Genomic DNA, 48,977 nt, shown 5'->3' with positions numbered 1-48,977 from the left:
GCAGAGAGCGCGCCTCAGCGACGTGCCCGCGCCAGGCCGCCGGATCGTCGCCGCCGCGACCAAGCTGGCCAGGGAGAGCCTGTCGGAGGCGCGGCGGTCGGTGCACGCGCTGCGTCCCGAGCCGCTGCGGTCGGCCATGCTGAGCGAGGCGCTGGCGGGCGTCGCCGAGCGCTGGTCGGCGCTGCACGAGATCCCGGTCCAGGTCACGACGACCGGTACGGCGCGGCCGATCCGGCCGGAGGCGGAGGCCGCGTTGCTCAGGATCGCGCAGGAAGCCCTGGCCAACGTGGCCAAGCACGCGCGGGCGACCAGGGTGGGGGTGACGCTGTCGTACCTGGAGCACGAGACGGCCCTGGACGTCCGCGACGACGGCGGCGGCTTCGACCCGGCGCTGCTGGACGCCGCCGCCGACGGATTCCGAGCCGATCGCGGCGGGTTCGGCCTGATCGCGATGCGGCAGCGGATGGAGAGCCTGTCCGGCACGCTGCAGGTCGAGTCGGAGCCGGGCGCCGGCACGGGCATCTCGGCCCGCGTCCCCGCCGAGCGGGCGGAGGTGAGCGCGTGAGCCGCCCCGCCGGCCCGATCGGGCTGCTGATCGTGGATGATCATCCGGTGGTCAGGGACGGGCTCGCCGGCATGTTCGGCCGCGACCCGGAGTTCGAGGTGCTCGGCGAGGCCGCCGACGGGGCCGAGGCGGTCCGGCTGGCCCAGGCCCTGCGTCCGGACGTGATCCTCATGGACCTGCGGATGCCCGGCATGGACGGGGTGAGCGCGACCAGGGAGCTCGCCGAGCGGGGGAGCCAGGCCCGCGTACTGGTGCTGACCACGTACGACACCGACAGCCACGTGCTCCCCGCGATCGAGGCCGGCGCCACCGGATACCTCCTCAAGGACGCTCCCCGCGACGAGCTGCTGCGCGCGGTCCGGGCGGCGGCCCGGGGCGAGGCGGTGCTCGCGCCGTCGGTGGCGGCCCTGCTGATGAGCCGGGTACGCCGGCCCGCCCCTGGGCCGCTCAGCCCGCGCGAGGTCGAAGTGCTGCAGCTGGTGGCGGCCGGAGCCACGAACCGGGAGGCGGCGGCCAAGCTGTTCCTCACCGAGGCCACCGTCAAGTCCCACCTGCTGAACATCTACGCCAAGCTCGGGGTGAACGACCGCGCCGCCGCCGTCACCGAGGCGTTCAACCGGGGGCTGCTCATCCCACGGAATCCCCGGTTGTGACGGGTCATCGCCGGATACGGTCTGATCATGCGCGTTCATCGACCTGGATTCGTGGCACTCGCCGTACTGGCCGCGTTGTCCGGTGGGTGCGGTGGCGCCGCGCCGGCCCCTGGCGGGGCGGGCCTCCCGGCGCCGCCGGGCACGGGCAAGGGGCCGCTGGCGGGCAAGGTCGTGGTGCTCGACCCCGGCCACAACGGCGGGAACGCCGCGCACCCCGAGCAGGTCGACCGCGAGGTCGACATCATCACCAAGAGCAAGGCCTGTAACGCCGTCGGCTTCAAGACCGCCGACGGGTACGAGGAGAACGCCTTCGCCTGGAGCGTCACCCAGCACCTCAGGCCGCTCCTGGAGACGATGGGAGCCCAGGTCGTGCTCACCCGGAGCAACGACGAGGGCATCGGCCCCTGCGTCACCGAGCGGGCGGCCATCGGGAACGAGGCCAGGGCGGACGCGGTGGTGTCCATCCACGGCGACAGTGGCAAGCCGAGCGGGCGCGGGTTCCACGTGATCACCCCCGGGCTGATCGCCGGGCGCAACGACGAGGTCATCGAGCCGTCCCGCAAGCTCGGGCTGGCGATCCGCGACGCGTACCGGGACGGCACCGGCATGCCGTACGCGAACTACCGAGGCGAGGACGGCCTGCGGTCCCGCACCGACCTGGGCGGGCTCAACCTGTCGACGCGGCCGGTCGTGTTCATCGAGTGCGGCAACATGCGCAACGCGGGCGACGCCGCCAAGATGACCGACGTCGCCTTCCGCAAGCGCATCGCCGACTCGCTGGCGAAGGGGATCAAGAACTATCTCACCGGCGCCTGACCGAGTCGCGGCGCCGGTCAGTACGTGGCGGGCAGCTGGGTGGTCAGGCCGGCGGTCACGGCGAACGAGACGGACGTGACGCTCGCGGTGGCGGCGGTCAGGCCGGTGGCGGTGGCGCGCAGGGCGATGGTGCCCGGCGTGCGGGAGGCCCGGATGAAGACCCGGTTCACCCCGGCCTCGGTGTCGAGGTAGGGCTTGTGGACGCTGCCCGGTTTGCCCGGGTTGAAGCCGCCCAGGAAGGCGGCCGGGCCGGTGAGCGTGAAGTCGACCCGGGCCTGGTGGGTGGGCATCCGGCGGCCCTGCGCGTCCACGGCCTCGACGTCGAAGAAGGCGATGTCGCTGCCGTCCGCGCGTAATCCGCCGGGCGCGGTGCGCGGCGTCAGCCGGAGCGCGGTGGCCGCGCCGGTCGTCGTCTTGGAGGCGCGGACGATCTCCTGACCGGCCGCGTCGTAGCCGACGGCGGTGATCGTGCCGGACTGCCAGCCGACCCCGGCGAAGGAGTACAGGAAGTCCTGGGTCGCGGAGGTGTCGTCGCCCACCTGGGCGCCGTTGACGAGCAGCCGCACGCGGCGGACGTGGGAGGAGGCCATGACGTACACGGTCTTGGCGGTGCCGGCGGGGTAGGTCCAGTGCCCGATGATGTGGATGTCCGGGATGGGGCTCTGCATGACGCGGAAGGTGTGCAGCGACTCCTTGGGGAGGCGGACCGCGTCGACCCGGCCGGACAGCCGGGCGCACTCCCAGTTGTACTGGCGGCCGTGCTGGTTGGAGTCGGCCCAGACGAGGGCGGCGGCGCCGGAGTAGCGGCGATCGCCGGGCCCCTGGATGCGCTGCCCCCAGAACTCGTAGCGGGTGGCGGCGGCGTGCGGGCCGGCGAAGTCCTCGGAGGCCAGGTGGTAGGTGACGTCCGGGCCGGTCACGTAGCCGAAGTCCGGGGGAGAGTAGTTGTCCCAGACGCGCCGCGGCGCCTCGTCCCGCGTGTACTCGCACTCGATGATGGGCTTGCGGTCGCGGGCGTAGGCCGAATAGTGCCGGTTGAGCATGGTGCCGACGTATTCGGCGGCGTCCACCGCCGCGGTCCCGCCGTACGCGGAGTCGTCGGAGATGGCGCGGCAGCCCATCGCCCGGCCGCCGTTCGGGTCCCAGGTCTTGCGCAGATCGGTCATCTGGCGCATGTGATCGGCGGTGATCCAGTTGTTGCCGGCCTCCCAGAACAGGATGCTGGGGCTGTTGCGGAAGTAGATGAGCACGTCGCGCATGAGCTCGACCCGCTGCTCCCACTGCCGGCCGGTGGCGTCGGACTCCTTGTCGCCCGCGGGCTGGACGGAGACGATGCCGTACCGGTCGGTCATGCGGATGTCCGCCGGGGTGGTGGCGACGTGCATCCAGCGGATCAGGTTGGCGTTGCTGTCGCGGATCATCTCGCCGTCGAGGTGCGTCATCCATTCCGGCACGGCCGCGCCGATGGCGGCCCACTCGTTGGTGGCGCGGACGGCGTAGCCGGTGAGGAAGACGTGCTTGTCGTTGATGTGGACGCCGCCGCCGCTGGTCCCGCCCTTGAACTCCGCCTTCCGGAACCCGGTGACGATCGGGTACGCGTCCAGCACGGTACCGCCCTCCGAGAGGACCACCTCCACGGTGTAGAGGTAGGGTCGGCCGGGTTCCCAGAAACGCAGCTGGCTGATCCGCTGCGACAGCTTGACGATCTGCGTCTGCCCGGCGGCCAGCGTGACCGGCGATCCGGTGATGGTGGCGCGGACCTGGCCGTCGGCCTGGACGACGTTCGCGGAGACCGTGACGGTGCGGGCGGAGGTCTGCTCGTTGCGGACCTGGGCCTCGACGTTGACGGTCGCCGTCGCGCCGGAGACGTTCACGACGCTCGGGTAGACGTACGTGCCGACGGTCCGCAGGTTGGTGTAGAGCGGCAGCGTGAAGTACGTCCTGGGCAGCACGTACATGCGCACGTTGCGGGTCAGCCCGCCGTAGGTCGGGTTGAAGTCGCGGGTGTCCCACTGGAAGGCCGTGCCGGTGGACTGCTCGGGCCGCCATTTGGTGTTGTCGGCCTTGACCGCGATCACGTTCTCGGCGCCGAAGAGCACCTGGCCGGTGATGTCGAAGCCGAACGGCGTGACGCCGTACTCGTACAGGCCCACCTGGGTGCCGTTGACGTAGACCGTGGCCGCCTGCCGGACGCCCTCGAACTCCAGCAGCACCTTCTGCCCGGCGTGCGCGGCCGGGAGGGTGAACCGTTTGCGGTACCAGACCGGCTGCATCGCGACGGCGGACTCGCCGGAGCTGGTGATGTAGTTGTCGAAGGAGTCCACGTCGTTGAAGGTGTGCGGGACGCTCACGGCCGCCCACGCCGAGTCGTCGAACGAGGGCGCCTGCGCGTTCGCCACGTCCTGCTTGACGAACCGCCAGTCCGGGTTGAGGTTGTAGACCACGCGGCCGCTCGCCGTCGCGGCGGTCGCCTCGTCGGCGCGGGTGAGCCCGGTGGCGCCCAGCGCCAGGGCGCCGGCGGCGGCCAGCACCGTCCTCCTGCGCACGCCGGAGGCGGGTTCGATCGCTTGTCCCATGGGTCTTCTCCTGCCGGGTCAGACGTTGAGGAATCCGTCCATGGCGGCGGTGGGCCGCAGGGTGGCGGGGTCCCATGCCCCGCTGCCGTAGGTCGCGAACGGCGAGTAGACCTCGGGCTCCCAGTAGAACGTGCCGAGGCCGCCGAAGCTCTTCAGGCCGGTGATGAAGGCGCGGAGCGAGTCGCGTACCTGCGTGGGCTTGTTCAGCGGCCCGCCGTACTCGACGTGCATGACCGGTTTGCCGTACGTGCTCTGGATGGTGTGCATGTTGTCCAGCACCGGGGCCACGTTGCCGCCCTGGGCGTAGGAGGACAGGCCGGTGATGTCCCATCGGCCGCCGTTGTCCCGGTAGGCGTTGAGGAAGTTCTGGACGCTGCCGAGGTTCTGCGGCTGGGCCAGGTGCACCAGCACGGGCGTGGCCGGGAAGACGTGCTTGACCATGTCGTAGGCGGCGTTGAGCAGGCCGGTCATCTGGGCGGGGCGGCTGATGCTCCCGACCGGTTTGCAGATGCCGGAGTTGGTCTCGTTGCCGATCTGCACCCATGCGGGCGTGACGTTGTTGTACTTGATCACGTTCATGGTGTGGTAGACGTAGTCGTACATCGCGTCCAGCATCTGGCTGTAGCTCATCGAGGCCCAGGCGGCGGGCGGGTTCTGCACCCCGACCGAGTTCCAGGTGTCGCCGAAGTGATAGTCGATGAGCACGGACAGCCCCGCGTTCTTGCAGCGTACGGCCATCGCGGCCGTCTCCTCGACGGCACAGTGGCCGTGCACCGGGTCGCCGGAGGGGTTGACCCAGGTACGCAGGCGGATGGCGGTGATGCCGTACCCCTTGAGGATGGTGAACAGGTCCTGGGCGGTCCCGGCGCCGTTGCGCCAGCTCCGGCCCTGCGCCTCCATCTGCGGCATCCAGCTGATGTCGGCGCCCTTGACGAAGGTCGCCGCCTGAGCCTCCGGCGTTCCCGTGCCCGCGCCCAGTGCGAGCGCGCCGGCGCCGAGGAGGACCGCGCGCCTGCTCAGCTCGGCGGGTACGGACGTGCGCATGTCTGCCATGACCGACTTCCCCTTCCTAGGGTTAAAGCGGTTTAACCGTAAGAATCGAGTCTGGGAGCGTCAAGGTCGGCTGTCAGTGACGTGGTGGGAGCGGGGAGACGGGCCTGCTGGGCCGGGGATGCCCGCTGAAAGTTTCATGCCATGTGAAAGCGTTTCCGCGCTCAGATGGCTCGGACGCGGACGTCCCGGAGCGCGCTCCGCACGAAGCTCTCGTCACCCGAGGCGGCCAGGTAGAAGTCCGCGCGGCAGGCGCTGCCCGAGATGGCGTGGCGCGGGTCGAGGGCGACGGACGCCGGGCCCTGCCGTTCGCAGTCGGGGACCGGGGCCAGCACCAGCATGCGGCGGCTCAGCCCGCCGAGCCACAGCTGCGGGCCGACGAGCACGCCGTTGCGGATCTCGCCGGGGCGCGACAGGCGCAGCGGCCCGCCGGCTGACAGGGTGAGGAAGCCGTCGGGGGTGAGCGTGCCGCGCAGGTTCTGCGCCCAGGCCCGCCGCTGCTCGAAGGTCATCCCGGCCCGCTCGTCCTGCAACGCGATCCGCCAGTCGCCGAACGCGAAGAGCAGGACCGGGCCGGCGGTGTCCACCCCGAGTGGCCCGGGCCAGAGCGTGACGTCGCCGGTGAGGCGGCGGATCATCGGCCGGCCGGCGGCGGTCTCGGCCTCGCCGTACAGCGGGGCGGTCAGGGAGCGGAACTCCCCGCCCTTCCCGGCGCCGGTGAGGGACCGGTGCCCCTCCGCCTTGCCGGCGCCGGTGAGGGTGCCGCTGGTGTACGGCCGGGCCCCCAGCGAGGCCAGGTTCAGGCCGGCCGGGTAGGTCACCTCCGCCCGCGACCCGTCGGGGAACGTGACCCGCAACGTCCTGGTCCCGCCCGTCCCGCTCGCCTCCGGGTAGACGGCGTTGGGATTCACCGTGATCGCCTCGCGCACCGGCTCCGGCTCCGGCGGCTCCGGCGCGGGGCGGCTCGTGTCCCGGCTCGTGAGAATCCCGATGAGCGACCCGATGAGCGACCCGATGAGCGACCCGATGAGCGACACCGCCGCGAGAGCGACCAGGACCGCGATCCCTGCCCGGCGTGGCCTGCGCGGGCCCTGCTCGATGATGTCGACCCGGCCCGCGGTCATCGGCCTTCCCCCGTCGTGCGGCTGTCCCCACCCAGTCCAGACCATCGGCGGGTGCGACGCCACGCCGGGCACGGGAATGTGATCCAGCGCACTATTCCCGTTAACTTCTCTGACGGGCGAATGTCGGTTTGATCGACATACTGTCGGCGAGGCCGCACCCCCTCAAGGAGGTTTCGTCGATGGAACGCCGTAATTTCCTGCGCGCGACCGTGCTCGGCGCGAGCACCGTCGCCTTCTCCGGCAGTCTGTGGCAGGGCGCCGCCCTGGCCGCACCGGCGCAGAACGCCCCCGGTCCCTACGGCCCGCTGCAGGCCGCCGACGCCAACGGCATCCAGCTGCCGGCCGGCTTCACCAGCCAGGTGATCGCCCGCTCCGGCCAGTCCGTCCCGGGCACGTCCTACACCTGGCACAACGCCCCTGACGGAGGCGCCTGCTTCGCCGACGGCAGCGGCTGGATCTATGTCTCCAACTCCGAGATCAACCCCGGCGGCGGCGCCTCGGCCATCCGTTTCGACTCCGGCGGAGCCGTCACCTCGGCGAACCGGATCCTGTCCGGCACCCGGCAGAACTGCGCGGGCGGTAAGACGCCCTGGAACACGTGGCTGTCGTGCGAGGAGGTCAGCCTGGGCTTCGTCTACGAGACCTACCCGTTCGGCGGCACCGCCGTGCAGCGGCCCGCGATGGGCCGCTTCAAGCACGAGGCCGCCGCGGCCGACCCCGTACGGCAGGTGATCTACCTCACCGAGGACGAGACCAACGGGCGTTTCTACCGGTTCGTCCCCACGACGTGGGGCGACCTGTCCTCCGGCACCCTCCAGGTGCTGGTGGCGGGATCGGCCACGTCGGGCTCGTTCACCTGGGCGAACGTCCCGGACCCGGACGGCTCGCCGACGGCGACGCGCAGCCAGGTGTCCGGCTCCAAGTCGTTCAACGGCGGCGAGGGCTGCCACTACGCCGACGACACGGTCTGGTTCACCACGAAGGGCGACAACCGGGTGTGGCAGGTCAACCTGACGAGCAACACCTACGAACTCGCCTATGACGACAGCCTCGTCAGCCCCGGCACCCCGCCGCTCACCGGCGTCGACAACGTCACCGGCTCCACCTACGGCGACCTGTACGTGGCCGAGGACGGCGGCAACATGGAGATCTGCCTGATCACTCCCGACGACAAGATCTCCGCGTTCCTGCGGATCGGCGGCCAGAGCTCGTCGGAGATCACCGGCCCGGCCTTCAACCCCGCGGGCAACCGGCTGTACTTCTCCTCCCAGCGCGGCACGTCAGGGTCGTCGTCCGGCGGCATCACGTACTGCGTGACCGGCCCGTTCCGGACCTGACCCGGCCTGAATGGGTCGCCGGAGTGATCCGGCGACCCGTTCATGTCAGCCGCGCGGGTTCCAGCCTGCGACGTCGACGTCCAGCCCGAGGCGGCGAGCGATGTCGTCCCACTTCACATACTTGAAGTCGGTGTTCTCGCGCACCTCGCCCTCCGGATCCGTCGCCTCGGGGGTGTTGGCGCCGTCGTGGGTGACGAACAGGCCCTTGGGGAACCGGCGGCCGAGCGGCACGTTGATGACCATCGTCCCGTCGCTGCCCTGCACACCGTCGATGCCGCCGCTCTCGCCGACGCGGAAGGAGCCGAGGTAGGCGTTGTCACCTCTGCGGTCATAGACGGCGAAGGTGTCGCTGCCCTGGCTGGAGGCGATCAGGTAGCCCTTGCCGTCCTTGCCGTAATAGATGGTCAGGCCCTCGGCGTCGGCCGTCAGGTTGTCGCCGCCGTATCCGGGGTCGGCTCCGGGGGAGCACTCCTCGGTGGCGGGGTCGTAGGTGGCCGGTACGCCGTACTCGCGGACACGGTCGACCAGCTTCGGTGAACCGGTGAGATCGCCGGAGATGCGCCAGATGCCGACGTCCTCCTGGGCCGCGTAGAGCGTGCCGGTCTGGGCATCGACGACCATGCCTTCGATCTGCGGGCCCACGCCCGGCTCGTCGCACGGGCTCCAGCTCTGGCCGTTGGGGAGGGTGAAGCTCGACGGGAGATCGATGGTCCGGAGCGTCGTGTAGCCGATCTTGCCGCCAGGGGCGTCGGTGAGCTTCAGCAGCGCGAGCCGCGTGGTGTGCCGGCGGCTGACCAGGACGTAGGTGCCCGAGCCCCGCTTCCACGTCGCGAGGCCGTACACGGTCTCGGCGTCGTTCACCTCCGCCTGGGTCGCGTTGAAGACGAACGGCGCGGCGGGGTCGGTGACGTCGGTGAGCGGCTGCCGGTTCTGGCCCGCTCTCGCCGGATTGATCCGGTAGACGCGCAGCTTGTCGGAACCACGGTCGGAGGCGACGAAGACGTCCGACCGGCCCGCCTTGGACGCGTGCCCGTAGACGACGTCCACATTGTTCAGCCGGCCCGGCTCGTCGTCCTGACCCGGCGCGGCCGGGGCGGGCAGGTGCTGGAGCTGCCTGCCGTCCAGGTCGTAGAGGTACAGACCGCCTTCCTTGGCGGTGGTGGCGATCAGGCTCTCCGCCGGAGAGGTGGGGTGGACCCAGATCGCCGGGTCGTCGCCGTTGGCATTGCCGCCGGCCTCGTCGTCGAACAGCGGCGGGGTCTCGACCCGCGGCTCGACGGCGGGCAGGTCTTGCGCGGTCGCCGGTGGGACCAGGGCACCGAGCAGGCCGATCGTCAGCGCTGCGGACGCCAGCGAGGTCAGGGGGCGCATCGACTTCTCCTCATCAAGGAACCTTGCTGCCTTGATCCTCATGAGCGAAGCCGACCGGACCATGAACCGAACCGGAACTTCCGCCCAAATCGAGGCGCGAGTCGCAGGGGCGCCCGTCAGGGCTCGCGCGTGACGGGCGCGAGCCACATCCCGACGAGCGCGTCGATCAGGCCGGTCGCGGCGTCGTGCCAGGTGGTACGGGGGGTGGGGGCGCCTTCGGCGAGCGCGCGCTCGCGGTCGGCGCACGTGAGCACGATCAGCTGGCGGGCCATGTCGCCGCGCTCGGCGCGCACCTCGGCGGGCAGCTCGGGCAGGCACCGGTTGAACCCCTCGACGGTCTGCCGCAGCGAGGGGGAGGAGCGGGTCTCGTCACCCATGATCGCGCGGAGCGCGGGGTCGGTCATCACCTGGGCGACGAAGCGGGCGTACCAGGTGGGGGAGCCGAGGTCCGCCAGATGCTCGGTGACCGGGCGCACCATGCAGGCGACCCAGTCGCGCACGTCGGCGGAGTCGCCGAGCTCGGCCACCATCCGCTCGCGGATCCGCTCGACCGGCTCGGCGTGCTTGCGGGCGATCGCGCGTACGAGGTGGGTCTTGGTGCCGAAGTGGTAGCCGACGGCGGCGTTGTTGCCCTGCCCGGCGGCCTCGCTGACCTGACGGTTGGAGACGGCGAGCACGCCGTGCTCGGCGAACAGCTGCTCCGCCGCCGCGAGAATCCGCTCGCGGGTCACTCCGGCGCGCTCGGCGCGTACGGTCTTGCCGGTCATCGGCACCACCGTACCGGAACGTCACGCCTGCTCACGAGGACCTCCTTCGGGGGCCTGACCGTCGGTTGTGTTCAGTAAATCGACGCTGTTAGCCTTAAGTCAAGCGACTGATTTACTAATACCTCGTCGTTTGCTTCCCTCAACCCCGCAACGGAGACCTCGCATGGCCAACATCCCCGCCCGCCGCGCCCACGCGGCCGACCCCCCGCGGTCGAGCACCTTCGTGGTGGTGCTCGCCTTCGCCGGGATCGTGGTGTCGTTGATGCAGACCCTGGTGATCCCGCTGGTTCCCGAGCTGCCCAAGCTCCTGGGAGCTCCGGCGTCCGACACCACCTGGGCGATCACCGCCACCCTGCTCGCCAGCGCGGTCGCCACACCGGTGGTGGGACGGCTGGGCGACATGTTCGGCAAGCGGCGCATGCTCCTGCTCAGCCTGATCCTGCTCGTCGCCGGGTCGGTCGTGTGCGCCTTCAGCGACTCCCTGACGCCCATGATCGTCGGGCGGGCCCTGCAGGGCCTGGCCTCCGGCGTGATCCCGCTCGGCATCAGCATCATGCGCGACGAGCTGCCCGCCGAACGGCTCGGCTCCGCGACCGCGCTCATGAGCGCCTCGCTCGGCGTGGGCGGCGCCCTGGGCCTGCCCGCCGCCGCCCTCATCGCCGAGAACGCCGACTGGCACGTGCTGTTCTGGACCGCGGCCGGGCTCGGCGTTGTGGCCCTGGTCCTGGTGCTGGCCCTCGTGCCCGAGTCCGCGGTACGCAGCGGCGGGCGCTTCGACCTGGTCGGCGCCGTCGGGCTGTCGGCCGCGCTGGTGTGCCTGCTCCTGGCGATCTCCAAGGGCGCCGGTTGGGGCTGGGGCGACCCGCTCACGATCGGCCTGTTCGCCGCGGCGGTCGTGGTGCTGCTGCTGTGGGGCTGGTGGGAGCTGAGCACCCGCGAGCCGATGGTGGACCTGCGCACCACCGCGCGGCGTCAGGTGCTGTTCACCAACCTCGCCTCCACCATGATGGGCTTCTCGATGTTCGCCATGTCCCTGGTGCTGCCGCAGCTGCTGCAGCTGCCGGAGGCCACCGGCTACGGACTGGGCCAGTCGATGCTGGCGGTGGGCCTGGTGATGGCGCCATCCGGCCTGGTGATGATGGTGCTGGCGCCGCTGTCGGCCCGCCTGTCCGCGGCCAGGGGGCCCAAGGTCACCCTGATGATCGGCGCCGTCATCGTCGCCGCCGGTTACGCGCTCAACATCGGGCTGATGTCCGAGATCTGGCACCTCGTCCTGGTCTCCTGCATCATCGGGGCCGGCATCGGATTCGCCTACGCCTCCATGCCCGCCCTCGTCATGGGGGCCGTGCCGGTGTCCGAGACGGCCGCCGCCAACAGCCTCAACACCCTCATGCGCGCCGTCGGCACCTCCGTCTCCAGCGCCGTGGCGGGCGTCGTCCTGTCGCAGATGACCACCACGTTCGGCCCCGTCGCCCTCCCCTCCGAGGACGGCTTCCGCGTCGTCATGGGCATCGGCGCCGGAGCCGCCCTCCTCGCCTTCGTCCTGGCCGCCTTCCTCCCGCGCCGGAGCGCCGCCGCCCCCACCACGGCGCACGCCGCCGCCCCGGCGCCTTCCGCGCACGGGCCGGCGCACGTGGATGAGCCCGCGTACGCGCCGGTGGGCACCGCCTGGACGGACGCGCCGGACGGCGGCGTCGAGATCCGCGGCATCGTCAGCGGCGACGACGGCCACGCGGTCGGCCACGCCACGCTGACGCTGATCGACTCGCGTGGCCACCAGCTCTCCCGGGCCGTGACCCTGGCCGACGGCGGGTACGCCATCTGGACGCCCGGCATGGGCACCTACGTCCTGATCGCGTCGGCCGCCGAGCGCGACCCGCAGGTGGCCACCCTCGTCGTGGGCGACCGGCCGGTCGACTTCAACCTGATCCTCACCGGCTCGAACAAGCTGACCGGAGTGGTGCGCGACCTGGAGGGCAAGCCGGTGCCCGGGGCGGTCGTCGTGCTGACCGACGTCCGCGGCGAGGTCGTCACCACGGGCGCGACCGACGGGGAGGGCTCCTACAGCCTGTCCGGCGTGACCTCGGGCGGCTACACGCTCGCGGTCAGCGCGGACTCCTTCCGCCCGGCCGCCGTCCCGGTCGAGGTCGCCGGCGCCGGCCAGACCAGGCAGGACGTCGAGCTGCGGCCCGGCGCCCGGATCCGCGGCACCGTACGGGTGGGCGACGGCGGCCCGCTGAACGACGCGCGGGTGACGCTGCTGGACGCGGCCGGGAACGTGGTCGGCACCACGACGACCGGCGAGGACGGCGCGTACGCCTTCGCCGACCTGACCGGCGGCCAGTACACGCTCATCGCCACCGGATACCCGCCCGTGGCGGACACCGTGAGCATCAACGGCCGCGACGACGACGACCGCGACCTGTGGCTGGTCCACGCCGACTGACACCCGACACCGCGACGACCGCTCGAAGGGACGAGCAAGGAAAGCAGGGAGAGCAGGAGCACCATGTACACCAGCCAAGAGCAGGCCGGGCGGAACGCCACGGCGAGCCGGCAGACCGAGCGGAGCGCTCCGGGGAGCCCTCAAAGCGCCCCGGCGGGCCGGCAGACCGAGCGGGGCACTCCGGGGGACCGGCAGAGCGCCCCGGCCGCCCGCCGGGGCCTGCACGCCCTGGTCCGCACCAAGGACGGGTGGGCCGTGCAGCACGCGATCGTCACGGTGACCGACCTGACCGGGCAGCAGGTCGCGCGGGCCGAGGCCGACGCCGAGGGCGTCGTGTCGACCGGCCCGCTGGCGCCCGGCGTCTACACGGCCGTCGCCACCGCGGCCGGATACACACCGGCCGCGATGACGGCGATCGCGACCGGGTCCGGCGCCGCCGAGCTGGGCACGGTGGTGCTGGCCCGGCAGGGCGGCGTCGACCTTCCCCCACCCGGGATCTGGACGCTCGACCCGGCCCACTGCACGATCGCGGCGACCGCCCAGCATCTGGGGCTCAGCACCGTACGGGGACGGTTCACCCAGTTCGCCGGGCGGATCGAGGTCGGCACGGACCCGGAGACCTCGTCGGTGGCCGCCGACATCGTGGCCGCCTCGATCGAGACGGGGAACGGCACCCGCGACGACCATCTCCGCTCGGCCGACTTCCTGAACGCCGCCGCGTACCGGATGATCTCCTACCGCAGCACCGGGCTCACGCCCGCGGGCCCCGACCGGTGGATCGTGCACGGGACGCTGACGCTCGCCGGGGTGCAGCGGCCCGTCGACCTCGACCTGGCCTACCTCGGCACCGGCCCCGACCCGTGGGGCGGCCTGCGGGCGGCGTTCCGGGCCGAGACGGAGCTGCGCCGCGAGGACTTCGCGATGACGTACAACCAGGTCGTGCGGGCCGGGGTCAACCTGATCGGGTCGACGCTGAAGGTGGAGCTGGACATCCAGGCCGTGCAGGGGGCGTCCCTGCCCTAGGCGAGAGTTCCCTGGGACCGGCACTACCGGGCAGGCAGCCGGACGACGGGCGGGCCCGCGGACCGTGCCGCCCGTGCGGAACCCCGGCGATGGTCGGTTCCGTCGCCTACACCAGGCCGAGGTCGCGCAGGCTCTGCGCCGTCTGCACGATCGTCGTCTCGGCGGGCCGCGGACGCCAGCCGAGCTCGCTGCGGGCCCGGTCGTTGTGGATGATCGGCCGTGGCGGGTCCTCCCCCGGCACCTCCTGCGTGGGTACGCGTGTGCCCGCCGGGCCGAGCCGTCGGCGCAGGATCTGGGCCACCTCCAGGAAGCTCAGCGTCGCGCCGTCGGCGACGGCCAGGAAGCGCTTGCCCGCGGCTTTGGGCTCCGCCATGGCGCGAAGGTGCAGGTCGGCCACGTCGCGCACGTCGACGACGCCGAAGCGCTGGCGGGGCGCGAGGCTCATCGTTCCGTCGAGCATCGCCTTGATCAGCTGCGTCGAGGAGCGCAGGCCGGTCGTGAGGGTGGGCCCGAAGATGGCCGTCGGGTTGACCACGACGAGTTCGGTGTCGCCGCCGTCGCGCTCCATCAGGGCCCATGCGGCCCGCTCGGCGATCGCCTTGGAACGCGGGTACGGCGCCAGGCCCGGCGTGTCGGGATCGGTCCAATCGTCTTCGGTGAACTCGGCGCCCGGCTTGGGCGTGTATCCGACCGCGGCGAAGGACGAGGTGAGCACGACACGCCGGGCACCCGCGTCGCGCGCGGCACGCAGCACCCGCAACGTGCCCTCCCGGGCGGGGACGATCAGCTCGTCAGGGTTCTCGGGCTGGGTGACCGGGATGGGCGAGGCGACATGATGAACCTCCTCGCACCCGGCCACCGCGGCGGGCCAGCCGTCGTCGGCCATCAGGTCGGCGGTGACGATCTCCAGGCCGGCGTCGTCGGCGTCGCCGCGGCGCACCGCCGCACGCAGCTCGGCCTCCTGAGTCGTCCGGCGCACCGTGGCGCGTACCGGTCTCCCGGCCCGCAGCAGTGCGGCGATCAGGTGCGTCCCCACGTAGCCGGCCCCGCCGGTGACCAGGACCCGGCTCATCACAGCACCCCCAAGCGACCGGCCGCATCGATGGAACGCCGCATCGCCTCGGACTCCGCGGCCGTGTCGCCGCGGTCGCGAGCGTCCCACAGCGCCGCTTTCTCCCGCAGATAGGCCAGCCGGGCATGCTGGGCGAGGATCTCGGCCTCGATGCGCTCCGCGTGACGCAGCAGCAGATCGCGCTGTTCGGCCGCCGCCACCCGCCCGCGGGTCCGGTTCGTCAGGTAGGTGCGCATGTCTTCGATGCTCACGCCGACCGCGCGAAGGCAGGCCAGCGCCTCGATCACGTGAAGATCCTCGTCGCGGTAACGCCTGTGCCCGCTGTTCTCGTCACGGTCGATCGGGCCGACCAGCCCGACCTCCTCGTAGTAGCGCAGGGTCGGCTCACTCAGCCCGCTGCGCCGGGACACCTCATGGATGGTCAAAACTGCCATGCGGTCAGCGAAACACACCTCAAGCGCTTGAGGTCAAACGCGGGGTCTGTGCCGCCCGGACCGCTGACGTCCAGGTACAGCGCCCGGGCGCCGCCACCGATCTCAGCGGGTGCCGCCCGGTCCAGCGCACTGAGCGGAGAGCGACAGCGTCAACATTGGGTCACACGGTCTCGGCACGGGTCAGGTCGCTGATGGCGGCGAGGCCTTCGCGTTGCAGGTCGAGCAGATCGCGGGTCTCATCGGGCGCGATCCACCGGGCGAAGGCCGTTTTGAACACCAGAACGCCCAGCTCGCCGGCCAGGGAAGCGGTCGCCTGGGCGATGCCGCGGGCGACGAGCGCGGCGGTCACGGCGTGGGAGAGCTTGGCCAGCTTGAGCAGCTCGCGCTCCCGCAACTGCTCGTTCGCCGTGATGATCCCGTTCCGCATGCGGGAGAAATCCCGGCCCCGTCCGTCCTGCAGGACCCGGCCCCCGGCATCGAGCGCCGCGGCGAGCAGACCGGCCATGGACGCGTCCGCCGGGGCGTCGGCGATCGCGCCCACGAAGGCGGCTTCGAGCTGCTCCCCGCCGGCGAACAGCACCTCGCGCTTGTCCGCGAAATGCCGGAAGAACGTCCGCTCGGTCACCCCGGCCCGCCCGGCGATCCCGGCCACGGTCGTCGCCTCGAAGCCGTCCTCGGCGAACAGCTCCATCGCCGCCCGCTGCAGACGATCCGACGCTCCAGGTGCCCAACGTGCCATGTCCGGATCGTAGCCCGAATCGAGGTGATGACAGAGCCTGACATCACGGCTATGCTGGTGATGTCATCTCCTGACATCATTCTTGGAAGCGAGTCCACCATGCACGTCTTCGTCACCGGAGCATCCGGATTCATCGGCCGCGCCGTCGTCGCCGAGCTCATCGCCGCCGGTCACAAGGTGACCGGACTGGCCCGTTCCCAGGCATCGGCATCCGTCATCAAGGACCTCGGGGCGGACGTCCACCCCGGCGACCTCGACGACCTCGACCAGATCCGCCAGGGCGCGAACGCGGCCGACGGCGTCGTCCACCTCGCGAACAAGCACGACTTCGCCCACCCCGAGATCTCCAACCGCGCCGAGCGGGCCGCGGTCCAGACCATCAGCGACACGCTCGCCGGGTCCGATCGGCCGTTCGTGCTCGCGGCCGGCCTCGCTCTGCCCGGCCTCGGACGCCCGTCGACAGAGCGGGATCCCAATCCCGCCGTCGGCCCGGACTCACCGCGCGGCGGTGCCGAGAACCTCGCCCTCACCTACGCCGACCGCGGCGTACGGGTGATTTCCGCCCGCTTCGCCCCGACCGTCCATGGCGAAGGCGACCACGGCTTCATCTCCATCATCGCCCAGGCCGCCCGACGGCGCGGAGCCTCCGTCTACCCCGGCGAGGGGCACAACCGCTGGCCCGCCGTCCACCGCTCCGATGCCGCGCGCCTGGTCCGGTTGGGGCTCGAGGACGCCCCCGCCGGCACGATCCTGCACGTCGCCGCCGAAGAGGGCGTGCCCGTCCGGCGGATCGCCGAAGCGCTCGCCGACCGCCTCGGCGTGCCGGCGAAGCCCGCCCCGGCGGAGCAGATCGCCGACGAGATCCCGTTCATCGGCGGGTTTCTGGCCGCCGACTTCCCAACAACGAGCACGATCACGCGCGAACTGCTCGGCTGGCGGCCCACCGGCCCCACCCTCCTGGAGGACATCGCCGCGGGCCACTACGACCAACCCTGAACCGACCGTGATCACGGGCGACGCGGTGCCGGCCGCGCCGCCCACCCCCACCGGCATCACCGGCGCAGGCCCACGAGCAGCGTCCAGGCGGGGAACATCGTCCAGACGACGGCGCCCGGGATCCCGCCGGCGGCCCAGGCCCACGACACGTCGAAGACGACCGTGACGAGGAAGCCGACGCCGAACGCCCCGGCGGCGACCGGCAGCCCGATCACGATGGCGCGGCCGAGGCGGGTCACGGCCGCGGGCAGGGTGCCGGTGCGCGCCCCCGCGGCGCTGATCGCGCCCGCCCAGCACATGCCGGCGACGGCGCTCAGGCTCACCGGGACGACCTGGTACTCGAACGGCATCAGGCCCGTGAGCAGCAGCGCCTGCAGCACGACGACCAGGACGGCGGCGACCAGGCCGATCCTGGTCCATACGCGGGCGCGGGCGTCGCCGGCCATGAGGCGGCCCAGGCCGCGGACCACCGGCACGAGCGCCAGGTACTGGAGCAGGACGAGGACGTCGTTGGCCGGGCCGAGCCAGCTGTCGCCGGGGTCGTCGGCCCAGGGCCGCGCGACGACGTAGAACAGGACCAGGAACGCGTCCGCGACCAGGCCCGTGACTCCGCTTGCCACCGCCTGCCGGCGCAGCGACGCGGGCAGCGGGTGCGGGTCTGTCGTCACCGGTGTCCTCCTTCACTCTCGCGAGTTGCCCGCCGGGCCACCGATGAGGAACGGGGTGGTGACGTTCTCGTACATGAGGTGGACGAGCAGCCCCTCACGCGCGTGCGGCAGGTTGTGGCAGTGATCGACCCAGATGCCGGGGTTGTCGGCGAGGAAGGCGATGTCGTAGGACTCGCCGTCCTCGACGTTCAGGGAGTCGACCCACCAGGGGCTCCCGGTGGCGGGCACGCCGTCGCGGGCCAGCACCACCGCGCGATGGCCGTGCAGGTGCATGGGGTGCACCTCGCCGCTGTCGTTGACGATCGTCATGCGGACGACGTCGCCGTCGGCGACCGTGAACATCGGCACGTCCGGATACATGTGGCCGTTGACGGTCCAGTACAGCCCGGGGACGCCGTTGAGGAAGCCCGGCCGGCGGCCCATCTCGTAGCGGAAGGCGCGGTCGGGGTGCGCCGGGTCGAAGCCGAGGGGCGCGGGGGTGCCGTAGGTCAGCAGGTCGAGCGTGGCAGCCGGGCGGGCGCTCGCCGGGACGCCGGACGGGCGGCCGAGCACCACCGACAGCGGCCCGCCGATCTGCACCCGTACGGAGCCGCCGCCGGACGGCATGGTCACCTCGAGGTCGGCCCGGCCGCCCGCCGTCACGAGGACGGCGGCGTGCTCGATGGCCGTGGGGCCGTGCAGATCGGTGCCGTCCACGGCGACCAGGCGCCACGCGGCCCCCGTGACCCACACCGGGGTGGGGCCGTTGTCGGTGTTGATCACGCGTACCCGCGCCGTGGCACCGGGCGGGGCCGGGACGGTGACGTCGGACTCGGACCCGTTGACAGTGCGGATCCCGTGGTAAAGGTGCGACAGGGCGACGACGTCGAGCGCGGCCTGCGGGCGCGCGGGCCGCACGACCAGGGCGCCGAAGAGGCCGCCCGCGACCTGCTCGTGCGACAGCTGGTGGGAGTGGTACCAGAACGTCCCGGCCCGGCGGACGACGAACCGGTAGACGAAGTCCCGGCCGATCCGGACCGCGTCCTGGGTGACCCCGGCGACGCCGTCCTCGCCGCCCGGGACGTCCACGCCGTGCCAGTGCAGGGTGACCCCGCCGGGCACCGACGCGTTGACCAGCCGCACCTGTACGAGCTGGCCCGCCACGGCCGTGATCTGCGGGCCGGGGGAGCGGCCGTTGAAGGTGTACCCGTCGATCTCGCGGCCCGACGCCAGCCGCACGCGCTGCTCGCGCGCGGTCAGCGTCACCTCGACGTCCGGCCTGCGCGCCGGGTCGGCGACCAGGGTGGTGATGTCGCGGGTGGCAGCGTTCCGGTGGTGGTGCGGCGCGACCGCCTGCCGGCCGCCGTCGGCGTACCCCATGTCCATGACGGAGTACGACCGCGGCAGCCGGCTCGCCTGCCACAGCCAGCCCAGCGGGACGACGACGGCCAGCGTCGCGGCGCAGGCCGCGACCAGCCGCACGCGACGGGTGAGGACCATGACCCTCACACCGCCGCCGAGGCGGGCGCCTCGGCGGCGACGGGCCGGGCGCGCCGGGCCGCGTGCAGGGCGACCGCGAACAGCGCCATCGCGTTGAGCCCGTGCAGCCCGCCCACCCACGGCAGGTCGTGGCCCGAGTAGCCGAGCATCGCCTGGACGGCGACGAGGAGCAGCACGAACGCGGCGAACTTGACCCCGCCGGGGATCCGGGCGAAGAACGAGACGATCAGGAGGAGGAGGGCGACGACGGGAATGACGAGCCCGCCGTTGATGCCGTGCACGATGAGGCCGACGACCTCCGGGAAGGCCAGGTCGTCGCTCTCCATGACGGCCTTGTCGAACACGTTGCCGGCCGAGACCCACTTGCCGAGCCCGGCGATGGCCAGGACGATCGCCGCCGCCTGGACGGCGACCTCGACGGCGACGGCGTACGCCAAGACCTTGTAGACGATTCTCATGGTTCCTGTCCTTTCGACGGGGAGCGGAGCGCCTTGACGAGCAGGGCGGCGCCGAGCGGGGCGGCGCCGAGGAGGTAGGGGACGGCGAGGTCGGCGGTGAGCGCGCCGAGCAGGGCGGCCACCGCCGCGATCCCGGCGGCGACCGGGTGCGCCAGCCCGGCCCGGCCCGCCACGTACGACAGCCCCGCGAGGGCGGAGGCCGCGCCGACGGCCAGCGCGGGCGGCAGGACCGGGCCGGCGACGTGGAGCGCCGCCTCGACCGTCGCCGCCGACGCGACCACGCCCAGCAGGGCCAGGACCGCGGCGGCCGGCGCGCGGCCGGCGTGGCGGGGTCCCCACGCGGACAGGTCGCGGTACACGAGCGAGACGGCCACGACGGCGAGCCACGCACCGGTGACGCGGACGAACCCGAGGGCCGGCCCGCCCGCCAGGCGTCCGGCCGGGCACAGGGCCGGCTCGCCCGCCAGGCAGCCGGCCAGGCAGAGCGCCGACGACGCCAGCAGGCACAGCCCGCCGGCCACCCGCGTCCTCATGACCGCCAGCGTCGGCGCCGCCGCGTCCCGGCGTCACGGGGCAGATGTCCCAGCCGGCCCGGGAGGCCGGGCCCCGCTATCGGGGTTCGCCGCCGAGTCCCGCTTCGCGGGCCCGGACGATGGCCGCCGATCGGTCGGTGACGTGCAGCTTCGTCAGGACGTTCGAGACGTAGTTGCGTACGGTCTTGCCGCTCACGCCGAGCCGCTGGGCGATCGCCATGTTGTCCAGGCCCCGGGCGACGAGCCCCAGAACCTCGTGCTCGCGCTCGGTGAGCTGCGGGAACGGCGACGCCACCGCGACCCGGGCGAAGTGGGCCAGGATCCGCGCGGCCACGCCGGCGCCGAAGACCGCCTCGCCACGGGCGACCGCGCGTACCGCGGCCACGATCTCCTCGGGCCCGGCGCCCTTGAGCGCGTACCCGTGGGCGCCCGCGCGCAGGGCGGCCAGGACGTTCTCGTCGTCGTCGTACATGGTCAGGATCAGCGAACGGGTGGGCAGGCCGGCGGCGCGCATCCGGGCGGTGACCGTGAGGCCGTCGCCGCCGGGCATGTTCACGTCGAGCACGGCGACGTCGGGCCGGTGCTCCACGGCCAGGCGCAGGGCGTCCGCGCCGGTGGCGGCCACGGCCAGCACGGTCATCCCGGCCTCGGCGTCGAGCAGGGCCCGCAGGCCCGACACGAAGACGGGGTGGTCATCGGCGAGGATCAGCCTGATCATGGTCCCCTCCTAGGCTCGTCGGCAGAAAGGCGCGGATGTGGGTGCCGCCGCCGGGCGGGGAGCGCATCGACCAGGCCCCGCCCACTTCGGCGGCCCGTTCCCGCATGGAGCGGATCCCCACGCCGGCCGTCCGATCGGGGTCGAGCCCGCGGCCGTTGTCCCGCACGGTCACCTCCACGCCGCCGTCCGACGGCGTGACCGTGGCGGTGCAGTGGGTCGCCTGGCTGTGGCGGACCGCGTTCGTGATCGCCTCGACGGCGATCCGGTAGGCCGCCGTCTCGACCGCGGCCGGCAGCGCCGGCAGCGGTTCGGCGCCGACGACTTCGATGGACATGGCGCCCGACAGGGCCGCGGCCCGTGCCCGGATCGCGCCGACGACGCCGAGCTCGTCCAGCGCGGGCGGGCGCAGCGCCTCGACCAGGCGCCGCACATCGGTCAGCGACGCGGCGGCCTCCGCGGAGATCTCGTCGAGCAGCGGACGCGCCGCCGAGCCGGGCGGTACGTCCCGCGCGGCGAGGCCGGCCTTGATCCGGATCGCGGCCAGGGTCGGGCCGAGACCGTCGTGCAGGTCGCGGCGTAAGCGGCGGCGCTCGTCCTCGCGCGAGGCCACGACCTCGGCGCGGGACCTGACCAGGTCGTCATGCAGCCGCACGGCCTGCACCGCGGTGCCCACCTGCTGCGCCAGGGAGGCGATCAGGCCGAGGTCGACGGGGTCGAGCGGGTCGTCGCTGCCGCGGGCCGAGACGCGCAGGTGCCCGATGAGCGTCCCGTGGTAGCGCAGCGGCTCGACGTGCACCTCGCCGACGGGGACGCCGTACTGCGTGGCCAGGTGACCGGCGCCGGAGCCGTCCACCAGGTCGATGGCCGCGTGCGGGACGCGCAGCGACCGGGCCACGGTCTCGACGATCGCGGGCAGCACGTCGGCGGGCAGCAGCACCGCCTGTAAGCGGGTGCCGAGGCGGGTCAGCGCCGCGGACGGGTCGCGGCGGTCGCCGTACATCACCCGGTTGACCGTGCTCTGCGCCAGCGCGCGCAGCGGCGCCAGCGCGAGCGCCGCACCGGCCGCGGTGAGCGCGGCGGCCACCGGCTGCGACAACCCCAGCCCGCTGACCAGCAGCGCCACGACGGCCGCGTACCCGGCGACCAGGATCGCGACCACGCTGGCGTACACGAGCGACCGGTTCGCCAGCCGTTCGATGTCGAACAGGCGATGGCGGCGCAGCGCCACCCCGATCCCGGCCACGAACGGCAGCCCCGACAGCCCGAGGGCTCCCGGCGGCAGGGGACGCGCCGCGGCGAGCAGCTCGGGAAGGTGCCAGCCGGCCAGGCTCAGCAGCGTCGCGACCGCGCCGCCCGCCACCAGCCAGCGCATCCTGGCGCGCATCAGCGGATCGGGGTTGCGGCGGTAGGCGGCGAGGCCCCACACCGTGCTGGTGACCAGGACGGCCGCCACGACCGCAGTCTGGCCGCCGTGCACCAGACCCAGCCAGCCGAGCGCGTTGGGCGTCAGCGGCGCGGCGAGCGCGCTCCAGAGTGCCATCGCGGCCGGCGGCGCGGCGTACGCGACGGTCATGGCCCGCCGGCTGCGGGCCGGCAGCGGCCGGGGCGCGGTGAACGCGATCGTGAAGGCCAGCAGCCCTCCCCAGGAGATCGAGTACGCCACGATCGTGTTGAGGTGGAACAGCCACAGCTGGGCGCCGCCGGTGGCCAGGGCCAGGACGGGCAGCCCGGCGGTGACGGTGAGCGTGCTGCCCAGCAGGCCCGCCGCGAGCACGAGCAGCGGAGCCGTCGCGGGCTCCTCGGGCCGCCGCAGATACAGCGCGACGGCCAGCCCGGCCAGCGCGAGCACGAAGACGAGGTCGCCCCAGCCCTCCATGAGCAGCGGGTACGGATCGGGGCGGCCGACCCGGACCGCCACCGTCGTCGGCCGCTCGCGGACCACGTCGTAGACCAGGGTCGTGCCCGGCCGCGGACGGGGGACGACGCCCAGGCCGTCGGCGAGCCGATGCCCGGCCACACCGGTCACCAGATCACCGGTCCGCAGCCCCACCCCGCCGGGAGCGCCCGGCACGCTCACGGGGGCGCCGGGGACCTCCACGGGGGTGCCGGGGATGTCCGCCGGAGTGCCGGCGACGTCTGCCGGGGTGCCCGGGACGTTCACCACCACGCCGTCGGCGCGCCAGCCCAGCGGCACCACGCTGCCGTCCGACGGCGCGTCCAGCCCGGCGGCGGTCGCCACCACGCCCAGCACCACCAGGAGGATCGCCACTCCCGCCGGAACCCGCCGCGACCACCCTGACGGGCCCGGCCACAGTCGCCACATGGACACGCACACATCGTGACCGACACCCCGGCCGGAAAACCATCACCCGGACGCCTACGGTTTGGATGGAAAGGCGTGTCAGGGGCCGGCTCTATTTTCCTGACAAGGTGAGAGCCCAGGCGAGCAGGCCGAACGCGGTCGTGGAGGCGACCACGCGGACGAGGTTCCAGCTCCGCCACCGCATCTCGCCGAACGCCTCGCGGACCGCGGCCACGTCGATGCGGCCGGGATCCCCCGCCGCCTTGATCGCGTCGTTGAGCGGCACGTTGACCGCCAGGGTGATGACGACGGTGATCGCGTACAGGACGAGCGCGGCGACGATCCACGGCAGCGCCGGGCGGCCGAGGTAGGCCACCGCGGCGAGGATCGTGAACAGGAGCGCGCCGAAGAAGCCGCCCGCCATGAACCACGGATTGATGATCGCCCGGTCGATCGACTGGAACGCGGCCACGAACGTGCGGTCGTCGGTCCGCCCGAGGCCCGGCATGATCGTGTGCGCGTACAGGCCGAAGATCCCCGCCACGAGGCCCATCGACAGCGTTGCGGCCATCAGCGCCGTGATCCGCATGCCTTCCACAGAGTCCTCCCAGCGGGCTCAGCGATGTCGTCCGGCTCTCACGATCCCATCGGCTCCTTTCGTGGACCTGTCCTGAACCTGTCGCCCGGGCCACGCCGGAACCCGGCGAAAGGAGGCGGCCCGCGCGACGCAAGGTTTGTGCAAGAACGATGGCATCGCCGGTGGCTACCGTGGTTCGTAGCGGCACGTGCCGATGGACCCGTTGCGGCACGACGACGCCCCACCCGCCCGTGCTGTCGTCCATCACTTCGCGACGTCAGGATGAATGTGGACATAAGGTCGAATGCCGGATTTCGGTTCGGGATTTTGGGCCCGCTCGAAGTCGTACGTGACGGCCGGACGATCTCCCTTCCGGCGGCCAAGCAGCGGATCGTGCTCGCCACGCTGCTCCTGCGCGCCAACCGGAACGTCTCGCCGGACGAGCTGATCGAGCGGCTGTGGGCCGACGACGTTCCCCACAACGCCCGCAGCGCGTTGTACACCCACGTGGCGCGGTTGCGGCGCGCGCTGGGCGAGGACCCGGGCGGTGACGGCTCCCACCGGCTGATCCGCACGTCCGACGACGGCTACGTCATCGATGTGCCGCCGGAGGCGCTGGACCTGTCGCGGTTCCGGGCGCTGGTCGCGCGCGCCGGCGCCGGCACGGATGCCGCCGGCGCGGCGGATCTCCTCGGCCGCGCGCTGGGGCTGTGGCGCGGCCCCGTGCTGGCCGGCGTTCCGTCGGAGTCGCTGCACCGTGACGAGGTGCCGCCGGTCGTGGAGGAGCGGCTGCGGGCCGTCGACCGGTGGTTCCAGCTCGGCCTGCGGCTCGGCCGCGACGACGAGATGGTCAAGGTGCTCAAGGAGGCGACCGCGGAGCATCCGTTCCACGAGCGGCTGTGGGCGCAGCTCCTGGTCGCGCTGCATCGGTCCGGCCGCCGGGCGGAGGCGCTGGAGACGTACCGGAGCGTCGTCGCCCTCCTGCGCGACGAGCTGGGCGTCGACCCCGGCCAGGAGCTGGCCCGCCTGCACTCCGCCATCCTGGCCGGCGACCCCGCCGCGGCGCGCGTGCTCGATGACGGCCACCTCCCGCCGGCCTCCCAGCCGGACGATCCGCCGCCGAGCCCGGTACGCCCGCGGCAGCTCCCCTCCGGCCTCGCCTCCTTCACCGGGCGCCGCGACGAGCTCGCGGCCCTGAACGCCCTCCTCGACCGCGAGGACGCTCACGCGTCGCCGCCGATCGTGATCGCCGCCGTCAGCGGCATGGGCGGGGTGGGCAAGACGGCGCTGGCCGTGCACTGGGCGCACTCGGTCGCCGACCGGTTCCCCGACGGCGTGCTCCATCTCAACCTGCGCGGCTTCGGCCCGGGCAACCCCGTCGAGCCTCATGCCGCGCTGGAGCTGCTGCTCAACGCGCTGGGCGTGGTCGGGCAGCGGGTTCCCAAGGAGACGGACGCCCGCTCGGCGCTGCTGCGCAGCGTGCTGGCCGGGCGGCGGGTCCTGATGCTGCTCGACAACGCCCGCGACGCGGCCCAGGTGCGTCCGCTGCTGCCGGGCTCGCGCTCGTTCGTGCTGGTCACCAGCCGCAACCAGCTGCGCGGCCTGGCCGTGCGGGAGGGGGCGCGGCCCCTCGTGCTCGGCCGGTTCTCGCCCGGCGAGTCGACCGCCCTGCTGGCCGCGATCCTCGGCCCGGAACGGATCGGCGCCGAGCCGTGGGCCGCCGCCGAGCTGGCTCGGTCGTGCGTCCACCTGCCGCTGGCGCTGACGATCGCGGCCGAGCACGCGATGTACCGCCCGGACAGCCCGTTGCGGAGCCTGGCCGAGGAGGTGCGGGCCCAGCGGACCCGGCTGGACGCGCTGGACACCTCCGACGACCACGAGGCGAGCGTGCGGGCGGTGCTCTCCTGGTCGTACCTGGCGCTGGAGCCGCCGGCGGCCCGGATGTTCCGCCTGCTGAGCCTGCACCCCGGTCCCGACGTCGGCCCGGGGGCGGCGGCCGCGCTGGCGGGCGTCCCGGTCGCCGAGGCGCGGCGGCTGCTCGACGTCCTGGCCGACCGGTCGCTGCTGGAGAGGCCCAGCGGTGAACAGGGCCGTGAACAGGGCCGTGAACAGGGCCGGGAACGGCACCGCTTCCACGACCTGCTCCACGCGTACGCCGCCGAGCAGAGCGCCCAGACCGACGGCGCGGCCGAACGGACGGCCGCCGTCCGTCGCGTGCTGAACTGGTACCTCCACACGGCGAGCCGCGCCGCTGACCTCGTCGAACCCACCAGGAGACGCTTCCCCGACGTGATCGACCGCGCCCCCGCGGAGCCGCCCGCGCTGGAAGGCCCGGAGGGCGCGCTGATGTGGGTGGAGGAGGAACGGGCCGGCCTCGTGGCGGCCGTCGCGCTGTCGGCCGAGCACGGCTGGGACGACTTCACCTGGCGGCTGGCGCATGCGCTCTGGCGGTTCTTCCTCATCACCGGGCACGTCCGCGACTGGATCGACACGCATCTCCGGGCGCTCGACGCCGCGCGCGACACCGGGGACCCCCGCGTCCTGGCCGAGACGATGAAGAACCTCGGCTTCGCGTACTGGCGGGCCGGGCACCTCTCCGAGGCGCTGGACCACCACGGCCGGGCGCTCGTCCTCGACCAGGAGAGTGGCGACGGCTGGGGCGAGGCCAAGACGCGCAACCATCTGGGGTTCATCCACGACCGCGCGGGCCACTTCGCTGAGGCGCTGCGCCAGCAGCAGCGCTCCCTCGCCCGCTACCGGGAGGCGGGCGACCTGTGCGGCCAGGGCCGCGCGCTCGTCGGCATCGGCAACGCCTACCGCCAGCTCGGGCACCACAGCGCGAGCATGGTCCACCTCAAGAGGGCGCTCGCCATCACCTGCGAGATCGGCGACCGCTGGGGCGAGAGCCTGGCCCTCACCGCCATCGGCTTCACCCGCCTGACCGGCGGCTACGGCGCGGAAGCCACCCGCCCTCTCTACCGGGCCCTCACCATCTCCCGGGAGATGGGCGACCGCTGGGGGGAGAGCATGGCCCTCATCGTGATCGGCCTCGGCCTGCTGATCGACGGCGAGTACGGGGACCCGTCCCACCCGCTGTGCCAGGCGCTCGCCATCTCCCGCGAGATCGGCGACCGCTGGAGCGAAAGCCTCGCGCTCACCGCCATGGGGTTCGCCAGCCTGGCCTCGGGGCGGAACGCGGAGACCACGCGCTACCTCCGGCGCGCCCTCACCGTCAGCCACGAGATCAGATGCGTCGCCGGCGCCGACGACCTGCTCCACGAGGCGTTCCGCACCGCCATGCCGCGGGCCGGCCACCACACGCTCGTCTCCACGCTGTCCTTCCACACCCGCCTGCAACTCAGGCTGGCCGCCGTGGACGCCCCTCGCGCGCTCGGCCCCTCCCCGCGATGAGCGGCTGATCAGGGCGCCTCGCGCGCCCACTGCCGGTAGGCGGCGACCGCGGTCGGGAGCGTGGGGAAGAGCCGCTGCTCGCCGACCGTGGCGGTCAGGCCGTACGCGTCCAGGTACGTGCGCAGGTCCTGCTTGACCCTGGCCATGGCGAAGACGATGCCGCGCCGCTCCAGCTCCTGGCGCAGGGAGTCGACGGCGTCCAGGGCCGTGATGTCCACCTCGACGTTGGCCTCGGCGTTCAGGACGAACCAGCGGACGGGGGTGTCCTGCTGGTCGACGGCGGCCAGGGCGCGGCGGTGGAAGTCCTGGGCGTTGGCGAAGAACAGCGGCGAGTCGTAGCGGTAGATCACCAGGCCGGGGATGGTGCGGGCGGCCGGATAGTCGTCGATGTCGTGCATGCCCGCCAGGCCCGGCACCACGCCCAGGATCGCGTCATGCGGGCGGGCCACCCGGGCGAGCATCTCGGCGACCGACAGGGCCACGGCGAGCAGGATGCCGTACAGGATGTCGAAGATCAGGACCCCGGCGAAGGCGCCGAGGGCGAGCAGGAGCTCGGTGCGGCGGAAGCGGGCCAGCCGCACGAAGTCGGGCAGTGAGACGAGCCGGGTGGCGGCGTACACGACGATCGCGCCGAGGGCGGCGGTGGGGAAGTCGGCCAGCAGCGGCCCGGCGAACATGAGCACCGCGACGACGGCGACCAGGCAGATGAGCGAGTACAGCTGGGTGCGGGCGCCGGCCGCGTCGGCGAGGGCGGTGCGGCTGCCGCTGCTGCTGACGGGGAAGCCGTGCAGCGCGCCCGCGCCCAGGTTGGCCGCGCCCAGCGCGAGGAGCTCCTGGTTGGCGTCGACCTCCTGGTGGTGGCGGGCGGCGAAGGAGCGGGCGGTCAGCATGTTGTCGCTGTAGCCGACGAGGAAGACGCCGACGGCGGGCAGCAGCAGGTTCTCCAGCGGGGGCAGCGAGGGGGCGGGCAGCCCGGCGGGGATCGCGCCGACCACCTTGATGCCCCGCGCCTCCAGGTGGAACACCGACACGCTCACCGTGGCCAGCAGCACGGCGAGCAGGGGCGCCGGGGCCGCGGGCAGCCGCCACTGCAGCAGGAACAGGAAGGCGAGCACCGCGGCCGCCATGATGACGGTGCCGGGATGAGCGCGGGGCAGCAGATGGACGAACGACGACACCTGCTCGATGAGGGACTCTCCCGTCACCGGGGCGCCGATGAGCTTGCCGAGCTGGCTCGCGATCATGATGACGGCCACGCCGGCGAGGTAGCCGACCAGGATCGGCCTGGACAGCAGGTCCGCGACGAAGCCCAGCCGCAGCAGCCGGCAGCCCAGGCAGAGCAGCCCGACGATGAGGGCCAGCGAGGCGGCCAGGGAGGCGTATCCGGCCGGGTTCCCGGCGGCCAGGGGGCCGATGGCGGTGGCGGTCATCAGCGCGGTGGTCGACTCGGGCCCGACCGACAGCTGGCGGGAGGAGCCCAGCAGGGCGTACAGGGCCAGCGGGGCCAGGATCGCCCACAGCCCGGTCACCGGCGGCAGCCCGGCCACGGTGGCGTAGGCCATGACCTGGGGGACCAGGTAGGCGGCGACGGTCAGCCCGGCGAGCAGGTCGCCACGCAGCCATTCGCGCCGATAGGCGGTCAGGGTGGCCAGGCCGGGCAGAAAACGGATCACGCCCGAGGATGGCGCATGATGGCACGCGGGCGCCAGCATCACGCGCCCTGACCGGTGGAGGGAGTCCGAAGGCATGAGTTCTGACGGGTTGCGGCGCAAGCCTTACGAGAAGCGGCTGCTCCAGTTGCAGGGTGAGCTGGTGAAGCTGCAGGAGTGGGTGAAGGCGGAGGGGCAGCGGGTGGTCGTGATCTTCGAGGGGAGGGACGCGGCGGGCAAAGGGGGCACGATCAAGCGGGTCGCCGAATATCTCAACCCGCGCGTGGCCAGGATCGCGGCGCTGCCCGCGCCCACCGAGCGGGAGCGGACGCAGTGGTACTTCCAGCGCTACGTGGAGCACCTGCCGGCCGCGGGGCAGATCGTGCTGTTCGACCGGAGCTGGTACAACCGCGCCGGGGTGGAGCGGGTCATGGGGTTCTGCACGCAGGAGGAGTACACCCGCTTCCTGCACCAGTGCCCGATCTTCGAGCGGTTGCTGGTGGAGGACGGGATCCTGCTGCGCAAGTACTGGTTCTCGGTGAGCGACGACGAGCAGGAGCGGCGGTTCCGGTCGCGGCTGGAGGATCCGATGCGGCGCTGGAAGCTGTCGGAGATGGACCTGGAGTCGATCACGCGGTGGGAGGAGTACTCGCGGGCCAAGGACGAGATGATGATCCACACGCACATCCCCGAGGCGCCGTGGTACGAGGTGGAGAGCGCGGACAAGCGGCGGGCCAGGATCAACATGATCTCCCACCTGCTGTCCACGATCCCGTACGAGGAGGTGCGGCGGGCGCCCCTGAAGATCCCGCCGCGGCCCGCCCCCAGCGGCTACCGGAGGCTGCCGCGGGTGGAGACGCCGGTCCCGGACGTGACCGGAGACCTCACCTGATCAGGGGCCGGGCTCGCGTCCGACGGCCCTGGAGCGGAACTGCGACGGCGAGACGCCGGCCCACGCCACGAACGCCTGCCGTAAGGACTCGGCGGAGGTGAACCCGCACCGGCGGGCGATGGCCGCGACCGGCTCGCGCGATCCGGCCAGCAGCTGGGAGGCCGCCTCCAGCCGCGCGTCGCGGACCAGCCGCGACGGGGTCCGGCCCACGTGCTCGACGAACAGCCTGCTCAGGTGCCGCTCGCTCACCCCGGCGAGCGCGGCCAGCCGGGGCACGCTCAGGTCGCCGGTGAGGTTGCTGATCACGTGGTCGATGACCCGCCGGACCAGGGCCTGGTCGGAGCGCGGGATCCGGTTGAACAGGCTCACCTGCGCCTGGTTGCCGGGGCGCTTCAGGTAGGCGACCATGCCCATGGCCACGCGGCGGGCGAGCTCGGCCCCGTGGTCCTCCTCGATGAAGGCCAGCGTGAGGTCGAGGGCGGCGGTGACCCCGCCCGAGGTCGCGACCGCGCCGTCCCGGATGAAGATCGGCGCCGGATCGACGTCGACCCGCGGGTAGCGCGCGGCGAGCTGCCCCGCGTAGTGCCAGTGCGTGGTGGCCCGGCGGTGGTCGAGCAGCCCGGTGGCGGCCAGCACCGTCGCCCCGGTGCACACCGACGCGACCCGCCGCGACAGCCCGGCGAGCCGCAGGACCTGGCTGACGAACCGGGGGTTGGCGGCGGCGGCCGCGTGTCCCCGCCCGCCGGAGACGACCAGGGTGTCGATGGGGCCGTCCATCCGGTCGATCCGGTGCTGCCCGGACAGCTCGAGCCCGGAGTCGCAGCGCACGGGCCGGCCCATCGGCGTCGCGAACACCACCTCGTACGCCGGGTCGGCGCCCTGCTGGTTGGCGTGGTCGAACCCGGTCGTCACGGACGCCACGTCAACGAGCTCGATGCCGTCGTAACCGATCATGACGATCAGCCGTGCCACCATGGCCACATCGTACGGGTGCGCCGCTCGCCACGGCGATCCCGGACCTCCGGCCCAGCCGGCGCGGGCGCCGTGGCCCACTACGATGATCAATAATTGTGGTCGTCACCTGGGGGCGGTAGAAGTTGTCGGGGCCAGAACGCGTTCGTGCCGTCCTGGAGAGCAAGTTCGTGCAGCGCGGCGTCATCGCCGTGATCGTCATCAACGCGATCACCATCGGATGCGAGACGAGCGCGGACCTGATGGCGCAGGCCGGCGGGCTGCTGCACGCCGTCGACCGGATCGCGCTGGCGATCTTCACGGTCGAGATCGCCGCCCGCCTGTACGCCTACCGCAAGTCGTTCTTCGCCGACCCGTGGAACTGGTTCGACGCCGCGATCGTGGGCATCGCGCTCGTCCCGGCCTCCGGGCCGACGTCGGTGCTGCGGTCGCTGCGCATCCTGCGGGCGCTGCGGCTGGTCTCGGCGGTGCCCAGCATGCGGCGCGTGGTGGGCGCGCTGCTGACCGCCATGCCCGGGATGGCCTCCATCATCGGCCTGCTGGTGCTGATGATCTACATCGCGGCGGTGATCTCCACGAAGCTGTTCGGGGAGCTCGTGCCCGACCGCTTCGCCGACCTGCCGCGCTCGCTGTTCACCCTGTTCCAGATCATGACCGGCGACGACTGGGGCAACGTCGCGCAGGAGGTGATGGAGCACAAGCCGTGGGCGTGGGTCTTCTTCATCGTCTACATCCTGATGTCCACCTTCGTCGCGCTGAACCTGTTCATCGCGGTGGTGGTCAACGCCATGCACGAGACGGAGCCGTCCCCCGCGGAGACCCGCGCGCAGGCGGAGCTGGAAGAGGTGAAGCAGGAGCTGGCGGCGGTCAACGCCAAGCTCGACCAGCTGCTGACGCGCGAGCCCGCGCCCGCGGGCGGCAAGGGCCCCTGACGGGGACGGCTGCCGCCGCTACCTTCGCCGCTTGCCGCCGTAGAGGCCGACCGTCAGCGAGACGCCGAGGGCCGCCAGGGCGACCTGGATGGCGAGCTCGATCCAGTCGACGCCGCCGGTCTCGGCGACGCCCAGAACGGAGGCGATCGCGGTGCCGACGAGCGCCGCGACGACGCCGATCGCGATCGTCAGCCAGATGGGGATGCGCTGCCGCCCCGGGATGACCAGCCGCCCGAGGGCGCCGATCACGATGCCGATGATGAGTCCGGAAATGATGCCGGTGATCGCCATGCTGAACTCCCCGACGCTCGGTGGTCCGTCTGCCCCGCACAACGAACGCGCTCCACGGCCGGTTCCTGACGCTCCCAGCACGGTAGCAACGGCCCTTCCCGGGGAACATATGGCCAGGTCAGCCCCGCGTAGACGGCTTGGGCTGACGTGCTGAAATCGGGGGGTTCAGCGGCGATGACCATAAAACCAGCGGCAGTGCACGGCGTCTCACTGGCCACGTCCTTGGCGGTGGGGGCGTTCGCCCTCGCCGCCTGCGGCAGTAGCCCGGCGCGGCGGGACACGACCATGATGTCCGGAGCCGTGCCGGTCGCGACGGCGAGCGCTCAGTCGAAACCCGCTTTCGACGACGCCGACGTGATGTTCGCGCAGATGATGATCGCGCACCACCAGGAAGCCATCGAGATGGCCGAGCTGGCCACGACGCGGGCAACGTATGAGGAGACCAAAGAACTGGCGGAGAAGATCAAGTCCGGGCAGCAGCCGGAGATCGAGACCCTGCAGGGCTGGTTGAAGGAGTGGGGCAAGACCACGCCGATCAGCGAGGCGGGGCACGAGGCGGCGGCCGGCATATCCGACGCGAACATCAAGACACTGCTGGACGCCCGGGGCTCGGCCTTCGACAAGGAGTTCCTCACGATGATGGCCGATCATCACGAGGAGGCGATCGCCATGGCGCGGGTCGAGCGGAAGCACGGGAAGAGTTCGAAGGCGAAGAAGCTGGCCGATCGGATCATGAAGGAACAGCAGGCCCAGGTGACGCAGATGAAGAAGCTCCTCGCCCGGATTCCATGACGCGAGGGTCTCGACCGGGCGGGAGGTCACGGGTGACCGGCCTCGCGTCCGGGCGGGGGACGCTGGTCGGGGCGCGCGACGGGGGAGTTGCCCGTCAGTCGCGCCCTGACTGTTTCCGAGGTCGCGTGCGCTCTGGTGGGCAGCGGCACGGTCACAGCGGGATGTCCGGATATGGCCGGACCTGAGCCTGCGGCACGGAAGATCCTTTGGTGTCCGTAGAGCTGCTTTGCCAAGGAGATCCGCATGACGCCGACCACGGTCACCCAGGCCGCCCGGTTCAGAGACCTGCACGAGGGCACGGTCCTCGTGCTCCCCAACGCCTGGGACGCCGCCTCCGCCGCCCTGATCGAGGCCGCGGGCGCGCAGGCGATCGCGACGACCAGCGCCGGCGTGTCCTGGGCCAACGGGGCGCCGGACGCGGAAGGGCTCGGCCGGGAGCGGATGGTGGCCGCCGTCTCCGCCATCGTGGCGGCCGTGACGGTGCCGGTCACCGCCGACATCGAGGGCGGGTACGGCGACGTCGCGGGCACCGTTCGCGCGGTGATCGAGGCCGGCGCGGTCGGCGTCAACCTCGAGGATTCCCCCGGCCCCGACGGCGCGCCGCTGCTGTCACCCGCGGACCAGGCCCGGCGCATCGCCGCGGCGCGGGCGGCGGCCGACGCCGCGGGGGTCGAGCTGTTCGTCAACGCCCGTACCGACGTCTACCTGGCCGGTGCTCCGGGGGACCGGCTCGCCGAGGTCGAGGAGCGGGCGCGGGTCTACGCCGAGGCCGGGGCCGACGGGCTGTTCGTGCCGGGCCTGCTGGACCTGGACGCCATCGCCCGCCTGGCCGGCGGGCCGCTGCCGCTGAACGTGATGGCCGGGCCCGGAGCCCCGCCGGTGCAGCGGCTGGCGGCGGCCGGCGTGGCGCGGGTCAGCGTCGGCTCGGCGATCGCCCAGGCCGCCTACGCGTGCGCCGCGCGGGCGGCCGCCGAACTGCTCGGCGGCGGCACGTACGCGACGCTCGACGGCGGCCTCGACTACGGCGGCCTCAACGCCCTTCTCCGATGACGACACCGCCCTCGCCCGCGCTCACCGGTCCCGAGGTCACTTCTCGCAGGTGAGGCGGGGTTCGGCGTCGTAGACGGTGTGGAAGCGCTGCTTGCGCAGGACCTTGCCGTCCTTCTTGAAGATGCGCCACACGTCGATGGCGAAGCCCTCCGAGCCGTCCATGGGGATGCACTCGTCCCCCTTCTCGCTGAGGGTCTCGACGGGCTTGACGTTGTAGCGGTCGGAGCTCTGCGACTCGATGTCGTAGCGCTTGGTGCTCCAGAACTGCACGGTGACCGAGGTGCTCGTGTACGAGGTCTTGATCAGGACGCCGTGGCGGGAGTCGTTGCGCCAGCGGAAGTCCGGCTGGGGGAAGGAGACCGTGGACTCGCGCCCGGCCGGGTAGCGGGAGATGTAGTACTGGTGGGCCCGGTGCTGGACGTCCTGGAAGCCGCCGAAGAAGACGGCGTTGAACATGGTGGTGGCGAACTGGGAGACCCCGCCGCCGACGTCGTTGACGAACCGGTTGTTGAGGATCATCGGCGCCTCGACGAAACCGCGGGCCTTGTCGCGCTTGCCGACCACGTCGTTGAGGGAGAACGTCTCCCCGGGCTGCACCACGTAGCCGTCCACGATGTCGGCGATGGTGTGGATGTTGGTCACGCGGGGCGCGCAGCACGGGTGCTGGGTGGTGAACGAGCTGACCTGCTCCTTGACGCCGAGCTTGGCCGCCTCGGCCGTGGTCACCCGGGGCTGCCGGGCCGTGGCGGGCAGGTCGATGCGGCGGCTGCCCGCCGCGACGGCCTCGGCGATGGCCGGGCCGAGCGTCTTGATGTCGGCGCCGTGGCCGGCCTTGGAGGGGACGACCTTCGGCTTGCCCTTGACGATCGTGAAGGAGGCGTCCTTGGGCGGCGTGATCAGCAGCGACTTGGCCATGTCCGCGGCGATCTTGCCGGCGTCGTACGACGGGCGCAGGCCGTTCTTGCCGTCGGGGACGAAGCGGAGACCGGCGGCCAGCTGCTCCCTGGACACGGTGGCCTGCTTGCCGCCGCTGGCCAGCGTGAGCGGGGAGGCGATCGCGGTGCGCGCCGTGGCGGAGGCGACCTCCTTGACCTGGGCGGCGGTGAGCGCGGGAGGCGTCACCTGGAGCTTCAGCTCGACGGAACTGCGCCCGGCCGCGAAGGCCGCCCGCACCGCCTGGGCCGCTCCGTCGCGGTCCAGCGCGCGTCCGGGCTTGGGCAGGACCGTGCGCGGCTCCAGCCCCTGGTAGCGGACGCCGCCCTGCACCGGCTTGGTGTCCACGCTCTTGGCCAGGCCGGCGAGCCCGGCGGCCAGCCGCTGCTCGTCCACGATGACCCGGGGCGGGAGCTGCCGGCTGCCGAAGAGGGAGCGGGCGATGCCGGCCGGGGTGGCGGCGCCGGCCATCGCGGCCTCGATGGTGGCCCGGGCGTCGAAGTCCAGCCCCAGCTCGGCGGGCGTGAGCTGGACCCGCTTGCCGCCCGCGACCAGCGTCATCGGCTGCCGTACGCGCTGGGCCAGCTGCCGGTCGAGGTGGGAGCGGGCGGCCTCGGGCGCCAGCCCGCCGATGTCCACGCCGTCCACGCGCGTGCCCGGGGGAACCTTGCCGGAGAGCGAGATGGCGGGCACGGCGTAGCCGAGCACCGCGACCAGGACGACGGCGGCGGTGATGATGAGCACGCGCCGCGAGCGAGGGGCGCTCACGACGGCGCCCGAGTGTGCATGAGGCCCGGGTGCGGGCCGCCGGCCGGGAGGGGCCCGGATCCGGTAACTGTGATGTCCATTTGGTCTTGGATACGGCTGGCGACCCGTTCAGAGTTCTCCGCCGACCTGACCTGCGATGATGCCCGGGGGTCGCGCATAGTGACGGAGTGTACTAGCAGATGTAGTAGGCGCGTCACCGGCGGACGGCGGGCACCGGCTGGTCACGGCGGGCGGCCTCCGCCCTGACCCGCTTCCGCAGCTCCTTCGCGTGCCGGACGAACGACCACGTACGGCCCACCGCACCGCCGGCCAGGCTCCAGTCGTTCAGCGCCCGTTCCACCTCGACCTCCAGCAGGTCGCCCGAGCCCGTCGTCGATCCCAGCAGCACGACGTTCTCCTGCCCTCCGGTCCCCGAGGACCGGTGGAACGTCAGGCACACCGGCCCCGGCGAGCCCGTCACCCCGGCGGGCAGCAGCACCTCGAACCCCCGCCTGGTGCGGACGACCGAGCGGGCACGCACCGTCACCGGCAGGCCGTCGGCCACCATCGAGACGACGGGGGCGCCGAGCCCCATCGCCCGCGCGGCGTAGGGCCGCCAGTCCACCGGCGGCGCCGACCGGCTCGGCAGCCGGGGCCCCGACGGCGCCAGGTCGGACCGGGGGAAGCTCGTCCCGCCCGGGCAGGTCCAGGTGCGGGGCGCGGAGGAGAGGTCGCCCTCCGGCCACCAGGTGACGCGTTCGGGGGTCACCTCCACGTAGATGCGGGCGAAATACCAGGTCAGCCCCCTGAGCAGGAACAGCGGCGCGTCGGCGAGCCCGCTCCCGGCCTTGGCCGGCGCCTCGCGAACGTACCGGTCGGTGTTGGCCTGCAGGTCGGCGTCGCGTACGGCGGCCCGCCCCTGGACGAGCACCACGGGCGGCCGGTCGAGGCCGCTGCCCGCCGGGTCGGAGTACAGCAGCGCCACGCGCGGGTCACGGCGGGCGCGTTCGGCCTTGTCGGGGTAGGACAGGCCGGTCGTGACGTCGAGCGTCCCGCCCCTGCCGACGTACGGCGTGACCGGCCAGGTCACCGGGCGGCCGGCCCGGGTCAGCGAGGTGTACTCGCACACGGACGAGCGCTCGAACACCTGCCGCACCTCCGCGGGCAGGACCCCGCCCGCAGGGGCTGTGGTCGTGAAGCCTGTGATCATCGCCTGTCTCCCTTCCGTCCTCCGGAGACAGTGTGCGGAAGGCTTCTCCTGAACGTCTTGGCGCTCACTTGCGGACGTCTTGGACCCCGGCTCGACGCCGTATCGAGCCGGGGAGCGGGTCAGGCTAGGGGGTCCATCTGATGCCGGGGTTGACGCCGCCGGTCCAGTTGAAGGTGGCCATGTTGTCCCACTGGTCGCCGGTGCCGTTGATGTTGGCCGGGTCCCAGCCGTTGCCCTGGATGGCGTACCAGGTCGGCTCCCAGTAGAAGACGCCGATCGCCCCCGCGTTGCGGGCGGTGTTCTGGACGGCGGTGAAGTTGCTCGCCTGCCCCGCCCAGGTGGCCGGGTAGCCGGAGCACGGCGCCGAGCCGTTGATCGCGTTCGGCTCGCTGTCGGCGTTGTTCGCGGTGAACGGGTAGGCGGTCTCCGCCACGATGACGGGCTTGCCGTAACGGGTCCGCACGTCGTTGATCACGCTGGACAGGGTGGACTGCGAGCCGTGCCACATGCAGTAGTACGACAGGGCGGTGATGTCCCACGGCACGCCCTTGGCGCGGATCCCGTCGTAGAACCAGCGGGCGTTCGCGAGGCTGTCGGCGTCCGCGGTGTGGATGATCACCTGGGTGCCGCTGTTGCACGCCTTGGTCGCGTTGTAACCGGCCTTCAGCAGCAGGCTGAGGTTGGTGAAGTCGTTGTTGATGACCTTGCCGTCGTTCCAGAGCATGCCGACGTTGATCTCGTTGCCGATCTGCACGCTGTCCGGTGTGGTGCCCTGCGCCTTGAGGCTGGTGCAGATGTCGTACGTGTAGTTGTAGACGTCCGTCTGGAGCTGGGCGATGCCGTGACTGGCCCACGCCGCCGGCTTGAACTGCTTGCCCGGGTCGGCCCAGGTGTCCGAGTAGTGGAAGTCGATCATCAGGCCGAGGCCCTTGGCCTTGACCGTCCTGGCGTAGGCCAGCACCTTCGCCTTGTTGTTGTAGCCGCCGGCCGGGTTGTTCCAGATGCGCAGCCGGGCGTAGTTGACTCCGGCGCCGATGAGGATGTCCAGCGGGTCGGCGGCCGTCCCGGAGGCGTTGTAGTACTTGGCCCCCAGGTCCAGGCTCCGCTGGAGGGAGGAGATGTCGGCGCCGCGCATGCTCAGCGTGGCGGCCTGGACGGGCGTCGCCGGCGCGACCGCGATCAGCGCCGCGAGTGTCAGCAGGAGGGTGACCCGGATCCTTCGTAAGTGGTACGTGGTCATGATCGGTCCCGTTGATAGAGCCGAATTCCGGACTGTGTGCACGTTCACGGACGCATGTGGCGACGAGCTGCCCGAAAAATGCGCCTTTGGGGGGCGAAAGCGTCCTTATGCATACTGTGAACGTTCACAGACTGCTTGAGCATGAGGATAAAGAAGAATCCGGCACTCGGGAAGAGCGAGTTTTCCGGCATCCGGGAATCGTTGTTCCGCGCTCCGGGCGGCCGAGCCACCATCGTTCCCACCGGCCGCCGCACCACGAAGGAGTCGCCGTGTCGAGCATCCCCCGCGATCAGTGGTACGTCGCCGCGTACGGGCGAGAGATCGGCCAGGAGCTGTTCACCCGCACCATCTGCGGCGAGTCCATCCTGTTCTGGCGCACCCGCGCCGGGACCGTCACCGCCATGTCCGACCGCTGCGTGCACCGCCGGTTCCCGCTGTCGCAGCCGCCCAGCCGGCTCGTCGAGGACCAGGTGGTCTGCGGGTACCACGGCTTCACCTACGGCGCCGACGGCGCCTGCGTCGCCGTCCCCGGCCAGACCAGGGTGCCGCGTACCGCCCGGTTGAAGAGCTACCCGGTCGTCGAGCTGGACTCCTTCGTCTGGGTCTGGATCGGCGACCCCGCCCTGGCCGACGCGGCCCGCATCCCGCGCGCGCCCTGGCTGGACTCGCCCGAGTACACGACGGTGTCGGGGATGGAGCCGCTCCAGGCGCGGTTCGGGCTGCTGGTGGACAACCTCATGGACCTGTCGCACGAGACGTACCTGCACGGCGGGTACATCGGCACCCCCGAGGTGGCCGCCACCCCGATCACCACCACGGTGGACGAGGAGGCCGGGATCGTGCACGTCAGCCGCCACATGGACGACGCCGAATGCCCGCCGTTCTACGCCAAGTCCACCGGGCTGACCGGCCGCATCATGCGCTGGCAGGACATCGAGTACACCCCGCCGTGCCTGTACAAGCTGCACTCCCGCATCGCCCCGCTCGGCGTGCTGCCCAACGCCGGCGGCGGCGACCCGGACGCCTTCCACGTCGAGGTCGTGTACGCGATCACGCCCGAGACCGAGCACTCCACGCACGACTTCTGGGCGGTGGCCCGCGACTTCGCCCTGGACGACCAGGGCGTGTCCGACTTCCTGGCCGAACAGAACCGCACGGTGGTGCTGCAGGACGTGGCCGCGCTCGACGTGCTGGAACGGGTGATCGCGACCGAGCCGGCGGGCTACCAGGAGCTGTCGATCAACATCGACACGGGCGGGCTGGCGGCCCGGCGCATGCTGGCCGGACTGGCGGGGCAGGGCGCCCCGGCCCGGCAGGCGTGACGGGCATGGAGCCCGGACGCGTGCCCACCCGGCGTGGGCTGCTCCGCGTGGTGTGGCTGCCGGGGAGCGACCTGCTCCAGGGCACCTGCCACTGCGGCGCCGTACACGTCGCCGACGGGCCCGTCGAGGTCTGGGAATGGCTCCTCGGCCACCCGACCGGCCACAACACCCCCACGAACCCGCCGCCACCCGACGCCCCCACCGGAACGGCGCAAACCGATGCCGGGGCGGCGCGAACCGATGCCGGGGCGGCGCGAACCGACGCCGGGATGGCGCGTCCGGACGCCCTGTCGGGGACGGGAGCCGCCCGATGAGCGCTGAGCGCAAGCTGGTCGTGCAGGATCGCGACCCGGTCGCCGACGGGGTCGTCGCCCTCGACCTGCGCGACCCGGCAGGCGCCGAGCTGCCCGCGTGGGAGCCCGGCGCGCACATCGACCTGGTGCTCGGCGGCGACCGCGTCCGCCAGTACTCGCTGTGCGGCGACCCGGCCGACCGCACGACCTGGCGCGTCGCCGTGCTGCGCGAGCCGGACGGCCGGGGCGGCTCGGCGTACGTGCACGAGGATCTCCACCCGGGCACGACGGTCCTCGCCCGAGGCCCGCGCAACCACTTCCCGCTCCACCCGGCGCCCCGCTACCTGTTCGTCGCCGGAGGCATCGGCATCACGCCCATCCTGCCGATGGTGCGGGCCGCCGACGCCGCCGGCGCCCGGTGGCACCTGGCTTACGGCGGCCGTACGGCGGGCTCGATGGCGTTCGGCCGCGACCTCGAAGCCGCGTACGGAGACCGGGTGGAGCTGCGCCCGCAGGACGAGCACGGCCTGCTCGACCTCGACGCCCTCCTGGCGCGGGCCACCCCGGACACCCTCGTGTACTGCTGCGGCCCCGCCCCGCTGCTGGCGGCGGTCGAGAGCCGCTGCGCGGACCGGCCGTCCGGCACGCTGCACGTGGAGCGCTTCGAGCCCAAGGAGGCGGCCGACCCCGTACGGACGGAGTCCTTCGAGGTCGAACTGGCCGTCACCGGCGTCACCCTCACCGTGCCCCCGGACCGCTCGATCCTCGACGTCGTGCTGGAGGCCGGCGTGCAGGTCCTATCCTCGTGCCATGAGGGGACGTGCGGCACCTGCGAGACCGCGGTGCTGGCCGGCGCGGTCGACCACCGCGACTCCCTCCTCACCTCCGAGGAGCGGGCGGTGAACGACACCATGTTCGTCTGCGTCTCCCGCGCCGCCTGCCCCAAGCTGGTCCTCGAACTCTGACCAGGGAGCCGCCGATGCAGATCCCAGCCCCCAGGCAAACGGCCGAACGCACCGGCCCGGTCGTGGCCCGCGCGCTGCAGATCCTCGGCGCGTTCACGCCCGACCGGCGCTCGCTCACCCTCAGCGAGCTGTCCCGGCACTCCCGCCTGCCGGTCTCCACGGTGCACCGGCTGGCCGCCGAGCTGCTGGCCTGGGGCGCGCTCGAACGGGATCCGGCCGGGTGCTACCACATCGGCCTGCGCCTGTGGGAGATCGGCTCGCTCGCCCCGCGCGGCCTGGGCCTGCGCGAGGCCGCGCTGCCGTACCTGGAGGACCTGTCCCAGGTCACCCGCGAGAACGTGCAGCTGGCCGTCCGGGAGGGCGCCGAGGTGGTGTTCGTCGAACGGATCGCCGGGAGCAAGGCCGTCCCCGTGCTGACCCGGGTCGGCGGCCGCTTCGCGCTCACGGCCACGGGCGTCGGCCTCGTGCTGCTCGCGTACGCGCCGGCCGAGGTGCAGGAGCAGGTCGTGGCCGGCCCCATGACCCGCTACACCGAACGGACCATGACCACCCCGCGGCAGATCCGCGCCGCGCTCGCCGACACCCGTGCCCGCGGTTACGCCGTCAGCGACCGGCAGGTCACCATGGACGCCCTGTCGGTCGCGGCGCCGATTCACGACGCCCGGGGCGACGTCGTGGCCGCGGTGTCCCTCGTGGTCCACCACGGCAGCACGTCGCCCCACGCGCTCGCCCCGCTCCTGCGCACCAGCGCCCGCGCCATCTCCCGCGCGCTGCCGCCGTCCACCCGAGGCTCGTGACGGGCCCGGTCACGCTCGGGTCGTGACGGGCCCGGTCACTTTCGGATCGTGACGGCTGAGGTCAGCCGAGGCGGGCCAGCTCCTCCTCGGTGAGCTCCAGGCCGGCGGCGCCGATGGAGTCGAGGATCGTCTCCGGCCGGCTGGCGCCGGGGATGGGGATGACGACCGGGCTGCGGGCCAGCTCCCAGGCGAGGCAGACCTGCTGGGGGGACACGCCGCGCGCCTCGGCGATCTCGGTGAAGGCGTCGCGCCGGCTCAGCTCCCCGGTACGGCCGATGCCGCCCAGCGGCGACCAGGGCAGGAACGCCAGGCCGAGCTCGGCACAGACGTCGATCTCGGGCTCGCTGGAGCGGAAGCGCGGAGAATACTCGTTCTGCACGCTCACCAGGCGCTCACCCAGGATGTCGTGGGCGAGCCTGATCTGCTCCGGATCGGCGTTCGAGATGCCGGCCATCTGGATCTTGCCGGCGTCGTGCAGGTCCTTCAGCGCGCCGATGGTCTCCGCGTACGGCACCTTCGGGTCGGGCCGGTGGTGCTGGTAGAGGCCGATGCTCTCCACGCCGAGGGCCTTGAGCGAGCGCTCGCAGGCCTCCTTGAGGTACGACGGGTCGCCGTTCACGGACCAGCCGCCCCCGGCGACGCGGGTGTGGCCGCCCTTGGTCGCGACCAGCACCGTGTCGGCGTCGCCGCCCCAGCGGGCCAGCGCGAGGGCGACCAGGCGCTCGTTGTGGCCGACGTCGTCGTGCGAAGGCGTGTAGGCGTCTGCCGTGTCGATCAGGGTGACACCGGCCTCCAGGGCCGCGAGCAGGGTGCGGATCGACTGGTCCTCGTCGGGCATGTGCCCGGCCACCGACATGGGCATGGCGCCGAGCCCGACGGCCCCGACCTGGCGGTTTCCGATGGTGCGCGTTCGCATGGCGTTGTGCATGGGTCCACCCTGCCTGCTGGAGCGCGCTCCAGGTCAACCTTCGCGCGCCGGCGTCCAGCGCATGGCCAGGAGCAGGGTGTCGTCGCTGTGCAGCACCCTGCGGCGCATCATCCGTACGAGGGTGTCGGTCAGCTCGTCCACCGGCAGGTCCCGGTGCCGGCCCGCCAGCTCGGCCAGCTCGTCCAGCCCCGCGTTGAGGTCGCGCCGGGCCTCCACCAGCCCGTCGGTGTAGAACAGCACCAGCGTGCCGGGCCCCAGCCACCGCTCGGCCACGTGGTCGCTGCCCGGATCCGGGTAGCCGAGGCCGCGCCCCCACGCCTCCAGGTACGTCGCCGGCTCGCCGGGCGCCACGATCAGCGGTGGCGGGTGGCCGCCGGTGGCCACCCGGAGCACGCCGGTACGGGGGTCGAAGCGGGCCACCAGTACGGTGCCGGCCAGATCGGGGTAGACCGGCTGCAGGATGGCCGCGGCGCGCTCCACGACGTTCTCCAGCGGCAGCCCGGCCAGGGAGAGCACGCGGACGGCGTGGATGATGTTGAGCGCGGCGCGGGTGCTGGTCACGCCGTGGCCGGCCGCGTCCACCACCACGACGTGCAGCTCGCCGCCCGGCATGATCACGACGTCGTAGAGGTCGCCGCCGGTCGGCGCGTCGTCCTCGGAGGAGGAGTAGTAGACCGCCAGCCGCGCCTGCTCCACGTGCGGGATCGGCGGGCGCAGGGCGTCCTCCAGCTCGCGGAAGATCGCCCGGTGGGCCCGCCTGAGCCGTACGTCGCGCTCCTCCAGCTCCGCGACCAGGGCCAGCACGTCCTGGCGGGCGTCGGCCAGCTCGCCCTCCAGCGTGCGGATCCGCCGCAGCGGCTCATCGGGGACGGACTTCACACCGCCCCCCGCCCATGCCGAGGCTGCTCGACCACCAGCCCCCCTGTCCGTAGCAGTCGCGGGCCAGCTCGCTCACCGCGGTGATCAGCTTAGACCGGGAGGCCGGGCCGAAGCCGTCTTCCGGGGCCGCGGCGCGTACGGCGTGCCGCGCGGCGAAGCAGACGGCTGGCGACAATGCGGTGATAAGCGCATTTGTCGGTCCGGATCCGCCCTATGATCCTGATGATCGACTCCGTGAGGAAGGGCACCTGTGGGCGAGAAGTCGGATGAGTGGAAGAGCGCGATCGACACGACCAGGCCCAGCATCGCCAGGGCCTATGACGTCGTCCTGCACGGCAAGGACAACTTCGAGGTCGATCGCGCTTTCGTCGCGGAGATCGTCAAGGTCATCCCGGAGATCTACGACGTGGCGGCCTACAACCGCCAGATCCTGGACCGCGGCGTCCGTTTCATGATCGACCAGGGCATCACGCAGTTCATCGACCTCGGCTCGGGGCTGCCGACCGTGGAGAACACCCACCAGGTCGCGCAGCGCGCGAACCCGGAGGCCCGCGTGGTCTACGTCGACAACGACCCGATGGTGCTCGCCCACGGCCGGGCCCTCCTGGCCGAGAACGAGCGCACCGCGGTGGTCACCTCGGACCTGCGCGACCCGGTGGCGATCCTCGGCGACGAGGCCGTCAAGCAGCTCATCGACTTCGACCGCCCGGTCGGCGTGATGCTGGTCGGCATCCTGCACCACCTGCACGACGACGAGGACCCGCAGGGGATCGTCGATGCGTACATGGCCGCCGTCCCGCCGGGCAGCTACCTCTTCATCACCCACTTCTGCGACTCGAGCCAGGAGTCCCGCGACGCGGAGAAGCAGTACCTCGCGCTCCTCGGCACCGGCAGGTTCCGCACCGTCGCGGAGATCACCGGCTTCTTCGAGGGGTTCGAGCTGGTGGAGCCGGGCGTCGTGCCGCTGCCGCTGTGGCGTCCGGAGGCGGACGTCCCCGAGGAGCTGACCGTGGGCCAGCGCCTGATGTTCGGCGGCATCGCGCGCAAGCCCTGATCGTGTCGTCGCGCCGGGGCACCGAGCCGAGCCGGGCGGCCATCGACCTGGCCCGGCGGCAGGGCGCGGCTCCCGAGTTGATGTACGTGGTGGACCTGCCCGGGTACGAAGTGTCCGAGCAGTCGGTCGGCGTGATCAACGACGACGGTTTCGGCGCGGTCTACACCTCGCCCGACGGCAAGCGGGTGGAGCTGCGGATCGACCGCGGGCCGTACGTGCGCACGGGCACGTGCGAGCGTGACGGCGGCGGCTGGTACGTCGTGAACGGCGGCGAGCAGGAGTACGTCGCCGTGCGCAAGGACCACCACATCCGGCTGATCTGCCCGGTCGGCCAGGTGGACCGGGCGGTGCTGAAGCGGGCCGCGCAGGGCGCCCGCCCGGCGACCGGCACGGGCCCGCCCGCTCCCTCGCCACCGGCCCCGGTGGAGCGCGGCGATCTGCCCCGGAACGGCGACGCCGCTCCCATCCGGCGGAGAGGGCCCGGCGGCTGAGAGGGGGGCCAGGGCGTCCCGGCCCCGCTCCCGCGGTCACTTCACGAGGTAGCGGGGGCCAGGGCGTCCCGGCCCCGCTCCCGCGCTCACTTCACGAGGTAGCGGGGGCCAGGGTGTCCCGGCCCCCGCTACCGCCCTCACTTCACGAGGTAGGCGTCGGACAGGATCTGCTGGACGGAGTTGCCGTCCTTGTCCTGCGCCTCGACCTTGATCGAGATGCTGCCGGGGCCCTTGGGGTTGAGCGCCAGCACCTTGCCGCCGGGCAGCACCGTGGCCCGGGTCCAGTGCGCGCCCTTGTCACCGGAGATCCAGGCCGCCCGCAGCGACGACGAGCGGCCGCCCTCGGTCCTGACGGTGAAGGCGAACGGCCGGCCGCCCTGGACCGTGTCGTTCTCCGGCAGGCCGAGCTCGTACCGCAGCCGGATCATCGGCACCTGCGCGCAGGGCTGCTTGTCCTCCCACAGCACGGAGTCCAGGCAGGGGTAGGGGTTGCTGTCGCCCGTGGGGCGGGCGGAGCGGAACGTCCAGCTGGTCTCCACGCCGGTGCCGGCGTGCTTCCCGGGGAACGCGTCCTTCCACGAGCTCGTCAGCCGGTACGTGCCGGACCCGGCGGGGACGCCGTAGTAGGGCACACCCAGGTCGTCGTACTGCGGCTTGACCTCGGCGGCGCCGCTGAACAGCCGGAGCTCCTCGGTCCCCGGCGCGCCCTGGTACATGTGGCTCGGGTCGGAGGCGTCGGAGTAGTAGCCGAAGCCGATCGGGCTGAGCGCGCGCAGCCGCAGCCGGTCGCCCTGGCGGCAGCCGTCGCAGTAGATGATGGGGGTGACCCAGTCCGGCAGGCCGGCGCCGGCCGCGAACTGCGAGGGCATGATGGCCTCGTTCCAGTCCTCCCGCTCCTTGGTCGCGCGGTTGAAGCCGCGGGCCGAAGCGGCGAAGCGCGCGCCGCCCGAGGCAGGGTCGATGAAGGTGAACTCACGCTCCCACAGCACGTCCCGGCCGGGCGCGTTGTAGTACTCGGTCCTCGCCGTGGGCCCGGCGAAGGCGTGCGAGCCGCGGATGCTGAAGCGCTGCTCGGGGTTGTAGGTGTGGTTGACCTCGGTGAAGTTCGTGTACGGGCCCCACGGGCCGGGCTGGGGGGCGAACCGGGCGTGGTAGGTGGTGTCGATCTCGGTGAGGTCGCGCGCCTTCGGGGCGAAGCTCAGCTTGCCCGCCGTGGTCCCCTTCACGTAGTAGGCCAGCTTGTACTCGAACGGGGTGGTCGGCGTGACGCGCAGGGCGGCGCTCGGGTACGGCTTGCGGGCCAGGGCCTTGCCGAGCCGGTCCGCCTCGCCGCTGTCGATCCACAGCACCGGGATCTTGTTGTGGTCCGTGTAGTGCGAGTCGCTGAGCAGCCAGGCGAACCGGTCGCTGGTGACCACGCCGGCGGCCCCCACCTTGATCGCCAGGTCCACGTCGGCCGTGAAGAGGTCGAGCGAGTCCCTGGCCGGGAGGTAGACGAGCTTGCCGCGCGCGTCCGCGCCGCCGCGCAGGTCGTCGCCCGTGGTCAGGCTCAGGCGCTGGTCGGCGGCGAACTTCGGCACCAGCGGGTCGTGCTCGCTGACGTAGTGCGGGTTGAGCCGGAGCCCCGGCACGGCCAGCTCGACCTCGGGCGCCCGGCGGATCTGGTCGAACAGCACCGTGGAGGTGCCCACCGTGGGCGCCTCGCGCACCGGCGTGACCCAGAACCTGCCCCGGTTCACGGGCTCGTAGCTGAGCAGCGACGCGCCCGCGTACATCTGGCCCGAGGCGGTCGTGCGGGCGACCATCAGGTTCATGAACACCGGCTCCGACGTGCGCGGCGTGGTCACCTGGATCTGCTCGAGCTCGGTGGCGTCCAGGGTCACCGTGGTGTCGCCGTCGAGCTTGATCTCGGGGGCGAGCAGCGTGGCGTACTGGATCTGCCGGTCCGGCCTGGTGTACCACCAGGGCATGTCGCCGATGGAGTAGACGCCGCCGTGCGCGAGCTTGAGCTCGGTCTCCACCGTGCCGGGCGTGTCGGTGGTCCGCCAGTTCGCGGTGGCCGTGGTCATCGGCTCGCCCTGGAGGAGCGGGTCGGTGTCGCTGACCCGGAGGGCGGTCACGACCCCCGGGTTGAGCGTCCATTCCGGCTTTCCGACCAGCTTGACGCGTACGGTGTCCAGCTTGGCGCCCTTGTGGAGGGCGATCGGCGCGGTCAACCGGGTCGTGCCCGCAGTGGCCGTCAGGCGGCCCTCGTACCAGCCGGGGTCGCCGAGCGTGGGCTCGATGGTCAGGTCCGCGCTCGCGGTGCCGCCCGCGGGGACGGTCAGCGACGACGGGGTGAGCGTGGCCATCCCGGCGGGCGGCTGGGCGTCACCACGCTTGAGCGTCATCGACAGGGCCAGCGTGACGGGGTCCTTGCCGGTGTTGCGGAAGGTCACCTTCCTGGCCAGCGTCTGGCCGGTGTACGGGTCGGTGAACCCCGCGTGCACCGTCGCCAGGTCGTCGAAGACCTGCTGGGTGACGGCCTGCCCGATGTCCAGCCGACCCGAGCCCTGGTCGTAGACCGTGCCGTCGGTCGGCTTCGCGGTGCCCGTCAGCGCGGTCTTGAGCTGCTCGGGCGTCCAGTCGGGGTGCTGGACGGCGAGGATTGCGGCGGAGGCGGCCACGTGCGGGGCGGCCATCGAGGTGCCGGACGCCGCGGTGTAGTTGTCGTCGATCGGGCCGCCGCCCGGGACGCTGCTGCCCTCGCCCAGCGAGGTGCCCGCCGCGCGCGCGGCGATGATGTTCACGCCGGGCGCGGTGATCTCCGGCTTGATCGCGAAGTCCTCGCTCAGGCGCGGGCCGCGGCTGGAGAACGAAGCGATCTTGTCGGCCGAGTCCACCGCGCCGACGGTGAGCGCCGAGGTCGCCGCGCCGGGGGAGGCGATGGTGTACCGGCCGGGGCCCGAGTTGCCCGCAGCGACCACGAACAGCGTGCCGTACTCGGCGGTCAGCTCGTTGGCCGCCTGGCTCAGCGGGTCGGTGCCGTCGGTCGGGTTGCTGCTGCCCAGGCTCATGTTGACCACCCGGACGCGCTCGTTGGCCGCCTGCCACTGCATCGCCGCGATGATCTCGGAGTTGTTGCCGCTGCCCGTGTCGTCCAGGGCCTTGGCGATGGTCAGCTTGGTGCCGGGGGCGACGCCCTTGTACTTGCCGCCGGAGGCGGCGCCGCTGCCGGCGATGATCGACGCCACGTGGGTGCCGTGACCGACCCGGTCGGTGACCTCGTCGGGGTTGCCGCCGCCCGGCATGCCGGCCGGGACGAAGTTGCGGGACGCGACGATCCTGCCCTGCAGGTCGGGGTGCGCCAGGTCGATGCCGCTGTCGATGATGCCGACCTTGGCGCCCGTGCCGTCGTAGCCGGCCGCCCAGGCAGCGGGGGCGCCGATCTGCGGGTTGCTGACGTCGTCGAGCGCCTTGGCCTTGCCGTCGAGCCACACCTTGCGCAGGCCGCTCGTCAGGGCCCTGGCGTCGTTCCGGCCCCCTCCCAGGGACTGCCAGAACGCGGCGGCCTGCTTCTTGTCCACCTTGATCGCGGCGCCGTCGATGCTCTCCAGCACCATCGGCTCCGTGCCGCCCTTCAGCGACCTGGCCTTGCCCGCCAGGTCGGCGGCCTTGGTCTGCGGCTGGTACTGGACGATGAGCGGCAGCTGCGCGGTCTTGGCGTCGCCGTAGCCGTTGGCCGCCAGGTAGTCGACGTTGAACAGCTCCTTGTCCAGCAGGCCCCCGCTGACGTAAGGGGCGGCGTCAGCGGGGATCACGTAGTAGCCGTGGTCGTCCTGCTGAGCCTGGTACGTCCGTGCCTCCGCACCCTCGACGGGCTCCAGCGTGGCCGAGGCGCGGCCCGAGGCGTCCTTCGCGTAGGTGACGGTGTCCCCGGTGATCAGCGTGATCCTGACCGCCGGCAGGCCGGTCACCGGCGCGTTCGCCCTCGTGGCCGCCCTCGTGGCCGCCGTCGTGGTCGCCGTCGTGACGGTCGCCGCGACGGCCGCCTGCGGGACCGCGGCAAGCGGCGCCGCGAGTAAGGACGCGAATAAGGCCACGAGTCCGCGGCGCCGGGGGGTGGACAGCATACGCACACCTTTCTCCAGACCTGGGAAACGCCGGAGATCGTTTCCTCGCTGACCTAATCTGGGATTGAGTCAGGGCACAAGTCCGCCGAACGGGCCAAAACCCGCCAGGTGGCGGTAACCCGCCATCCCTGCGGCGGGAGGAAGGGCGTCGCCGATGCTCAAAGCGATCGGCCTGTCACCGGCAGAGAGCCGCCTGTACGCGACGCTCGTCGAGAACCCGCGATCATCCGCCGCCGAACTCGCCACCCACTGCGGCGTCTCGACGCCCCTGGCGGCCCGGACGCTGGCGGCCTTCGCGCGGCGCGGCCTGGCC

At 72.5% G+C, this 48,977-nt stretch carries 43 protein-coding genes and 1 pseudogene; 20 read left to right on the top strand and 24 right to left on the bottom strand.

What is annotated here, in order from left to right; all coding sequences use genetic code 11:
* From ACWEPL_RS48775 to ACWEPL_RS48765, 3 genes are all read left to right on the top strand, one after another.
* Window positions 1-565 (top strand): sensor histidine kinase (locus ACWEPL_RS48775; RefSeq protein WP_452440312.1); only part of this gene is annotated, 565 nt, incomplete at its 5' end.
* A complete protein-coding gene (locus tag ACWEPL_RS48770) occupies window positions 562-1,218 on the top strand; it encodes a response regulator (RefSeq protein ID WP_452440311.1) in 657 nt (218 codons plus the stop codon). The genes ACWEPL_RS48775 and ACWEPL_RS48770, both read left to right, overlap by 4 nt.
* 27 nt (window positions 1,219-1,245) lie before the next feature.
* Window positions 1,246-2,034 (top strand): N-acetylmuramoyl-L-alanine amidase, encoded by a 789-nt coding sequence (locus ACWEPL_RS48765; protein ID WP_452440310.1) that lies wholly within the window; start codon window positions 1,246-1,248, stop codon window positions 2,032-2,034.
* A 17-nt stretch (window positions 2,035-2,051) separates the two neighbouring features.
* On the opposite strand, the gene ACWEPL_RS48760 is transcribed toward ACWEPL_RS48765, so the two are convergent.
* The 3 genes from ACWEPL_RS48760 to ACWEPL_RS48750 form a co-directional block, all read right to left on the bottom strand.
* On the bottom strand, window positions 2,052-4,610 hold the full coding sequence (locus tag ACWEPL_RS48760; protein ID WP_452440309.1) for a sugar-binding domain-containing protein: 2,559 nt from the start codon (window positions 4,608-4,610) through the stop codon (window positions 2,052-2,054).
* Between the two features lie 18 nt (window positions 4,611-4,628).
* The gene (locus ACWEPL_RS48755) at window positions 4,629-5,663 is read right to left on the bottom strand and encodes a glycosyl hydrolase 53 family protein (RefSeq protein WP_363964897.1); all 1,035 of its coding nucleotides are present in this window, start codon (window positions 5,661-5,663) and stop codon (window positions 4,629-4,631) included.
* Between the two features lie 161 nt (window positions 5,664-5,824).
* Entirely contained in the window at window positions 5,825-6,784 is a 960-nt protein-coding gene (locus ACWEPL_RS48750) for a hypothetical protein (protein ID WP_452440308.1), read from the bottom strand.
* 179 nt (window positions 6,785-6,963) lie between these two features.
* Between ACWEPL_RS48750 and ACWEPL_RS48745 the strand changes: the two genes are divergently transcribed.
* The gene (locus tag ACWEPL_RS48745) at window positions 6,964-8,121 is read left to right on the top strand and encodes an alkaline phosphatase PhoX (protein ID WP_452440306.1); all 1,158 of its coding nucleotides are present in this window, start codon (window positions 6,964-6,966) and stop codon (window positions 8,119-8,121) included.
* Window positions 8,122-8,166: 45 nt separating this feature from the next.
* On the opposite strand, the gene ACWEPL_RS48740 is transcribed toward ACWEPL_RS48745, so the two are convergent.
* Window positions 8,167-9,492, bottom strand: a complete 1,326-nt coding sequence (locus ACWEPL_RS48740) for a phytase (protein WP_452440305.1) — start codon at window positions 9,490-9,492, stop codon at window positions 8,167-8,169.
* A gap of 116 nt (window positions 9,493-9,608) precedes the next feature.
* A complete protein-coding gene (locus ACWEPL_RS48735; protein WP_363964905.1) occupies window positions 9,609-10,259 on the bottom strand; it encodes a TetR/AcrR family transcriptional regulator in 651 nt (216 codons plus the stop codon).
* Window positions 10,260-10,422: 163 nt separating this feature from the next.
* Between ACWEPL_RS48735 and ACWEPL_RS48730 the strand changes: the two are divergent.
* The 3 genes and pseudogenes from ACWEPL_RS48730 to ACWEPL_RS48720 form a co-directional block, all read left to right on the top strand.
* A pseudogene (locus tag ACWEPL_RS48730) lies at window positions 10,423-11,886 on the top strand (MFS transporter); the annotation flags it as partial.
* A 207-nt stretch (window positions 11,887-12,093) separates the two neighbouring features.
* Window positions 12,094-12,705, top strand: coding sequence for an MSCRAMM family protein (locus tag ACWEPL_RS48725; RefSeq protein ID WP_350738259.1), 612 nt, complete (start codon window positions 12,094-12,096; stop codon window positions 12,703-12,705).
* 63 nt (window positions 12,706-12,768) lie between these two features.
* On the top strand, window positions 12,769-13,728 hold the full coding sequence (locus ACWEPL_RS48720; RefSeq protein WP_452440304.1) for a YceI family protein: 960 nt from the start codon (window positions 12,769-12,771) through the stop codon (window positions 13,726-13,728).
* A 106-nt stretch (window positions 13,729-13,834) separates the two neighbouring features.
* Here the strand turns inward: ACWEPL_RS48720 and ACWEPL_RS48715 are convergent, their stop codons facing one another.
* The 3 genes from ACWEPL_RS48715 to ACWEPL_RS48705 all read right to left on the bottom strand — a co-directional run bounded on the left by ACWEPL_RS48715 (window position 13,835) and on the right by ACWEPL_RS48705 (window position 15,973).
* Window positions 13,835-14,800, bottom strand: coding sequence for an NAD-dependent epimerase/dehydratase family protein (locus ACWEPL_RS48715; protein WP_452440303.1), 966 nt, complete (start codon window positions 14,798-14,800; stop codon window positions 13,835-13,837).
* Window positions 14,800-15,225, bottom strand: a complete 426-nt coding sequence (locus ACWEPL_RS48710) for a MerR family transcriptional regulator (protein ID WP_363964911.1) — start codon at window positions 15,223-15,225, stop codon at window positions 14,800-14,802. Before ACWEPL_RS48710 ends, ACWEPL_RS48715 begins: the two co-directional genes overlap by 1 nt.
* 169 nt (window positions 15,226-15,394) lie before the next feature.
* Window positions 15,395-15,973, bottom strand: coding sequence for a TetR/AcrR family transcriptional regulator (locus ACWEPL_RS48705; RefSeq protein WP_363964913.1), 579 nt, complete (start codon window positions 15,971-15,973; stop codon window positions 15,395-15,397).
* A 99-nt stretch (window positions 15,974-16,072) separates the two neighbouring features.
* Between ACWEPL_RS48705 and ACWEPL_RS48700 the strand changes: the two genes are divergently transcribed.
* Window positions 16,073-16,969, top strand: a complete 897-nt coding sequence (locus ACWEPL_RS48700; protein ID WP_452440302.1) for an SDR family oxidoreductase — start codon at window positions 16,073-16,075, stop codon at window positions 16,967-16,969.
* Window positions 16,970-17,025: 56 nt separating this feature from the next.
* On the opposite strand, the gene ACWEPL_RS48695 is transcribed toward ACWEPL_RS48700, so the two are convergent.
* From ACWEPL_RS48695 to ACWEPL_RS48665, 7 genes are all read right to left on the bottom strand, one after another.
* Window positions 17,026-17,637 carry a hypothetical protein gene (locus tag ACWEPL_RS48695; protein WP_452440301.1) on the bottom strand — a complete coding sequence of 204 codons (612 nt, stop codon included), beginning with the start codon at window positions 17,635-17,637 and terminating at the stop codon, window positions 17,026-17,028.
* Between the two features lie 12 nt (window positions 17,638-17,649).
* Window positions 17,650-19,116, bottom strand: coding sequence for a multicopper oxidase family protein (locus ACWEPL_RS48690; RefSeq protein WP_452440300.1), 1,467 nt, complete (start codon window positions 19,114-19,116; stop codon window positions 17,650-17,652).
* A 5-nt stretch (window positions 19,117-19,121) separates the two neighbouring features.
* Complete coding sequence (locus ACWEPL_RS48685) at window positions 19,122-19,574, bottom strand: hypothetical protein (RefSeq protein ID WP_355195477.1); 453 nt, start codon at window positions 19,572-19,574, stop codon at window positions 19,122-19,124.
* Complete coding sequence (locus ACWEPL_RS48680) at window positions 19,571-20,107, bottom strand: hypothetical protein (RefSeq protein WP_452440299.1); 537 nt, start codon at window positions 20,105-20,107, stop codon at window positions 19,571-19,573. Before ACWEPL_RS48680 ends, ACWEPL_RS48685 begins: the two co-directional genes overlap by 4 nt.
* A 76-nt stretch (window positions 20,108-20,183) precedes the next feature.
* Window positions 20,184-20,825 carry a response regulator gene (locus tag ACWEPL_RS48675; protein ID WP_452440298.1) on the bottom strand — a complete coding sequence of 214 codons (642 nt, stop codon included), beginning with the start codon at window positions 20,823-20,825 and terminating at the stop codon, window positions 20,184-20,186.
* Window positions 20,800-23,148, bottom strand: a complete 2,349-nt coding sequence (locus ACWEPL_RS48670) for a GAF domain-containing sensor histidine kinase (RefSeq protein ID WP_452440316.1) — start codon at window positions 23,146-23,148, stop codon at window positions 20,800-20,802. Before ACWEPL_RS48670 ends, ACWEPL_RS48675 begins: the two co-directional genes overlap by 26 nt.
* 91 nt (window positions 23,149-23,239) lie before the next feature.
* Window positions 23,240-23,716 carry an anthrone oxygenase family protein gene (locus ACWEPL_RS48665; protein WP_452440315.1) on the bottom strand — a complete coding sequence of 159 codons (477 nt, stop codon included), beginning with the start codon at window positions 23,714-23,716 and terminating at the stop codon, window positions 23,240-23,242.
* A 315-nt stretch (window positions 23,717-24,031) separates the two neighbouring features.
* On the opposite strand from ACWEPL_RS48665, the gene ACWEPL_RS48660 reads away from it, so the two are divergent.
* Window positions 24,032-27,115, top strand: a complete 3,084-nt coding sequence (locus ACWEPL_RS48660) for a BTAD domain-containing putative transcriptional regulator (protein ID WP_452440297.1) — start codon at window positions 24,032-24,034, stop codon at window positions 27,113-27,115.
* An 8-nt stretch (window positions 27,116-27,123) separates the two neighbouring features.
* On the opposite strand, the gene ACWEPL_RS48655 is transcribed toward ACWEPL_RS48660, so the two are convergent.
* On the bottom strand, window positions 27,124-28,788 hold the full coding sequence (locus tag ACWEPL_RS48655) for a SulP family inorganic anion transporter (protein WP_452440295.1): 1,665 nt from the start codon (window positions 28,786-28,788) through the stop codon (window positions 27,124-27,126).
* Window positions 28,789-28,861: 73 nt separating this feature from the next.
* On the opposite strand from ACWEPL_RS48655, the gene ppk2 reads away from it, so the two are divergent.
* The gene (gene ppk2 / locus ACWEPL_RS48650) at window positions 28,862-29,656 is read left to right on the top strand and encodes a polyphosphate kinase 2 (protein WP_363964929.1); all 795 of its coding nucleotides are present in this window, start codon (window positions 28,862-28,864) and stop codon (window positions 29,654-29,656) included.
* Here the strand turns inward: ppk2 and ACWEPL_RS48645 are convergent, their stop codons facing one another.
* The gene (locus ACWEPL_RS48645; RefSeq protein ID WP_363964931.1) at window positions 29,657-30,631 is read right to left on the bottom strand and encodes a GlxA family transcriptional regulator; all 975 of its coding nucleotides are present in this window, start codon (window positions 30,629-30,631) and stop codon (window positions 29,657-29,659) included.
* 167 nt (window positions 30,632-30,798) lie between these two features.
* Between ACWEPL_RS48645 and ACWEPL_RS48640 the strand changes: the two genes are divergently transcribed.
* On the top strand, window positions 30,799-31,560 hold the full coding sequence (locus ACWEPL_RS48640) for an ion transporter (protein ID WP_452440294.1): 762 nt from the start codon (window positions 30,799-30,801) through the stop codon (window positions 31,558-31,560).
* Window positions 31,561-31,578: 18 nt separating this feature from the next.
* Here ACWEPL_RS48640 and ACWEPL_RS48635 read toward each other — a convergent pair whose 3' ends face one another.
* A complete protein-coding gene (locus tag ACWEPL_RS48635) occupies window positions 31,579-31,851 on the bottom strand; it encodes a GlsB/YeaQ/YmgE family stress response membrane protein (RefSeq protein ID WP_350737993.1) in 273 nt (90 codons plus the stop codon).
* Between the two features lie 147 nt (window positions 31,852-31,998).
* Here ACWEPL_RS48635 and ACWEPL_RS48630 point away from each other — a divergent pair, with 147 nt between their 5' ends.
* A complete protein-coding gene (locus tag ACWEPL_RS48630; protein WP_452440293.1) occupies window positions 31,999-32,643 on the top strand; it encodes a DUF305 domain-containing protein in 645 nt (214 codons plus the stop codon).
* A gap of 243 nt (window positions 32,644-32,886) precedes the next feature.
* Entirely contained in the window at window positions 32,887-33,693 is an 807-nt protein-coding gene (locus ACWEPL_RS48625) for an isocitrate lyase/PEP mutase family protein (protein ID WP_452440292.1), read from the top strand.
* Window positions 33,694-33,729: 36 nt separating this feature from the next.
* Here ACWEPL_RS48625 and ACWEPL_RS48620 read toward each other — a convergent pair whose 3' ends face one another.
* From ACWEPL_RS48620 to ACWEPL_RS48610, 3 genes are all read right to left on the bottom strand, one after another.
* On the bottom strand, window positions 33,730-35,394 hold the full coding sequence (locus tag ACWEPL_RS48620; protein WP_452440291.1) for a VanW family protein: 1,665 nt from the start codon (window positions 35,392-35,394) through the stop codon (window positions 33,730-33,732).
* Window positions 35,395-35,587: 193 nt separating this feature from the next.
* On the bottom strand, window positions 35,588-36,583 hold the full coding sequence (locus ACWEPL_RS48615; RefSeq protein WP_452440290.1) for a hypothetical protein: 996 nt from the start codon (window positions 36,581-36,583) through the stop codon (window positions 35,588-35,590).
* A gap of 124 nt (window positions 36,584-36,707) precedes the next feature.
* Window positions 36,708-37,823: a glycoside hydrolase family 53 protein gene (locus ACWEPL_RS48610; protein WP_452440289.1), complete on the bottom strand. Its 1,116-nt coding sequence runs from the start codon at window positions 37,821-37,823 to the stop codon at window positions 36,708-36,710.
* Window positions 37,824-38,092: 269 nt separating this feature from the next.
* Here ACWEPL_RS48610 and ACWEPL_RS48605 point away from each other — a divergent pair, with 269 nt between their 5' ends.
* From ACWEPL_RS48605 to ACWEPL_RS48590, 4 genes are read left to right on the top strand one after another with little or no spacing between them, the layout of a single operon-like run.
* The gene (locus ACWEPL_RS48605; protein WP_452440288.1) at window positions 38,093-39,145 is read left to right on the top strand and encodes a Rieske 2Fe-2S domain-containing protein; all 1,053 of its coding nucleotides are present in this window, start codon (window positions 38,093-38,095) and stop codon (window positions 39,143-39,145) included.
* 20 nt (window positions 39,146-39,165) lie between these two features.
* Window positions 39,166-39,459 (top strand): hypothetical protein, encoded by a 294-nt coding sequence (locus tag ACWEPL_RS48600; RefSeq protein ID WP_452440287.1) that lies wholly within the window; start codon window positions 39,166-39,168, stop codon window positions 39,457-39,459.
* Window positions 39,456-40,403 carry a PDR/VanB family oxidoreductase gene (locus ACWEPL_RS48595; protein WP_452440286.1) on the top strand — a complete coding sequence of 316 codons (948 nt, stop codon included), beginning with the start codon at window positions 39,456-39,458 and terminating at the stop codon, window positions 40,401-40,403. The genes ACWEPL_RS48600 and ACWEPL_RS48595 overlap by 4 nt, the downstream gene beginning before the upstream one ends.
* A gap of 14 nt (window positions 40,404-40,417) precedes the next feature.
* Window positions 40,418-41,200: an IclR family transcriptional regulator gene (locus ACWEPL_RS48590; protein ID WP_350742931.1), complete on the top strand. Its 783-nt coding sequence runs from the start codon at window positions 40,418-40,420 to the stop codon at window positions 41,198-41,200.
* A 61-nt stretch (window positions 41,201-41,261) separates the two neighbouring features.
* On the opposite strand, the gene ACWEPL_RS48585 is transcribed toward ACWEPL_RS48590, so the two are convergent.
* Both ACWEPL_RS48585 and ACWEPL_RS48580 read right to left on the bottom strand, forming a co-directional pair.
* Window positions 41,262-42,116, bottom strand: coding sequence for an aldo/keto reductase (locus tag ACWEPL_RS48585; protein ID WP_363964953.1), 855 nt, complete (start codon window positions 42,114-42,116; stop codon window positions 41,262-41,264).
* Window positions 42,117-42,161: 45 nt separating this feature from the next.
* Window positions 42,162-43,007, bottom strand: a complete 846-nt coding sequence (locus tag ACWEPL_RS48580; RefSeq protein WP_452440284.1) for a PP2C family protein-serine/threonine phosphatase — start codon at window positions 43,005-43,007, stop codon at window positions 42,162-42,164.
* Between the two features lie 250 nt (window positions 43,008-43,257).
* Here ACWEPL_RS48580 and ACWEPL_RS48575 point away from each other — a divergent pair, with 250 nt between their 5' ends.
* Window positions 43,258-44,061: an SAM-dependent methyltransferase gene (locus ACWEPL_RS48575; protein WP_397369275.1), complete on the top strand. Its 804-nt coding sequence runs from the start codon at window positions 43,258-43,260 to the stop codon at window positions 44,059-44,061.
* A 2-nt stretch (window positions 44,062-44,063) separates the two neighbouring features.
* Complete coding sequence (locus tag ACWEPL_RS48570) at window positions 44,064-44,552, top strand: hypothetical protein (protein WP_363964959.1); 489 nt, start codon at window positions 44,064-44,066, stop codon at window positions 44,550-44,552.
* Window positions 44,553-44,689: 137 nt separating this feature from the next.
* Here ACWEPL_RS48570 and ACWEPL_RS48565 read toward each other — a convergent pair whose 3' ends face one another.
* On the bottom strand, window positions 44,690-48,664 hold the full coding sequence (locus tag ACWEPL_RS48565) for a S8 family serine peptidase (protein ID WP_452440283.1): 3,975 nt from the start codon (window positions 48,662-48,664) through the stop codon (window positions 44,690-44,692).
* A gap of 154 nt (window positions 48,665-48,818) precedes the next feature.
* On the opposite strand from ACWEPL_RS48565, the gene ACWEPL_RS48560 reads away from it, so the two are divergent.
* The coding region (locus ACWEPL_RS48560; RefSeq protein WP_452440313.1) for a helix-turn-helix domain-containing protein at window positions 48,819-48,977 on the top strand (159 nt) is incomplete at its 3' end.

The sequence above is a fragment of the Nonomuraea sp. NPDC004186 genome, assembly GCF_053603495.1.
Note: the sequence above shows the minus strand (reverse complement) of the source record. Positions and strands in the feature narration are given on the sequence as shown.

What these genes read in the sequence shown, in the direction of transcription:
- ACWEPL_RS48765 (WP_452440310.1), top strand. Translation starts at nt 1,246, where the DNA reads ATGCGCGTTCATCGACCTGGATTCGTGGCACTCGCCGTACTGGCCGCG.
- ACWEPL_RS48760 (WP_452440309.1), bottom strand. Translation starts at nt 4,610, where the DNA reads ATGGGACAAGCGATCGAACCCGCCTCCGGCGTGCGCAGGAGGACGGTG.
- ACWEPL_RS48755 (WP_363964897.1), bottom strand. Translation starts at nt 5,663, where the DNA reads ATGGCAGACATGCGCACGTCCGTACCCGCCGAGCTGAGCAGGCGCGCG.
- ACWEPL_RS48750 (WP_452440308.1), bottom strand. Translation starts at nt 6,784, where the DNA reads ATGACCGCGGGCCGGGTCGACATCATCGAGCAGGGCCCGCGCAGGCCA.
- ACWEPL_RS48745 (WP_452440306.1), top strand. Translation starts at nt 6,964, where the DNA reads ATGGAACGCCGTAATTTCCTGCGCGCGACCGTGCTCGGCGCGAGCACC.
- ACWEPL_RS48740 (WP_452440305.1), bottom strand. Translation starts at nt 9,492, where the DNA reads ATGCGCCCCCTGACCTCGCTGGCGTCCGCAGCGCTGACGATCGGCCTG.
- ACWEPL_RS48735 (WP_363964905.1), bottom strand. Translation starts at nt 10,259, where the DNA reads ATGACCGGCAAGACCGTACGCGCCGAGCGCGCCGGAGTGACCCGCGAG.
- ACWEPL_RS48725 (WP_350738259.1), top strand. Translation starts at nt 12,094, where the DNA reads ATGGGCACCTACGTCCTGATCGCGTCGGCCGCCGAGCGCGACCCGCAG.
- ACWEPL_RS48720 (WP_452440304.1), top strand. Translation starts at nt 12,769, where the DNA reads ATGTACACCAGCCAAGAGCAGGCCGGGCGGAACGCCACGGCGAGCCGG.
- ACWEPL_RS48715 (WP_452440303.1), bottom strand. Translation starts at nt 14,800, where the DNA reads ATGAGCCGGGTCCTGGTCACCGGCGGGGCCGGCTACGTGGGGACGCAC.
- ACWEPL_RS48705 (WP_363964913.1), bottom strand. Translation starts at nt 15,973, where the DNA reads ATGGCACGTTGGGCACCTGGAGCGTCGGATCGTCTGCAGCGGGCGGCG.
- ACWEPL_RS48700 (WP_452440302.1), top strand. Translation starts at nt 16,073, where the DNA reads ATGCACGTCTTCGTCACCGGAGCATCCGGATTCATCGGCCGCGCCGTC.
- ACWEPL_RS48690 (WP_452440300.1), bottom strand. Translation starts at nt 19,116, where the DNA reads ATGGTCCTCACCCGTCGCGTGCGGCTGGTCGCGGCCTGCGCCGCGACG.
- ACWEPL_RS48685 (WP_355195477.1), bottom strand. Translation starts at nt 19,574, where the DNA reads ATGAGAATCGTCTACAAGGTCTTGGCGTACGCCGTCGCCGTCGAGGTC.
- ACWEPL_RS48680 (WP_452440299.1), bottom strand. Translation starts at nt 20,107, where the DNA reads ATGAGGACGCGGGTGGCCGGCGGGCTGTGCCTGCTGGCGTCGTCGGCG.
- ACWEPL_RS48675 (WP_452440298.1), bottom strand. Translation starts at nt 20,825, where the DNA reads ATGATCAGGCTGATCCTCGCCGATGACCACCCCGTCTTCGTGTCGGGC.
- ACWEPL_RS48670 (WP_452440316.1), bottom strand. Translation starts at nt 23,148, where the DNA reads ATGTGGCGACTGTGGCCGGGCCCGTCAGGGTGGTCGCGGCGGGTTCCG.
- ACWEPL_RS48665 (WP_452440315.1), bottom strand. Translation starts at nt 23,716, where the DNA reads ATGCGGATCACGGCGCTGATGGCCGCAACGCTGTCGATGGGCCTCGTG.
- ppk2 (WP_363964929.1), top strand. Translation starts at nt 28,862, where the DNA reads ATGAGTTCTGACGGGTTGCGGCGCAAGCCTTACGAGAAGCGGCTGCTC.
- ACWEPL_RS48645 (WP_363964931.1), bottom strand. Translation starts at nt 30,631, where the DNA reads ATGGTGGCACGGCTGATCGTCATGATCGGTTACGACGGCATCGAGCTC.
- ACWEPL_RS48635 (WP_350737993.1), bottom strand. Translation starts at nt 31,851, where the DNA reads ATGGCGATCACCGGCATCATTTCCGGACTCATCATCGGCATCGTGATC.
- ACWEPL_RS48625 (WP_452440292.1), top strand. Translation starts at nt 32,887, where the DNA reads ATGACGCCGACCACGGTCACCCAGGCCGCCCGGTTCAGAGACCTGCAC.
- ACWEPL_RS48615 (WP_452440290.1), bottom strand. Translation starts at nt 36,583, where the DNA reads ATGATCACAGGCTTCACGACCACAGCCCCTGCGGGCGGGGTCCTGCCC.
- ACWEPL_RS48610 (WP_452440289.1), bottom strand. Translation starts at nt 37,823, where the DNA reads ATGACCACGTACCACTTACGAAGGATCCGGGTCACCCTCCTGCTGACA.
- ACWEPL_RS48595 (WP_452440286.1), top strand. Translation starts at nt 39,456, where the DNA reads ATGAGCGCTGAGCGCAAGCTGGTCGTGCAGGATCGCGACCCGGTCGCC.
- ACWEPL_RS48590 (WP_350742931.1), top strand. Translation starts at nt 40,418, where the DNA reads ATGCAGATCCCAGCCCCCAGGCAAACGGCCGAACGCACCGGCCCGGTC.
- ACWEPL_RS48585 (WP_363964953.1), bottom strand. Translation starts at nt 42,116, where the DNA reads ATGCGAACGCGCACCATCGGAAACCGCCAGGTCGGGGCCGTCGGGCTC.
- ACWEPL_RS48565 (WP_452440283.1), bottom strand. Translation starts at nt 48,664, where the DNA reads ATGCTGTCCACCCCCCGGCGCCGCGGACTCGTGGCCTTATTCGCGTCC.